The organism is Amycolatopsis sp. A1MSW2902 (assembly GCF_017312175.1).
Taxonomy (GTDB): Bacteria; Actinomycetota; Actinomycetes; order Mycobacteriales; family Pseudonocardiaceae; genus Amycolatopsis; species Amycolatopsis nivea.
Genome location: NZ_QJPO01000001.1, coordinates 1479772 through 1537144, shown reverse-complemented (window position 1 = coordinate 1537144; position 57373 = coordinate 1479772). Strand labels below are relative to the sequence as shown.

General features: G+C 70.3%; 49 protein-coding genes and 1 riboswitch (2 of these 50 running past the window's edge). Of the genes, 19 read left to right on the top strand and 30 right to left on the bottom strand.

Features of this window, described 5'->3' with window-relative positions:
- Together DMP23_RS07145 and DMP23_RS07140 are read right to left on the bottom strand one after the other, a co-directional pair.
- Positions 1–290 carry the 5' portion of a M20 family metallopeptidase gene (locus DMP23_RS07145; protein WP_134662592.1) on the bottom strand. 1033 nt of this gene lie to the left of the window's left edge, so only the first 290 of its 1323 coding nucleotides appear in the window; the start codon lies at positions 288–290; the stop codon falls past the left edge of the window.
- Between the two features lie 37 nt (positions 291–327).
- On the bottom strand, positions 328–1089 hold the full coding sequence (locus DMP23_RS07140; RefSeq protein ID WP_337820523.1) for a class I SAM-dependent methyltransferase: 762 nt from the start codon (positions 1087–1089) through the stop codon (positions 328–330).
- A gap of 165 nt (positions 1090–1254) precedes the next feature.
- On the opposite strand from DMP23_RS07140, the gene DMP23_RS07135 reads away from it, so the two are divergent.
- Together DMP23_RS07135 and DMP23_RS07130 are read left to right on the top strand one after the other, a co-directional pair.
- Complete coding sequence (locus DMP23_RS07135) at positions 1255–2175, top strand: DNA-3-methyladenine glycosylase family protein (RefSeq protein WP_337820522.1); 921 nt, start codon at positions 1255–1257, stop codon at positions 2173–2175.
- Between the two features lie 208 nt (positions 2176–2383).
- Positions 2384–3100 (top strand): M50 family metallopeptidase, encoded by a 717-nt coding sequence (locus DMP23_RS07130; protein ID WP_275294638.1) that lies wholly within the window; start codon positions 2384–2386, stop codon positions 3098–3100.
- A gap of 543 nt (positions 3101–3643) precedes the next feature.
- Here the strand turns inward: DMP23_RS07130 and DMP23_RS07125 are convergent.
- Positions 3644–4261: an Ltp family lipoprotein gene (locus DMP23_RS07125; RefSeq protein ID WP_337820521.1), complete on the bottom strand. Its 618-nt coding sequence runs from the start codon at positions 4259–4261 to the stop codon at positions 3644–3646.
- A gap of 525 nt (positions 4262–4786) precedes the next feature.
- On the opposite strand from DMP23_RS07125, the gene DMP23_RS07120 reads away from it, so the two are divergent.
- Both DMP23_RS07120 and DMP23_RS07115 read left to right on the top strand, forming a co-directional pair.
- Positions 4787–6019, top strand: coding sequence for an aldehyde dehydrogenase family protein (locus DMP23_RS07120; protein ID WP_337820520.1), 1233 nt, complete (start codon positions 4787–4789; stop codon positions 6017–6019).
- A gap of 32 nt (positions 6020–6051) precedes the next feature.
- Entirely contained in the window at positions 6052–7158 is a 1107-nt protein-coding gene (locus tag DMP23_RS07115; RefSeq protein ID WP_238608274.1) for a dihydrofolate reductase family protein, read from the top strand.
- Positions 7159–7228: 70 nt separating this feature from the next.
- On the opposite strand, the gene DMP23_RS07110 is transcribed toward DMP23_RS07115, so the two are convergent.
- From DMP23_RS07110 to DMP23_RS07090, 5 genes are all read right to left on the bottom strand, one after another.
- Positions 7229–8449 (bottom strand): chitinase, encoded by a 1221-nt coding sequence (locus tag DMP23_RS07110; protein ID WP_337820519.1) that lies wholly within the window; start codon positions 8447–8449, stop codon positions 7229–7231.
- A 788-nt stretch (positions 8450–9237) separates the two neighbouring features.
- The gene (gene cobN, locus DMP23_RS07105; protein ID WP_337824371.1) at positions 9238–12843 is read right to left on the bottom strand and encodes a cobaltochelatase subunit CobN; all 3606 of its coding nucleotides are present in this window, start codon (positions 12841–12843) and stop codon (positions 9238–9240) included.
- Positions 12844–12895: 52 nt separating this feature from the next.
- Positions 12896–12971: riboswitch (cobalamin riboswitch) on the bottom strand.
- A gap of 67 nt (positions 12972–13038) precedes the next feature.
- On the bottom strand, positions 13039–13278 hold the full coding sequence (locus DMP23_RS07100; RefSeq protein ID WP_037354504.1) for a helix-turn-helix transcriptional regulator: 240 nt from the start codon (positions 13276–13278) through the stop codon (positions 13039–13041).
- Positions 13279–13284: 6 nt separating this feature from the next.
- A complete protein-coding gene (locus DMP23_RS07095; RefSeq protein ID WP_037817621.1) occupies positions 13285–14139 on the bottom strand; it encodes an ABC transporter permease in 855 nt (284 codons plus the stop codon).
- Positions 14136–15041 (bottom strand): ABC transporter ATP-binding protein, encoded by a 906-nt coding sequence (locus DMP23_RS07090; protein WP_337820518.1) that lies wholly within the window; start codon positions 15039–15041, stop codon positions 14136–14138. The genes DMP23_RS07095 and DMP23_RS07090 overlap by 4 nt, the downstream gene beginning before the upstream one ends.
- A 96-nt stretch (positions 15042–15137) precedes the next feature.
- On the opposite strand from DMP23_RS07090, the gene DMP23_RS07085 reads away from it, so the two are divergent.
- The 3 genes from DMP23_RS07085 to DMP23_RS07075 are packed head-to-tail and all read left to right on the top strand — an operon-like array spanning position 15138 to position 18396.
- Complete coding sequence (locus tag DMP23_RS07085) at positions 15138–16262, top strand: precorrin-3B synthase (RefSeq protein WP_337820517.1); 1125 nt, start codon at positions 15138–15140, stop codon at positions 16260–16262.
- Positions 16259–16882, top strand: a complete 624-nt coding sequence (locus tag DMP23_RS07080) for a precorrin-8X methylmutase (protein ID WP_037354494.1) — start codon at positions 16259–16261, stop codon at positions 16880–16882. The genes DMP23_RS07085 and DMP23_RS07080 overlap by 4 nt, the downstream gene beginning before the upstream one ends.
- Positions 16879–18396 (top strand): precorrin-2 C(20)-methyltransferase, encoded by a 1518-nt coding sequence (locus DMP23_RS07075; RefSeq protein ID WP_337820516.1) that lies wholly within the window; start codon positions 16879–16881, stop codon positions 18394–18396. Before DMP23_RS07080 ends, DMP23_RS07075 begins: the two co-directional genes overlap by 4 nt.
- Here the strand turns inward: DMP23_RS07075 and DMP23_RS07070 are convergent.
- Positions 18387–18716 carry a MarR family winged helix-turn-helix transcriptional regulator gene (locus DMP23_RS07070; protein WP_337824370.1) on the bottom strand — a complete coding sequence of 110 codons (330 nt, stop codon included), beginning with the start codon at positions 18714–18716 and terminating at the stop codon, positions 18387–18389. The two genes, DMP23_RS07075 and DMP23_RS07070, sit on opposite strands and share 10 nt — an antisense overlap.
- A 78-nt stretch (positions 18717–18794) precedes the next feature.
- Here DMP23_RS07070 and DMP23_RS07065 point away from each other — a divergent pair, with 78 nt between their 5' ends.
- Positions 18795–19289, top strand: a complete 495-nt coding sequence (locus DMP23_RS07065; protein WP_337824511.1) for a hypothetical protein — start codon at positions 18795–18797, stop codon at positions 19287–19289.
- On the opposite strand, the gene DMP23_RS07060 is transcribed toward DMP23_RS07065, so the two are convergent.
- On the bottom strand, positions 19189–19977 hold the full coding sequence (locus DMP23_RS07060; protein ID WP_337820515.1) for an AraC family transcriptional regulator: 789 nt from the start codon (positions 19975–19977) through the stop codon (positions 19189–19191). The two genes, DMP23_RS07065 and DMP23_RS07060, sit on opposite strands and share 101 nt — an antisense overlap.
- A gap of 54 nt (positions 19978–20031) precedes the next feature.
- Between DMP23_RS07060 and DMP23_RS07055 the strand changes: the two genes are divergently transcribed.
- Positions 20032–21186: an MFS transporter gene (locus DMP23_RS07055; RefSeq protein WP_337820514.1), complete on the top strand. Its 1155-nt coding sequence runs from the start codon at positions 20032–20034 to the stop codon at positions 21184–21186.
- 37 nt (positions 21187–21223) lie between these two features.
- Here the strand turns inward: DMP23_RS07055 and DMP23_RS07050 are convergent, their stop codons facing one another.
- The 7 genes from DMP23_RS07050 to cbiE all read right to left on the bottom strand — a co-directional run bounded on the left by DMP23_RS07050 (position 21224) and on the right by cbiE (position 29096).
- The gene (locus tag DMP23_RS07050) at positions 21224–21535 is read right to left on the bottom strand and encodes a GNAT family N-acetyltransferase (RefSeq protein WP_337820513.1); all 312 of its coding nucleotides are present in this window, start codon (positions 21533–21535) and stop codon (positions 21224–21226) included.
- A 128-nt stretch (positions 21536–21663) separates the two neighbouring features.
- Positions 21664–24759, bottom strand: a complete 3096-nt coding sequence (locus DMP23_RS07045; protein ID WP_337820512.1) for an arabinosyltransferase domain-containing protein — start codon at positions 24757–24759, stop codon at positions 21664–21666.
- A gap of 18 nt (positions 24760–24777) precedes the next feature.
- Positions 24778–25437, bottom strand: a complete 660-nt coding sequence (bluB, locus tag DMP23_RS07040) for a 5,6-dimethylbenzimidazole synthase (protein ID WP_337820511.1) — start codon at positions 25435–25437, stop codon at positions 24778–24780.
- A gap of 11 nt (positions 25438–25448) precedes the next feature.
- A complete protein-coding gene (locus DMP23_RS07035) occupies positions 25449–26186 on the bottom strand; it encodes a cobalt-precorrin-6A reductase (protein ID WP_337820510.1) in 738 nt (245 codons plus the stop codon).
- A complete protein-coding gene (locus DMP23_RS07030) occupies positions 26183–27193 on the bottom strand; it encodes a Gfo/Idh/MocA family oxidoreductase (RefSeq protein ID WP_043839026.1) in 1011 nt (336 codons plus the stop codon). The genes DMP23_RS07035 and DMP23_RS07030 overlap by 4 nt, the downstream gene beginning before the upstream one ends.
- Positions 27190–27951 carry a precorrin-4 C(11)-methyltransferase gene (cobM, locus tag DMP23_RS07025; RefSeq protein ID WP_337820509.1) on the bottom strand — a complete coding sequence of 254 codons (762 nt, stop codon included), beginning with the start codon at positions 27949–27951 and terminating at the stop codon, positions 27190–27192. Before cobM ends, DMP23_RS07030 begins: the two co-directional genes overlap by 4 nt.
- Positions 27948–29096, bottom strand: a complete 1149-nt coding sequence (gene cbiE, locus DMP23_RS07020) for a precorrin-6y C5,15-methyltransferase (decarboxylating) subunit CbiE (RefSeq protein ID WP_337820508.1) — start codon at positions 29094–29096, stop codon at positions 27948–27950. Before cbiE ends, cobM begins: the two co-directional genes overlap by 4 nt.
- 70 nt (positions 29097–29166) lie before the next feature.
- Here cbiE and DMP23_RS07015 point away from each other — a divergent pair, with 70 nt between their 5' ends.
- The 4 genes from DMP23_RS07015 to cobC are packed head-to-tail and all read left to right on the top strand — an operon-like array spanning position 29167 to position 34133.
- The gene (locus DMP23_RS07015) at positions 29167–31155 is read left to right on the top strand and encodes a putative cobaltochelatase (RefSeq protein ID WP_337820507.1); all 1989 of its coding nucleotides are present in this window, start codon (positions 29167–29169) and stop codon (positions 31153–31155) included.
- Positions 31155–31769 carry a cob(I)yrinic acid a,c-diamide adenosyltransferase gene (cobO, locus tag DMP23_RS07010; protein WP_134730433.1) on the top strand — a complete coding sequence of 205 codons (615 nt, stop codon included), beginning with the start codon at positions 31155–31157 and terminating at the stop codon, positions 31767–31769. Before DMP23_RS07015 ends, cobO begins: the two co-directional genes overlap by 1 nt.
- The gene (locus DMP23_RS07005) at positions 31763–33115 is read left to right on the top strand and encodes a cobyrinate a,c-diamide synthase (RefSeq protein ID WP_337820506.1); all 1353 of its coding nucleotides are present in this window, start codon (positions 31763–31765) and stop codon (positions 33113–33115) included. The genes cobO and DMP23_RS07005 overlap by 7 nt, the downstream gene beginning before the upstream one ends.
- Entirely contained in the window at positions 33108–34133 is a 1026-nt protein-coding gene (gene cobC / locus DMP23_RS07000) for an Rv2231c family pyridoxal phosphate-dependent protein CobC (protein WP_337820505.1), read from the top strand. The genes DMP23_RS07005 and cobC overlap by 8 nt, the downstream gene beginning before the upstream one ends.
- Here the strand turns inward: cobC and DMP23_RS06995 are convergent.
- The 4 genes from DMP23_RS06995 to DMP23_RS06980 form a co-directional block, all read right to left on the bottom strand.
- On the bottom strand, positions 34111–35256 hold the full coding sequence (locus DMP23_RS06995) for a hypothetical protein (RefSeq protein WP_337820504.1): 1146 nt from the start codon (positions 35254–35256) through the stop codon (positions 34111–34113). The genes cobC and DMP23_RS06995 overlap by 23 nt on opposite strands.
- A 239-nt stretch (positions 35257–35495) precedes the next feature.
- Entirely contained in the window at positions 35496–36251 is a 756-nt protein-coding gene (locus DMP23_RS06990; protein ID WP_337820503.1) for an adenosylcobinamide-GDP ribazoletransferase, read from the bottom strand.
- Between the two features lie 343 nt (positions 36252–36594).
- Positions 36595–37608, bottom strand: coding sequence for a nicotinate-nucleotide--dimethylbenzimidazole phosphoribosyltransferase (cobT, locus tag DMP23_RS06985; RefSeq protein ID WP_337820502.1), 1014 nt, complete (start codon positions 37606–37608; stop codon positions 36595–36597).
- Positions 37609–37618: 10 nt separating this feature from the next.
- Positions 37619–38224 carry a bifunctional adenosylcobinamide kinase/adenosylcobinamide-phosphate guanylyltransferase gene (locus tag DMP23_RS06980; RefSeq protein WP_037817588.1) on the bottom strand — a complete coding sequence of 202 codons (606 nt, stop codon included), beginning with the start codon at positions 38222–38224 and terminating at the stop codon, positions 37619–37621.
- 36 nt (positions 38225–38260) lie between these two features.
- Here DMP23_RS06980 and DMP23_RS06975 point away from each other — a divergent pair, with 36 nt between their 5' ends.
- On the top strand, positions 38261–39256 hold the full coding sequence (locus tag DMP23_RS06975) for a cobalamin biosynthesis protein (protein WP_337820501.1): 996 nt from the start codon (positions 38261–38263) through the stop codon (positions 39254–39256).
- Entirely contained in the window at positions 39253–40731 is a 1479-nt protein-coding gene (locus tag DMP23_RS06970) for a cobyric acid synthase (protein WP_337820500.1), read from the top strand. The genes DMP23_RS06975 and DMP23_RS06970 overlap by 4 nt, the downstream gene beginning before the upstream one ends.
- 9 nt (positions 40732–40740) lie before the next feature.
- Here DMP23_RS06970 and DMP23_RS06965 read toward each other — a convergent pair whose 3' ends face one another.
- Positions 40741–41373, bottom strand: coding sequence for a response regulator (locus DMP23_RS06965; RefSeq protein WP_443111334.1), 633 nt, complete (start codon positions 41371–41373; stop codon positions 40741–40743).
- Positions 41374–41375: 2 nt separating this feature from the next.
- Positions 41376–42470, bottom strand: a complete 1095-nt coding sequence (locus DMP23_RS06960) for a sensor histidine kinase (protein WP_337820498.1) — start codon at positions 42468–42470, stop codon at positions 41376–41378.
- Between the two features lie 145 nt (positions 42471–42615).
- On the opposite strand from DMP23_RS06960, the gene DMP23_RS06955 reads away from it, so the two are divergent.
- Positions 42616–43080, top strand: a complete 465-nt coding sequence (locus tag DMP23_RS06955; RefSeq protein WP_337820497.1) for a phage tail protein — start codon at positions 42616–42618, stop codon at positions 43078–43080.
- Here DMP23_RS06955 and DMP23_RS06950 read toward each other — a convergent pair.
- Entirely contained in the window at positions 43064–44302 is a 1239-nt protein-coding gene (locus DMP23_RS06950) for a hypothetical protein (RefSeq protein ID WP_337820496.1), read from the bottom strand. The genes DMP23_RS06955 and DMP23_RS06950 overlap by 17 nt on opposite strands.
- A gap of 180 nt (positions 44303–44482) precedes the next feature.
- Entirely contained in the window at positions 44483–45358 is an 876-nt protein-coding gene (locus DMP23_RS06945; RefSeq protein ID WP_337820495.1) for a LysR family transcriptional regulator, read from the bottom strand.
- A gap of 100 nt (positions 45359–45458) precedes the next feature.
- On the opposite strand from DMP23_RS06945, the gene DMP23_RS06940 reads away from it, so the two are divergent.
- Together DMP23_RS06940 and DMP23_RS06935 are read left to right on the top strand one after the other, a co-directional pair.
- Entirely contained in the window at positions 45459–46763 is a 1305-nt protein-coding gene (locus tag DMP23_RS06940) for an MFS transporter (RefSeq protein WP_037817577.1), read from the top strand.
- A complete protein-coding gene (locus tag DMP23_RS06935; protein ID WP_337820494.1) occupies positions 46760–48415 on the top strand; it encodes an amidohydrolase in 1656 nt (551 codons plus the stop codon). Before DMP23_RS06940 ends, DMP23_RS06935 begins: the two co-directional genes overlap by 4 nt.
- Before the next feature lie 173 nt (positions 48416–48588).
- Here the strand turns inward: DMP23_RS06935 and DMP23_RS06930 are convergent, their stop codons facing one another.
- Positions 48589–50040 (bottom strand): glutamate synthase subunit beta, encoded by a 1452-nt coding sequence (locus DMP23_RS06930; RefSeq protein WP_275294267.1) that lies wholly within the window; start codon positions 50038–50040, stop codon positions 48589–48591.
- On the bottom strand, positions 50033–54565 hold the full coding sequence (gene gltB / locus DMP23_RS06925) for a glutamate synthase large subunit (protein ID WP_337820493.1): 4533 nt from the start codon (positions 54563–54565) through the stop codon (positions 50033–50035). The genes DMP23_RS06930 and gltB overlap by 8 nt, the downstream gene beginning before the upstream one ends.
- 561 nt (positions 54566–55126) lie before the next feature.
- Between gltB and DMP23_RS06920 the strand changes: the two genes are divergently transcribed.
- Positions 55127–55753: a YigZ family protein gene (locus DMP23_RS06920; protein ID WP_037817567.1), complete on the top strand. Its 627-nt coding sequence runs from the start codon at positions 55127–55129 to the stop codon at positions 55751–55753.
- Positions 55754–55774: 21 nt separating this feature from the next.
- Here the strand turns inward: DMP23_RS06920 and DMP23_RS06915 are convergent, their stop codons facing one another.
- The 3 genes from DMP23_RS06915 to DMP23_RS06905 all read right to left on the bottom strand — a co-directional run.
- Positions 55775–56029, bottom strand: coding sequence for a hypothetical protein (locus DMP23_RS06915; protein ID WP_037817566.1), 255 nt, complete (start codon positions 56027–56029; stop codon positions 55775–55777).
- A gap of 132 nt (positions 56030–56161) precedes the next feature.
- The gene (locus tag DMP23_RS06910) at positions 56162–57079 is read right to left on the bottom strand and encodes a phosphotransferase (RefSeq protein ID WP_037817565.1); all 918 of its coding nucleotides are present in this window, start codon (positions 57077–57079) and stop codon (positions 56162–56164) included.
- A 40-nt stretch (positions 57080–57119) separates the two neighbouring features.
- Positions 57120–57373, bottom strand: the final stretch of a protein-coding gene (locus DMP23_RS06905) for a TetR family transcriptional regulator (RefSeq protein WP_037817562.1). 313 nt of this gene lie beyond the right edge of the window; only the last 254 of its 567 coding nucleotides appear in the window; its start codon lies off the right edge, out of view; it ends in the stop codon at positions 57120–57122.

Sequence of the window (57373 nt, the reverse complement as noted above, 5' to 3'; positions counted from 1 at the left end):
CCGAGGCCTACGGTGACTTCGTGCCCATGGGCGCGCAGCAAGTCGGCGAGCGCGCCGACTGACCGGTGTTCGGCGAACCCTTCTTCCGGATGCGCGTGCAGATCCTGGCTGAGCGCGACGAGTTCGCTCGCGCGGGAACGCACTTCTTCTTCAACCGCAGCACGGGTTTCCGCGTCGGCCCCGGCGTAGTCGGAACTGAGCGGTTCGGCGGCGGCCACGGCATCGGCGGTGGCTTCGACGAGGGAACGGAGGTGGCTGTCGTCGGGCGGGACAGGAGCGGCGTGGGTCATGCGGGGAATGCTAACTCCGAACCCCGACAGAAATGGATCACCGCACGTCGGACAGCCGACCGGAGACGAGTTGGGCGACGCCGAAGTACTGCTCGCGCACCTCGTCGAAGCCACGCGCGCGCAAGCTGGCCGCGATCTCTCCGCGGTCGAACATGCGTTGCCCGCTGACGATTCCTCCTGCGGTGTCGGCGATCCGGGCCAGCCAGCAGTCTCGGCGGGCGCTCGTGAGCAGGACGATCCGGCCGCCGGGACGCAGAATCCGGGTGAACGAATCGAGCGCGCGTTCCGGCTCGGCGAACATGTGCAGGGCAGCGAAACAGCAGACAGCGTCCACAGTGGATGAAAGCAGCGGCGGTTCGACCGCGTCGGCGCGAAGGTAGGCCACGTTCGGTGAGTCAGTTTCTTCGACCGCGCGCGAAAGCATGCTGCGTGCGCCGTCCAGGCCGATCGCGAGCCCTTCCGGCCCCACCGCGTCCCCGAACGCGCGCGTGAACCGGCCGGTTCCGCACGCGACGTCGAGCACGACTTGGCCCGGCTGTAGCCCGAGACGTTCGGAGGCCAGCGCGACCTCGTCGGCCATGCTCGGGCCGCTGGGGCCTTTGAGGACGCGGCCGAGCACGGGCCGCCAGTAGTGTTCGTATACCTGCGGCAGCAGCGTGGTGCGCATGAGCCGCTGGGTGAGCCCGGTGGGCGGGCCGGCCTGGGCCGCGTCGCCGAGGGTGTCGAAGAAACCGTCGGCTGTCGTGGCCGGTTCGCTGAGCAGATCGGTGAGCCGTTGCTGGGTGCTGTGGTGCGGCACGGAGGTCCTCTCGGTGGGATACCGGCAGTATGCGGCATCAACTGCTCACTCGTTCGAGTGAAGATCTGTCCGATCAAGCGTTCGAGGCCCGGCATTGTCGGTGGCTGTTCCTAACGTCGTCCGCACGGTCTCCGACTCGCGGAGACCAGCGAGGAGGACTGACTGATGACCGCACCGATCCTGCGTCCGATCGACCTGCCCACCGGTGAAATCGCCGTGCATGGGGCCTTCGACCTGAGCGCCGCCTCGCGGTGGCTCGCCGGGGCGGGCCCGGCGGGGTCCTTCGCCGCCGAACCGGGCGTGCTGCGGATGGCGTTCCCGGTGGAGGGGACCTGGACCCATGCCGGGGCCGCGATCCGGCAGAGATCCCCGGGCACGGTCGAAGTCGGGGTGGCGGCGCCGGTGGAGATCGCCGCGCGGGTGGTCGCGCAGGTGAGCCGGATGCTTTCGCTCGATGTCGACGAATCGGGGTTCGCCGAGGCCGCGAGCCGGGACTCGGTGGTCCGGCGGCTGCACGCCCGTCACAGCGGAGCGCGCCCAGTGCTGTTTTCGTCGCCGTACGAAGCGGCTTGCTGGGCCGTGCTCACGCAAGGAATGCGGGTCCCGCAGGCGAGACGATTTCGCGAGCAGTTGACTGTGCGCCATGGCCGTCAGGTCGGCGAAGACGGGCTGTTTTCCTTTCCCTCGCCGCAGATTCTGGCCGAGCTGGGCGACGAACCGTCGGTGGGGCCATTCCGGCTCGCGCGCCTCCGAGCTGTCGCCCGGGCAGCTGTAGACGGCCGCCTGGACACCGAGGAGTTGCTGGCGCTGCCGGTCCCCGAAGCGATGAGCCGCCTGTGTGCGATCCCGGGCATCGGAGCGTTCTCCGCCGAGCAGATCCTTCTGCACGGCGCGGGACATCCCGATCTCTTCCCCCGCCTGGACACCCAGCTCCACCAGATTCTGTGCGCGGAGTACGCGTTGCCTCCCGACACGCCGCCGGACGAGCTTGAGCCGTTGGCTGAGGATTGGCGTCCGTATCGGTCGTGGGTCGCCCATCTGTTCCGATTTGATCGGCTGAAGGTGTCCGTGGAGGTGGCGGACTGAGCGGTGCCTGAAGTCGCGGATCGACAGGAAGGAGACGTCATGGAGTGAGGCCGCGTCCCATACCGAATCGCGGTCGACGGATGTTGCCTGGGCACTCACAGCAGCCAAATAGGGCCTGTGGTGAGGTGTCCGCGTGACTACGCCTGTACTCGCCGTCTCGACTGTGCTCAGTGCTCGACCGGGCACCGGAGAAGTCTCCGGTGCGGCCATGGCCGCGGGCACTGGGACAGTCAGCGCGGCGCTGGAACAGGCGAACACGCCGAGCGTCATCACGTTGGTCACCGGCGCGATCGCTTTGCTGGTCGTGCTGGCCGGCGGGACGCCGTGGCGGTTCGCCCGCAACGTCATCACGATCGTGCACGAGGCGGGCCATGCGCTGGCCGCGGTGACGGTCGGACGGCGGCTGCGGTCGATCCGGCTGCACTCGGACACCTCCGGGGTCACCGTGTCGCGCGGCAAGCCTGAGGGACCCGGCATGGCGTTCACCGCTTTGGCCGGATACATCGCTCCGTCGGTCCTGGGACTGCTGTTCGCGAGCCTGGTCGGAGCCGACCTGATCACCGCGGTGCTCGTGCTGGTCGCGTTGCTGCTGCTGGGCGTGCTGATCATGGTGCGCAATGCCTACGGCGTGTTCACGGTGGTGGCGAGCGCTGTCGTGCTCGGGCTGGTGGCCTTGGTCGCGCCGAAGGTGGTGCAGGCGCCGTTCGTGTACCTGCTGACCTGGTTCCTGCTGTTCGGCGGGGTTCGGCCGGTGGTGGAGCTTCAGCTCAAGCGGCGGCGTGGCCAGGCGCGGGACTCCGACGCCGATCAGCTGAGCCGGCTGACCGCTGTGCCCGCGGTGTTGTGGGTGCTGGTGTTCGGCGTGCTCACGGCGAGCTGCGTGATCGCGGGCGGGTTGTGGCTGCTGCAGCCGTTGGCGTTGTGATGCGGTCGCTGCGGTTGTCGGTTGCGGTGAGGTGACGCGGACTGGCGGCTCGGTGGCGTCGTGCGACGGCGCGCGGTCGCTGGGATGCGACGGAGCCGGTGGCGGTGCGGCGGCGACGTTCATGCACGCGCCGCGTGCGAGCGGACGGCGGCCGCGGCGGAGCGGTTGAGCGCTGGCTGGGCGGCCGACGGATTAGTTGAGCGCTGGCTGGGTTGCCTACGGACCGGTCGAGCGCTGGCTGGGCGGCTCACGGATCGGTTGAGCATTGGCTGGGTTGCCGACGGATTGGTTGAGCGGCAAGCAGTTGAATGGCAAGCGGTTGGGTGGAACGGCCGGTTGTTGGCGCGCTGTCGTCGGCAATGCCGTGGCAAGCTGTCGCCGCGTGGCAGCGCGTGCGCGGCACTGCACGTCCGAGTGCTTGGTGGGGTTCGCGCCTGACCCAGCTCTCCTGGGCGGTTGCGATCTCCAACCGCTGCGGGTGATCAGCCACGACGCCATTGTGCGGGGTGCGGGAGCTGTTCGGCGTTGGTCACGCGTCGGATGTCATTTGCACGCCTTCGTTTGGTGCGCGCCGAACTTGGCCTGGGCACTGGTGAACTTCTCACCGTATTTCGAGGACAGTTGCTGGATCAGGCCGGTGCACGAGAACGAGGTGTAGTCCAGGTATGACTGCGCCGCCTTGGCTGCCTGTTCGTTCCAGTCGACGTCCAGGCTGTCCACCGCCTGGGTGGCGACGTTCTTCGGGTAGCTGTCGCCGTACTTGGAGGACAGCTGATCGATCAGGCCGTTTCGCGAGAAAGCGGTGTAGTTGAGATAAGACAGCGCGGAGTCGCGGGCCTGCTCGACCTGGGGCGGGTACTGCGGTGCCTCGCTCGTTGGGCTGGACTCGACCGGAGGAGGGGATTGCGGAGTCTCGGCGGGCGAGCTCGTCAGGGCCTGGGGAGTCTCGCTGGTGGGGCTGGACTCGACCAGTTGCCCGTTGATGCATGACTGTCCGGCTTTGAGCGGAGGGCAGGACTCTTGCGGCGGGTAGCTGGGCGTCGAAGCTGAGGTGGGAGTCAAACCACTGGTGCCGAGACCGCTGGCGTTACCACCGGAGCAGGCGGTGAGGGTGACGGTCGCTGCGGCCGCTGCGGCGAAGATGGCGAGGCCCTTGATCATGCGGTGCTCCTTGGCCTGAGGTGGTTTGTAGTCGTGTGTGCTGCTCCGTTCGTTACGGCGGTGATGTCCACTTAGCTCAGGCGTCTGACTGTCGAACAGCACGTGTTCCGGCGGTCTGATCAGAAGGGCGCGCACTCGTTGCTTTCGAGCGACGTTGGGGTCTGGAAGCCTGTCGGATGCCAGCACGCGTCGCGCTTGGCCAGGAGCTGTGCGCGGGTGCTCCGGCCTTGGCGATCGCGACCTCGTCGCCCAACGGTCGTGGACGCGTTTCGTACTGCCCAAGCCCACGGGCGCAAGCAGTGTCGCGCCTACGACCACGGCGGCAATCCCGGCTCCACGTCGGCAGAAGGCTGCTCGTTGGTTGAGCGTGCCGCTGCCTTTGGTAGGTTTCCGGAACTCATGGGAAGCCTCTCGTGGTCGGTCGGTGCGTCCCGGCGTCTGGCCCGCGATGAGGGTCCCGATGCAGGTCAGAGGCGGGTGTCCGGCAGACTGGACGTCTGCTGAGCCGCCGGAGGGAGACAGGCGATGGACGAGGTCGCGAAGGCCGTCGAGGAGTGTGCGCGGGCGGCGAAGGCGGCTGCGCCGTCGTTGGCTGCCGCCGGGGACGAGGCGGTGGACGCGGTGCTCGTCGGGATGGCGGAGCGGCTCATCGCGCACCGGGACGAGGTGCTTGAGGCCAACCGGGCCGATGTTGCCAAGGCTACTGCCGACGGGATGAGCGCTGGTCTGCTCGACCGGCTCACCATCACGCCCGAGCGGCTCGACGGGATGGCCGATCAGCTGCGTCTGCTGGCCGGCGCGCCGCACCAGGAGCGGGCCGTCGACGTGTCCGCCTTGGACGGCGGGCTGCGGCTGGTCGAACGGCGGCGTCCGGTGGGTGTCATCGGCGCGAACTACGAGGCTCGGCCGAACGTGACGGTCGACGTGGCGTCGCAGCTGGTCAAGTCGCGCAACGGCGGCGTGCTGCGGACCGGGTCGGCGGCGCTTGGCTCGGCGCAGCGGTTGCGGGATGTCGTGATCGCGCCCGCGCTCGAGGCTGCCGGGATCAACCCGGACGTCGTGCAGTTGGTGCCGCGCGTGGAGCGGGAAGCCGCGTCGGCGCTGGTTCGGCTGCCTGGGCTCGTGCCGCTCGTCATCCTGCGCGGCAGTGGCGACAGCACGCGCGCGCTGGCGACCGAGGCCGCGGTGCACGGGGTGCGCACGTTGGCGCACGCTGACGGCGGCGGTGTGCTGTACGTCGACGCCGCGGCGGATGCGGGCAAGGTTCGTGACCTCGTGTTCTCGAGCCTCGACCGGCTCGGCGTCTGCAACCGGCTGAACCTGCTGCTGATCCACGAGGACGTGCACGACACGGTGTGGCCGCAGATCGAGTCGGCGCTGGCCGAGCGCGGCGTCACGCCTTCGCTCGCGCCGCACGAGCACCCGATCGGCTACGAGTGGGCGCTGGACTCCGAGCGGGAGGCGACCGTCACCGTGGAGAAGGTCGGCGGGCTCGTCGACGCGGTCGAGATCGCGAACGAGCGCACGTCCGGGCTCGCCGCGGGGATCGCGACCGAGGACCCGGCGGCCGCGGAGCGGTTCTTCGACGGCTACACCGGCACGGGCGTGTTCTGGAACGCGCCGACCCGGCTGCTGGACGGCTTCAAGCTGCTCGCGGTGCCCGAGACCGGCATCAACCTCGACCGGGTGCCGGGGCCGCGCGGGCCGGTGACCTACACCGACCTGTACGTCCGCCAGTACGCCGTAGTGCCCGCCTGACCTGGCCGGAGCACGATGAGCGGATGGGCACGATGACCGGGCGGCCGCACGTCCTGCTGTCCGCGGCGCAATCGCTGGACGGCTACCTCGACGACGCCGGCGCCACCCGTCTGCTCCTGTCCAACGAGGACGACTTCGCGGAGGTCGACCGGCTCCGCGCCGAGGCCGACGCGATCCTCGTCGGCGCGGGCACGGTGCGGGCCGACAACCCGCGGCTCCTCGTGCGCTCCGCCGAACTCCGCCGCGAGCGGGTCGCGGCGGGGCGGCCGGAGCAACCGGTCAAGGTGACGGTCACCAGCAGCGGCAAGCTCGATCCGGCGGCGCGGTTCTTCACCGTCGGCGACACCGAGAAGCTTGTCTACGCGCCGCGAGGCAGCGCGGACAGCTTGAGTGCGGTCGCGACTGTCGTGGAGGTCGGCAGTCCGCCGCGGCTCGAGCACATCCTGGACGACCTCGGCGCGCGCGGGATCCGGACGCTGCTCGTCGAGGGCGGCGGGGCGGTGCACACGCAGTTCCTCGACGCCGGGCTCGCCGACGAACTCCGGCTCGCGATCGCGCCGATCATGGTCGGCGATCCGCGAGCGCCGCGGTTTCTCGGGCCGGGCGCGTTCCCGCGACCGCTGGAACTGACGGAAGTGCGACGGCTCGGCGAGGTCGCGGTGCTGCGGTACCGCGCGGCGGTCGAACCGTCGTCGCTCGATCTGCTGCGGTTGCGGCAGGCCATCGAGCTCGCCGACGAATGCCCGCCGAGTTCGACGTTTCGGGTCGGCGCGGTCGTCGGGCTGCCGGACGGGACGGTGCTCGCCACCGGGCATTCCGGCGAAGGCGATCCGCGCAATCATGCGGAAGAAGCCGCGCTGGCGAAGCTCGATCCGCACGACCCGCGACTCGCCGACGCGACCATGTACAGCTCGCTCGAACCGTGCAGCGATCGCGCGTCCCACCCCAAAAGCTGCACGCAGCTGATCCTCGAAACCGCCATTCCGCGAGTGGTGATGGCCTGGCGGGAACCGTCGTTGTTCGTCGAGGCCGAAGGGGTCGAGCGGCTTGTCGCGGCCGGACGACGGGTGATCGAAGTGCCGGCGCTGGCTTCGGAAGTCCGGCGGGCGAACACGCATTTGCCCGGCGTTCGGCCCTGAGCACCGGACGATCGGGCGCTGCGACACAGAATCCGCGTCGCAGCGCCCGATCGGGAAAAAAACTAGCCGGTCAGCAGCCGCCGTTGTCGGTCCAGACGCCCCATTGGCCGGTCGTGCCGGGTTCCTCGCCCTGGGTCCACCATTTGGCGGTCCATTTGTGGCTGTTGTGCGCAACCACGGCGCCGCCGGTGTAAACCTGCGTTTTCTGCCATTCCGGCGCCGAGCAGGTTCCCGGAGGATTGCTGGTCGGACTGGTCGGGCTTGTCGGCGGAGTGGTCTGCGGCGGGGTCGCGCCGGCGAACCGGGTGGTGAACTTCGTGAAGTCCCAGTCGTTTTGCTGGACGTTCGAGCACACGCTGTTGTCGGTCGTCGTCGTGCATTGCCGGTCGCGGTTCACCGCCCAGAACGTGAACCGGCCGAGGTGGTGGCTCGTCGCGTAGTCGTACACGGTCTGGAAATCGGAAACGTTGAAGTATTCCGAACTGTCGGATTTCCCGTTCATTCCCGAGAAACCCTCGTGCGCGTACGCGGTGGCGCTGTCCCAGCCCAGGTGGCTTTGGAGCAAGCCGTGGAACGCCTCGAGCGCCGACACCTGCGACGCACCGCCACCGCTGAAACCGCCGTCGAACGGCATGATCGAGAAGTTGTTGGGAGAGAAGCCGATCGACTTCGCCTGGTCCAGCAGCTGGGTGCCGAACCAGCCGGTGCCCGCGGCGGTTCCCGGCATGGTCACCGAGACGAAGAGACCGGGGTTGTCCGCCTGCAGTTTCTTCGCGGCGCCGAGTTCGTTCGCGATGGCCGCGGTGTCTTCGTACTCGGGTTCTTCGAGGTCGAAGTCGATGGCTTTCAGGTTGTATTTCGCGACGACCTGCTGGTAGGCCGCGGCGGTCGCTTCGACGGTGCCGCAGGTCTGGCCCAGTTTCGTGCCGCCGTAGCCGCCGACCGAAACCGACACGTCGCCGCCGTTGCCGCGGATGCGGTTGATCGCGTCGCCGACGGTCGTGTCCGAGGAAACCGGCGTGGTGCCGTCCCAGGTGGGGCTGCATCCGCCGCCCTTCGGAGCGAGGATGAAGGCCAGCTGGAACGCTTTCTGCCCGGTCGCGTTCATGACGGTCACCGGGTCCGGCGGGTTGTTGCTCTGCGGCATGAGGTACGGCGCGGCGGCGTACCAGTTGTTGTCGAGGCCGGTCGAAGCCCCGGTCTGCGCGTGGGCGGTCGCGGCCACGACGGCGGCCGCCCCGGCCACGGTAGCGGCGGCGACGAGTGTGGCGGCCAGTCTGCTTCGCTGCATCTGTCCTCCGGCGAGCATTCGGAAAATGAATGCGGTAAGCATTGGACTAGACCATTATGAAGTCAAGGTGCGGTCGGCTGCTCTTGTCCGGCGGGGGGCTGGTTCGGGAGGTATGCCGGAATTCTCTGCGGCGGGTTAGCCCTTGTGGCGCAACGGTTCCGCGCAAAAGGACGCGGACCGCCGGGGCGAGTGGTCCGCTGGGGAGAGGGGGAGACGGTGACGGTGCGGTTGGACTGGGCAGGCGCGAGCTGGGGGCGCCGGTCGGGGGTCGCGGTGGCTGCTCGGCGGGGGAGGTTCGGTGACTGGTGGCGTGAGCTGTGGTGGTGGCGTGGCTGGGCGGGGCGGGCTTGGCGGTAGGGCGAGGGTCAGGGGGCGGTTCGGCGAGTGGTGGCGCGAGCTGTGGTGGTGGCGTGGCTGGGCGGGGCGGGCTTGGCGGTAGAGCGAGGGGCAGGGGGCGGCTCGGCGAGTGGTGACGTGAGCAGTGGCGGGGCGGGCTTGGCGATAGGGCGAGGGTCGGCGGGACTGTTCGGCGGACCTTCGCGGGGGCGGGCGGCTGGGGCCGCAGTTGGCCTAGCGGGTGCGGCCGAAAGGGCGTGTGCTGGCGACGGAAGAGGCGTGGGTCGGGGCGTCGAACGGCTGGCCAGTGGCATGGCGAAAGTGCTGTGCGACGGCTGGGGCGGGGGAAAATGCCGTGGAGCTCCTAGGAGAGCGCTGGTGGGCCCGCGTCGCGGCTGGAGAAGCGTTGGCGCCGGGTTGCGGATCAGCCCGCAACCCGGCGCAACTAAGACTCAGTCGCTCTCCAGATCGCCTTCCAGCGTCAGGTAAACCTCGCGCATCTGGGCCAGCAGCTCCGGATCCGGCTCTTCCCACAGACCCCGGTCCGCGGCTTCCGTCAGGCGTTCGATGATTCCCCGCAACGCCCACGGGTTCGCGTCCCGCAGGAACTGCTGGTTTTCCTCGTCCAAAACGTACGACTGGGACAGCTTCTCGTACATCCAGTCGCCCACCACGCCCGCGGTGGCGTCGAAGCCGAAGAGGTAATCCACGGTTGCCGCGAGTTCGAAGGCTCCCTTGTAACCGTGGCGGCGCATCGCGGACAGCCAGCGCGGGTTGACGACCCGGGCGCGGAAGACGCGGGCCGTTTCTTCGCCCAAAGTACGGGTGCGGACGGCGTCGGGGGTGGTGGAGTCGCCGACGTAGGACGCGGGTGCGGAGCCGGTCAGGGCGCGGACGGTGGCGATCATTCCGCCGTGATACTGGAAATAGTCGTCCGAGTCGGCGATGTCGTGTTCGCGGGTGTCCGTGTTCTTCGCAGCCACCACAATGCGTTTGTACGACGATTCCATGTCTTCGCGGGCGGGGCGGCCGTCCAAATCCCTGCCGTAGGCGAAGCCGCCCCAGACCGCATAGACTTCCGCTAAATCCTTGTCGTCGCGCCAGTTTCCGGAGTCCATCAACGGGAGCAGGCCGGCTCCATAGGCGCCTGGTTTGGAGCCGAAGATGCGGGTCGTGGCGCGGCGGTTGTCGCCGTGGGCGGCCAGGTCTGCGTTGACGTGGGCGCGGACGTAGTTGTCGGCTTCGGGTTCGTCCAGGGACGCGGCCAGGCGGACCGCGTCGTCCAGCAGGGTGATGACGTGCGGGAAGGCGTCGCGGAAGAAGCCGCTGATGCGGACTGTCACGTCGATCCGGGGACGGCCCAGTTCGGACAGCGGGATGGGCTCGATGCCGGTCACCCGACGGGAAGCCTCGTCCCAGACCGGCTGGATGCCCAGCAGCGCCAGGACTTCCGCGGCGTCGTCGCCGGAGGTGCGCATCGCGGAGGTGCCCCAGACCGAGAGGCCGACGGACCGCGGCCAGTCGCCGGTGTCTTCGCGGTAGCGGCGGAGCAGGGAGTCCGCCAGTGCCTGGCCGGTTTCCCACGCCAGGCGGCTGGGGATCGCCTTCGGGTCGACGGTGTAGAAGTTTCGGCCGGTCGGCAGGACGTTGACCAAGCCGCGCAACGGGGAACCGCTCGGGCCGGCCGGGATGTAGCCGCCGTCGAGGGCGTGCAGGACGGCGTCCACTTCGGACGAGGTGCCTGCCAGGCGGGGGACGATCTCGGTGGCGGCGAAGGTCAGGACGCGGGCGACTTCGTCATCAGAAGTGCCCAGGACTTCGCTCACCACTGAAGAAACCGAAGAAGGGGACCATGCGCGGGTCTCCATCAAAGAAACCAGCGTGTGCGCGGTCGCCTCGATGGCGTCTACTTCGGACAGCGGGGCGTCCGAGTTTTCCTTCAACCCCAGTGCGGAGCGCAGGCCGGGGACGGCGCCTTGCTTGCCGCCCCACATTTGCTGGGCTCGGAGCATCGCCAGGACCAGGTTTACCCGAGCCTCGCCGACCGGGGCCTCGCCCAGGATGTGCAGGCCGTCGCGGATCTGGGCGTCCTTGACCTCGCACAGCCAGCCGTCGATGTGCAGCAGGAAGTCGTCGAACTCGGCGTCGTGCGGGCGTTCCTCGACGCCGAGGTCGTGGTCGAGTTTCGCGGCCTGGATGAGGGTCCAGATCTGGGCGCGGATCGCCGGGAGCTTCGCCGGGTCCATCGCGGCGATGTTGGCGTGCTCGTCCAGCAACTGCTCGAGCCGGGCCAGGTCGCCGTAGGACTCGGCGCGGGCCATCGGCGGGACCAGGTGGTCCACGATCGTCGCGTGCGCGCGGCGTTTCGCTTGCGCGCCCTCGCCGGGGTCGTTGATCAGGAACGGGTACACCAACGGCAGATTGCCCAGTACGGCGTCCGGGGCGCAGGCGGCGGAGAGGCCCGCGGTCTTGCCGGGCAGCCATTCCAGCGAACCGTGTTTGCCGAGGTGGACGACGGCGTGCGCGCCGAATTCCTCTTCCAGCCAGCGGTAGGCGGCGAGATAATGGTGGCTCGGCGGCAGGTCCGGGTTGTGGTAGATCGCGACCGGGTTCTCGCCGAATCCGCGCGGCGGCTGGATCATCAGGATGACGTTGCCGGACTGCAGCGACGCCAGGACGATGTCGCCCTCGGGGTTTGCCGACGTGTCGACATACAGCGAACCCGGTGCGGGGCCCCAGTGTTCTTCCATCGCCTCTTGCAACTCGACCGGCAAGGCAGCGAACCATGCGCGGTAGCGGGCGGCGGGGACGCGGATCGGGTTGCCGGAGAGCTGTTCTTCGGTGAGCCATTCGGGGTCCTGGCCGCCCGCGGCGATCAGGGCGTGGATCAACGCGTCGCCGTCCGGCTGGTCGGTGCCGGTCGGGTCGACGCCGGGGAAAGCCTCGGCGCCGAGGTCGTAGCCGCGTTCGCGCATGAGGCGCAGGAGTTTGATCGCCGACGCGGGGGTGTCGAGGCCGACGGCGTTGCCGACGCGCGAATGCTTCGTCGGGTACGCGGACAGCATCAGGGCGATCCGCCGGGAAGCGGGCGGGGTGTGGCGGAGCCGGGCGTGCGCGAGGGCGATGCGCGCGACGCGGGAGGCGCGTTCGGCGTCGGCGATGTAGCGGGGGAGGCCGTCGTCGTCGAATTCCTTGAAGGAGAACGGGACGGTGATGATCCGGCCGTCGAACTCGGGTACCGCCATCTGGTTGCCCGCGTCGAGCGGGGACAGGCCGTCGTCGCTGGCGGACCAGGTTTCGCGGTCGCTGGTCAGGCACAACGCCTGCAGCACGGGCACGTCCAGCGCGGCCATCTCCGCGACGTCCCAGGATTCGTCGTCCCCGCCGGCCCCGGCTTCCGACGGACGGGTGCCGCCCGCAGCCAGCACGGTGACCAGCAGGGCGTCGACCTTGCCCAGCTCAGCCATCATCTCCGGCGCGCGCGTGCGCAGGGACGCGGTGTGGATCGGCAACGCGCGGCCGCCCGCGGATTCGACCGCGTCGGCCAGCGCGTGCACGAAACCGGTGTTCCCGGACAGGTGGTGCGCTCGGTAGTAGAGGATCCCGATGACCGGGCCGTCGTTCGAGGAGGCGGGCCGCGAAAGCACGCCCCACGACGGCAGTTCGGCGGGCGGTTCGAAGCCTTCGCCGGTGAGCAGCAGCGTGTCGGACAGGAAGCGGTGCAGCTGCGTGAGGTTCTCCGGACCGCCCTGCGCGAGGTACAGATGCGCTTGCGCGGCGATCCCGGCGGGCGTGGTGGAGAGCTTCATCAGCTCCGCGTCCGGCGTCTGCTCGCCGCCGAGCACGACCACGTGCGCACCCGACGCGCGCAGCGTGTCCAAGCCTTCTTGCCAGGTCCGCGGCGTGCCCAGGATCCGGACGACGACGATCGACACGCCGTCCAGCAGCCCGGGCAGATCGTGCAGCGGAAGCCGGGACGGGTTGCCGAGGCGGTAGTCCGCGCCGCTGGCCCGGGCGCTGAGCAGGTCGGTGTCCGAAGTGGACAGCAGCAGGATCACGGCGTTCCTCACTCGGGGTGTCCGCGCCCCGGGTCGTCGGGCACGCCGGCGGGAGTTCCTGGCTGACGGCGGCCGCGGGGCCGCCGGTCACAGTGGCGGGACCGCCCCGGATTTCCACCGGGTTCCTCCGCGTGCCGACGCGTGTGCGCTCTTACTCTCGCCGGGCGCACCGGCGCCGTCAAGGTGAGCAGACCCTCACGCGGGCTTGCTTTCGTCCCCGATCCGCGGGAAGGGCGCGGTGGAGAAGAGCACCTCCACCGCGACCTCGAAGAACTCCGCGATCCGCAACGCCAGGTACAGGCTCGGGCTGTACTCGCCGCGCTCCAGGTACCCGATGGTCTGGTAGTGCACGCCGAGCGCGTCCGCGAGCTGCCGCCGCGAGATGCCGCGTTCGGCGCGCAGCACCGCGATGCGGTTGTAGACGTTCTCGCTCACCGCGCCTCACACACGCTGAAGTGCCCTTTCCCGTCGCGCCGCCACCGACGACCCCGATTCGCGCCGGGCCATCCGCTTCAGCAGGATCGGGGCCAGCACCAATCCGATCACGGCCCACGCGAGCAGCACCCCCAGGGTCGCCCACGGCCGCCACGACTGCCCGATTTCGACGACGACCGCCTGGTCGGGCAGCAGCGCCGAACGCATGCCGAGGCCGAGCCAGTACATCGGGAAGACCTGTGCGACGTCCTGCAGCCAGACCGGCAGCGCGGTGATCGGGTAGAAGATCCCGGAGATCGCGCCGAGCCCGAGCATCGGCAGCATGACCAGGGCCATCATCCGCGAGTCCTGGATCAGCGAGCCGATCGCCGCGCCGATCGGCATGGTCGCGACCAGGCCCGCGGCGAGCACCCACACCAGGTGCAGGATCGAGAAGAACCCGTCCGGGGCCAGCCCCTCGAACAGGAACAGGGACGGCACCAGCATCACGACGATGCCCGCGACCTGCACCATCGAGAACGTCGTGACCTTGCCGATCAGGTAGCCGAGCATCCCGTTCGGCGTCGCCTTGGCGCGCAGCAGCGTGCCGTCCTCGCGGTCGACGATCAGCGCCCCGGCGACGGCGGACAGGCCGTTGAACACGATGCCCGCCCCGATCACGCTCGGCACCGTCGCCGTGCCCAGCGAGAACGACGTGCCGGGCAACTGCGCGCCGCGCATGAAGATCAGCGTGCCGAAGATCATCCCCAGCCAGATGATCTGGCCCAGCAAGTCGTCCCGGTTCGTCCACTGCTGGCGGAATTCGATGAACCCGCGGCGGAGCCCCACCCTCGCCGCGGTTCGCTGCGCCGATACCGTCATCGCGCACCCGCCGAGGTCAGCCCGGACTCCGCGCGCTGCACGAGCGTCAGGTAGGTCTCCTCCAGCGACGCGCGCCGGACCTCCAGGTCGGCGACCGCTTCGCCGTGTTGCTTGAACAGCTCGTACACGTACTTCGTCGCCTCCGTGGTCGAGTGCACGAACCGCTGCCCGTCGAGCGTCCAGCGCACCTCGGCCTCGCCGGCGATCTGCCTGCTCAGCTGGTCCGGCGATCCGTCGGCGACGATGCGGCCGCCGCTCAGGATCAGGATCCGGTCGGCGAGCTTCTCGGCCTCGTCGAGGTCGTGCGTGGTGAGCAGGATCGTCGTGTCGTCGTCGGCGAGCCGGTGCACGAGCTCGTGGAAATCGCGGCGCGCCATGGGGTCAAACCCGGCGGTGGGCTCGTCCAGGAACAGCAGTTCGGGGCGGCCGACGATGCCGATCGCCACGTCCAGCCTGCGCCGCTGCCCGCCGGACAGCATCCGGATCTTCTTGCCCGCGTGCTCGGAAAGCCCGACCGCCTCGATCAGCTCGTCGGTGTCCCACGGCCGCCGGATCCGGTCGGTGGAGTACGGCGAGTAGAACGACCCGAGCAGGTCGAGCAGCTCGCGCACGCGCCATTTCCCGTGGTCGCGCCAGGACTGCAGGACGACCCCCAGCCGCGCCCTCCAGTCCTCGCCGCCGCGTGCCGGGTCGGTGCCCAGCACGGACACCTCGCCTGCGGACCGCATGCGGAACCCCTCGAGGATTTCGATCGTCGTGGTCTTGCCCGCCCCGTTCGGGCCGAGCAGGCACAGCACCTCGCCGCGGTGCGCGGTGAACGACGTGCCGTGCAGCACGTCGTTCGCGCCGTACCGCATGCGTAGGCCTTCGACGCGGAGCACGGTGTCCGCTGGGTCTCTCATTGGATGACCCCCATCCTGCCTGTGCGATGAAATGTAGCAGATGTACTACATATGATCGCAAGCCTGTTAAAACAGCCGCGGGTTACAGTGAGCGCCATGCCCAGCCCTGCCCGCGTGCGCGCCGACGCCTGCCCTGGAGTCTTCGCGACGCACGACGCGGCGGACGGGCCGCTCGCCAGGGTCCGGCTTCCCGGCGGCGTGGTGACCGCGGATCGGTTGCGCGCGTTGGCAACCTGTGCGGAAGACCTCGGCGACGGCGACGTCCATCTGACCTCGCGAGCCAACGTCCAGTTGCGCGGCGTGCACCGGCCGGGTTTGGCCGGACGGCTGACCGAAGCCGGGCTGCTGCCGTCGCCCAGTCACGAACGCGTGCAGAACGTGCTGGCCTCGCCGTTGAGCGGGGTACGCGGCGGGCTCGCGGAGGTCCGGGGTCTTTCCGCGACGCTGGATCGTGCGCTGTGCGCGCGGTCGGAACTCGCCGAGCTGCCCGGGCGGTTCCTGTTCGGTTTTGACGACGGACGCGGCGACGTCGTGGGCACTGACGTGTGTTGGCGTGCGGTGAGTTCGTCGACCGGGGTCGTGCTGCTGGCGGGGGCTGATTCCGGCTGGCTGGTGCCGCGGGACGAGGCGGCGTCCGCGCTGCTCACGGTGGCGGAAACGTTTGCGCGCACGCGCGGTTCGGCATGGCGGATCGGGGAACTGGCCGATCCTTCGGCGCTGCTGCCGGACGGTCCGCGGGAAGCGCCTCAAGCACGTCCGACGCGGATCGACCCGACGGTCGGGAGGATCCGGCGCGACGACGGCGGCGAGGCGGTGGGCGTCGCGCCGAGGTTCGGGCAGTTGACGGCCGCTCAGCTGCGCACGCTCGCGGACTTCGGCGACGCGGTGGTCACGCCGTGGCGTTCGGTGCTGCTGCCCGGCGGCGCGGACGTCGAACGCCTGCACGCGGCCGGGCTCTCGACGGATCCGGCGACGGCGGAGCTTAGCGCCTGCGTCGGCGCGCCGGGGTGTGCGAAGTCTCTCGCCGACGTCCGCGCGGACGCGGCGACACTGGTCGCGGACGGGGAGCGGGTGCACGTCTCGGGCTGTGCACGGCGGTGCGGACGACCGTCCGGCACCCACCGCGACGTTGTCGCCGAACCCGGCGGCTACCGTGTCGACGGACGCTGGACCCCGGCGTCCGAGTTGGCGGATGCGTTGGCGAGAAAGGGACCTTCGTGATCGACTACCTGCGGGACGGGGCCGAGATCTACCGGCACTCGTTCGCCACGATCCGCGAAGAGGCGGACCTGGCGATCCTGCCCGACGACGTCGCGGGCGTCGCGGTCCGGATGATCCACTCCTGCGGCATGGTCGACCTGGTCGACGACCTGCGGTACTCGCTCGACGTGGTCGAGGCGGGCCGCGCCGCGCTGGAGGCGGGCGCGCCGATCCTGTGCGACGCGAAGATGATCGCCAGCGGCATCACGCGCAAACGGCTTCCCGCGGCGAACGACGTCGTGTGCACTTTGGACGACCCCAGCGTGCCCGGGCTGGCCGAACGGCTCGGCACCACGCGGTCGGCCGCCGCGCTGGAACTGTGGCGGGACCGGCTTCCCGGTTCGGTGGTGGCGATCGGCAACGCGCCGACCGCGTTGTTCCGGTTGCTGGAACTGCTGGACGAGGGCGTCGGCGCACCGGCCGCGATCATCGGGGTCCCGGTGGGGTTCGTCGGCGCGGCGGAGTCCAAAGTGGAACTGGCGAAGCGCGCGCCCGCGCCGTACCTGGTCGTGCACGGCCGTCGCGGCGGCAGTGCGATGGCGGTCGGTGCTGTGAACGCGATTGCGAGCGCGGTCGAATGACGGGGCGGCTGTACGGCGTCGGGCTGGGACCCGGCGATCCGGAACTGATGACGGTCAAAGCGGCGCGGCTGATCGGCGAGGCGGACGTCATCGCCTACCACAGCGCGCGGCACGGGCGCAGCATCGCGCGGTCGGTGGCTGAGCCGTATCTGCGCAAGGGGCAGCTGGAAGAGCGGCTCGTCTATCCGGTCACCACCGAGACCACTGACCATCCCGGCGGTTACGAGGGCGCGATCGCCGATTTTTACGAGCTGAGCGCGAAAAAGCTGGCCGAGCATCTCGACGCGGGACGCGACGTGGTGCTGTTGTGCGAAGGCGACCCGTTCTTTTACGGCTCCTACATGTACATGCACGAGCGGCTCGCCGGACGGTTCGAAGCCGAGGTGGTGCCCGGCGTGACGTCGGTGAGCGCGGCGGCGTCCGTGCTCGGCCGTCCGTTGGTGCAGCGCGACGAAGTGCTCACGGTGCTGCCGGGAACGTTGCCAGCGCCCGAATTGGCGCGACGGCTGGCGGACACCGAAGCGGCGGCGGTGCTGAAACTGGGCCGTACCTTCGGTTCTGTGCGGGAAGCACTCGCGGAGTCGGGCAAGCTCGATGACGCTTGGTACATCGAACGGGCGACCTGGGGACAGCAGCGGGTGGAGCCGTTCGCGGACGTCGATCCGGAGTCGGTGCCGTACTTTTCCTTGGCGCTCTTGCCGAGTCCGGCCTACAAGTCGCGAGTGGAGGGTGAGCCCGCGGCTGCTTCTTCGGCTCCGGTTCCGGTGGAAGGCGGCGAGGTCGTGGTCGTCGGGCTCGGTCCGGCCGGGCCGGAGTGGCTGACGCCGGAAGCGTCGGCGGAACTGGCGGCGGCGGACCACATCGTCGGCTACGGGCCGTATGTCGCGCGGGTTCCGCAACGGGCGGGACAGCAGCGGCACGCGTCGGGGAACCGGGTCGAAGCGGACCGGGCGGTCGAGGCGCTGCAGCTGGCGTCGACCGGTGCGCGAGTGGCCGTGGTGTCGTCCGGGGACCCGGGCGTGTTCGCGATGGCTTCTGCGGTGCTGGAACAGGTTTCGGCCGGAAACGGCGCCGGCGCGCGGGTGCGGATCGTGCCCGGGGTGACGGCGGCACAGGCGGCCGCGTCGAGGGTCGGTGCGCCGCTGGGGCACGACTATTGCGTGCTGTCCCTTTCGGACCGGTTGAAGCCGTGGGAGATCATCGAACGCCGTCTCGACGCGGCTGGCGCGGCGGATTTGGTGCTGGCGCTGTACAACCCGGCTTCGCGGACCCGGGTGACGCAGCTGGCCAACGCGCGGGACGTCCTGCTGCGGCACCGGGATCCGGGGACGCCGGTGGTGGTGGCCCGGGATGTCGGCGGGCCGGAGGAGGACATTCGCGTGACCACGTTGGGCGGGCTTGATCCGTCTACTGTGGACATGCGGTGCCTGCTGATCGTGGGCTCGTCGCGCACGGTGGTGGAGGAAGGCCCGGACGGGCGGTCGATCGTGTGGACGCCGCGGAGTTATTCCTGACCTTCGCGCAGCAGCCGTTCCGCCTCCACGAGGTGGTGGGTGAGTTCTTTCCGTTGCGCGGCACTGAGTTTCGGTGCATGCGCGGCGAGGGCTGAGGCGATCGAACCGTCCGCGCGGGTGCGGAACATCTCGCGCGCGGACGGTTCGATCTCCAGCCGCGACTTGCGCCGGTCGGTTTCGTCGGGCCGCACGCGCAGGACGCCCGCGTCCGCCATCCGGCGCGTGATCCGGGAAACGAGGCTCTGCGCCAGCCCGGTCCGGCGCGTCACGTCGCTGATCGTCGCGCCGGGGTTGCGGGAGACGTCCTCGACCACCGCCAGCTCTCCCGCGTTGACCTGGTCCGTGCCGGTGTTCCCGGTGCTGGTCAGGGCGATCTCGCGCAGGGTGCGGGCGAGGAGGTGCAGGTCGACGACGTGCTGATCGCACTCGCGGTCGGGATCCTGATCGTGCGGCAGTTCCAGTGGCGGTCCGCCGAACCGCGGCGGACGCTGGTGATGCCGTTGGCGGTGATCGCGGCAGGGCTGGTTTGCCTCGGTTTCGAGCTGGACGGCGGATTCCAGTCGGCGGACTGGCTGCTGGCCGGCGAACTCGTGCTGGTCGCGGGCACCGGGACCGCGATGGGGTACGTGACGCGTTTCCGGCGGGCCGGCGGGCTGCAATACCGGCTCACCGGCCCGGGAATCGCCTTGTGGGCGGTGTTTCTCGCGATCCGCATCGGCTCGTTCGCGCTGGCCAGCGTCCTCGGTGCGCAGCTGCTCGACGCGACTGGGCTCATTCTCGTCTCGTTCGGCGTCAACCGGCTCGCGGCGAGTCTCGTGGTGCGTCACCGGATTGTCCACTGTGGAGGTAAAATCCCGGCGTATGCCCGAGGGAGCGCCGGAACACGTCGATGAACGCGCTGGTGGTGGCGAATCCGCACAACTGCGCCACCGCGGTGACTGACCGGCCCTCCACCAGCAGCCGCAGGGCGTGGTAGAGCCGTAATTGGGTGCGCCACTGCGGAAACGTCATGCCGGTGTCCGCGCGGAACAGCCGGGTCAGCGTCCGGCCGCTGGCGCCGACCGTGCGGCCCAGCGCTTCCAGGCTGCGTGAGTCGGACGGATCCTCCTCCAGCAACCGGCACACGGCGGCCAGTCGCGGATCGCGCGCGGCGGGCACTTGCACCGGGCGTTCCGGCGCGAGGGTGAGCTGGTCGAACAGCACCGCCCGCATCCGCTGGCCTGCCGGGGTCGAGCGGTCGTCGCCGAGTTCGGTGTACGCGATCAGCAGTTCGCGCAGCAGCGGGGTGACCGCGAGGACGGTCGGCTCGGTCACCGGCAACGGGCTCAGTTCCTGCGGAAAGCCGAACAGATGCAGCCGCGTGACGCCGTATGCGCGGTGGGAATGCACGGTGCCCGCCGGAATCCACAGCGCTCGGTGTGCGGGCGCGATCCAGCGCGACCGGTCCGTGTGCACGGCCAGCACGCCGCTGCTGGCGTAGACGATCTGGTGCTCGTCGTGCCAGTGCTCGGCGATGCCCGTGGTGGCCGCCAGGTCGCGGGTGTTCGTGGGAGCGGTCGGCAGGTGGCTGGAAATCGACACAACTCGGCACAATAACGGAATCGCGAAGGCAGGTCCGGGCCTGACGATGATCGAGTGACGACGACCCTTCCCGCTCCGACGCGTGCCGCGCGCTGGCCGATGCCGCTGATGGTGCTCGGCCACGCGGTCGACGACCTCTACCAAGGCGCGGTCCCCGCGCTCGTCCCGTTTCTCGTCGCCGAGCGGCATTACGGCTACCTCGCCGCGGCCGGGATCACGGTGGCCGCGACGTTGCTGTCCTCGGTGGTCCAGCCGCTGTTCGGCGTGCTGACCGACCGGCGGCCGATGCCGTGGCTCGTGCCGGTCGGGATGACGGTCGCGGGGGCTGGGATCGGACTGTCCGGGCTCGCCGATTCCTACCCGCTGACTTGGCTGGCGATCGCGCTGTCCGGTCTCGGCGTCGCCGCCTACCACCCGGAGTCGGCGCGGATCGCGCGTCGGATCGCCGGGCGCGGGCACGTCGGGATGAGCTGGTTTTCCTTGGGCGGCAACGTCGGTTTCGCGCTCGGGCCGATCGTGGTCACCCCGGTGCTGCAGGCGGGCGGGCTGGGCGCGACGCCGTATCTGGTCCTGCCCGCGCTCGTCGCCGGGGTGGCGATCGCCGCGTTGTTCCGGCGGATGAGCGACGTCCATTCCGCGGCGGGGCACAAGGCGCACACCGGGCGCGACGATTGGCAGCAGTTCGGCTGGCTGACCGTGGTGGTCGTCGGACGTTCCATCGCTGCCTTCTCGCTCAACACCTTCCTCGCCATCTGGGTCGCGCAGCGAACCGGCAGCGTGCTCGCCGGGGAAGTGGCGTTGGTGGTGTTGTTCGGCGTCGGCGCGCTGGGCACGCTGCTCGGCGGGGTGCTGGCCGGACGGTGGGGGCGGATCCGGACGGTTTACCTCGCGTATGTCGTGTCAGTGCCCGCGGTCGCCGGGATCGCGCTCGTGCCGGGGTACGGCGTGTTCCCGCTGATCGCGTTGGCGGCGCTGGCGTTGTACGTGCCGTTCTCGCTGCATGTCACGCTCGGCCAGGACTATCTGCCGAACCGGCTCGGGACCGCCAGCGGGGTGACGCTCGGGCTGGCGGTGAGCGTCGGCGGGGTGGCCGCTCCTGCTGTGGGGGCTCTCGCCAACGCGGTCGGGTTGCAGTGGGCGTTGCTGGCGTTGGCGCTGCTGCCTGCGGTGTCGGTGTTCGCGGCGCGGCGGCTGCGGGAGCCGCAGTGAGCGGTCAACCGTGGCGGTGACGCGCAGCCTCGCCGTGTCAGAGATGGCGGTGGAAGCGTCGGCAGCGGTAGACGCGGGTGAACGTCTCCCGCAACGGCTGCTCGCGGGCCGCGTCGGCGTGCAGGAAGGCCCCGGCGACGGTGAAGCCCGGGCTAGGGCGAACGGCGCGAGCGGTTTCCTCGCCCCGGGTCCAGGCGTCCACTTCGGTGGCGCCCAGGTCGCGCAGCCGAGGCAGGACGGTCTCCAGCAGACCGGTCGCGATGCCCTGGGACTGGTGGTCGGGATGTACCGCGATCGTCTCGACCGTCGCGAGCCGGTCCCGCACTGCCGCGTCGAGCACTCCGGTCACCAGCCCGCCGGTGACCGCCGGGCGCAGCCTCGCGTGGCCCTCGACAAGATATTTCGAGGCGTAGCCCGAACTCGAGAGCGCCGAACCGAGCGGTTGTCACGCAACCTTCCCCAAGGCAGCCAACCCGGCTAGCGGGTCGGGTCCTTGCCGTTCGGCTGCGAAGGCCCGGGTCCAGGCGACCACCAGCCCCACACGGTCTTCTCGCCGTGCCGCACCGTCGGCGCCACCCCGGTCGTGTACGGCTCGATCTGCAGCAGCTGTCCCCACGACTGGTAGGGCTGCCCGTTCAGGTAGCTCGGCACCTCGGGCTCGTCCGCGATCTCCTCGAGCCAGCCGTTCGGGCCGCCGTTGGTGCTGGACGCCCATTTCGCCTCGTCGGCGAGCTGGCCGGCGGTGATGCGGTAGTCCGGCATCGCGGAGATGCCGTCGTGCGAGGTGACCGGGTTCGCGCACGGGTACACGAACGACGCGGGCCAGTCGATGTACACCGATTTGCCCGCGAGCTTGTCGGTGAGCGTGGTGAAGGTCGGCACGCGCGGCGCGGACGCGGCGATCCAGCCGTCCTCGGTGAGGTCGTTGTCCACCATGACGATCCGCACCGACGTGGTCTCCGGCGGCAGGTCGCGCAGGTTGATCCGGGTGTCGTTCCAGCCGCCGGTGCCCGCGCCGGGCGGGAGCGCGAACTGGCCGCGCAGCACGCGCACGCCCTCGGGAGTATTGACGCCGTACTCCAGGCTCACCGACGTGGGGCGGCGCGGCTGGCTCGCGGTGGCGACCACGATCTGGCCGTTCTCGGTGCGGTCGGTGAGCGCGTACCAGTCGCTGCGCAGCCGTCCGGCGCGGGTCTGGGTGTCGAGGTAGCTGCTCCACATCGGCACCTGGTCCTGCTTGAACCCGTGCGGCGGCTCGGCCAGCGGGTCCTTGTCGTCGACCGGGCTGGTGTGGAAGCCAGTCTGGATCCGGCCGTTGTCCTGGTCCGGGCTCGGCAGCGGGTTCGGCGGGTTCTGCGTCACCGGTTTCTCCGGCACCGTCCGCTGTTCGGGCTGCGGGTGCAGGATGCTCTTCGCCGCGTCGCGCTCGACCATCACGTGGTCGGACAGGTTGCAGCTCCTGCCGAACAGGTGCCCGATGTTGGCCGCGCCGAGGCTGTAGCTGTCGCGCTGGAAGTAGATCGCCGCGCCCATCGTGTAGATCTCGCCCGCCGCGACCAGGCCGCACACCACGACCAGCGACAGCGAACCGAGCCGCAGCGACCGGCTCCGGCCTTCCTGCTGGGTCAGCGCCGGGCCCGGCCGGTGCGCGCGGATGTTCTCCACGAACGCGTAGATCCCGGCGATCGCGGCGGCCGCGAGCAGGATCGTCGACAGCGGGATGCCGCCGATCGACGGCGCGACGTTCGTCCACGGCACGCCGATCCGCGAGACGAACCAGTACGTGTTCGGCCCGGTCGCGGCGAGCGCGCCGACCACCAGCAGCACGGCGAGGAACGCGGCCCGGTTGCGGTTGGAGCGCAGCACGGTGGAACTGGTCGCGAGCGCGGTGAGCGCCGCCATCGACGCGCCGACCGCGGCGAACGCGCCGAAGTGGTGCGTCCATTTCGTCGGGGTCAGCGCGAGCAGCAGGAAGAACAGCGCGGTGGTGCCGATCAGCCGGCGGCTCGGCCCGAGCGCCGCGCCGGGGATGCGGCCGCGGCGCAGCAGCACCACCAGGCAGGTGACCGTGCAGAGCAGCACGAGCAGCACCGGGAACCGGCGCGGCGCGGAGCCGTCCGGCAGGTTCTCGAACAGCAACTGATACCGCGCGAGTTCCTGGAACCACGACAGGTTCGGGCCGACCGCGGTGCGGATGCGGGTGGCCTCCTGGACCGTCGCGAACGTCTGGTCGGCGAACATCACCACGAGCACCAGGAAGCCGGACGCGAGGATCGGCGCGAGCATCGGCAGCCAGCCGCTCGCCGACCGCTGCCGGACCAGCTTGAACAGCGGTTTCCCGGCGACCAGGAACGGGGCCACGGCGATCAGCCCGGTCGGCGTCGCGGCGAGGGTGAACGCGGCCGCGGTCAGCCCGAGGCACAGCGGCAGCAGACGGCGGGTGACCAGCGCGCGTTCGACCGCGCAGATCGCCAGCAGCGACCCGAGCGCGGCGACCGGTTCCGGCCGGACGCCGTTGTTGTAGGGCATCCACCAGACCAGGAACACCGCGGCGGCGGCCCAGCCCGCGGCGCGGCTGCGGCGGACCTGGGTGCCCAGCCGCGGCATCACCTCGCGGCTGATCAGCAGCCAGCTGATCACGCCCAGCAGGTACGAGGGCAGCCGGATCCACGGCGGCACCGTGCTGACGTGCGTCATCAGCTCGTACAGGTGGTAGAACCAGCCGAACGGGGCCTCCGCGACGCCGAACCAGCGGTGGTAGTTCGTGAGGTACCCGGTGGCCTCGGTGACCCGGGCCATGGTGAGGATGTAGCCGTCGTCCGAGGTCACCGGCCCGATGAAGACCCACGCGCCGAGCACGCCGAACACCGTCGCGTCGCGGCCGGTCAGCCGCCACCAGCCGACCGGGGCCCAGCGCGGCGCGCGGCGGGCGAACCCGGAGTCCATCCGCCACACCGCGATCAGGCAGCCGAGGAACGACAGCGCGGCGAGTATGCCGACGACGATCTTCAGCGTGGTCGGCGAGGTCTGGTAGCGGGTGTCCGGGACGACCGACACGTGCAGCCCGGCGATCGGGTCGCGCGCGGAGGTGATCGAGGAGTAGATGCCGAGCACGCGCGGCCGGACGTCGCCGGTGGTGTGGAAGATCGGGGTCTTGCCGACCGAGAGGGTCATCTGGGTCGCGTCCGAGTCGAGCGTGACCTTGCAGCCGTCCTGCGGCAGCGGCTGCTGCGCGATCTGCTGGCCCTGGCTGGACGCGAGCAGCACTCCGTTGTCGACGCGCAGCTGCATGCCGACGCCGTTGGCCGCGTGCTTGCCGGTGCGCCCGTCCGGAACGGTCGAGAACAGCAGCGCGGGGCCGTTCGTGCGCGCGTCGAGCGAGCGGATCGTCTCGCAGGGCAGTTCGGCCTTCAGGTCCTGTGCCCAGTACCCGGTCAAGGGCGCGTTGACGGAACGCGTGTCGGAGGCGACGGGCCAGACGACTTCCGCGGTGTCCTGCACGACCGGCAGGAAGGGATAGGCCAGGGCGCACAGCGCCGAAAGCAACCCCAGCACTACGGCAATCGGACGCATTAGAGGGAATCTATTGGGTCATGATTGACGTCGTTGCGCGGACCCCTCGTCGCGCGGGGTGAACCGCTCGTGGTGTAACGCGCTGGCCAGGGGTGCGCGGCTGCGCCAGCCGTGCCGCTCCAGGTCGGGAACCTCGGCCAGATTCGTTACCGGTCCTATACAAAGCCAGGCCACCGGGCGGATCCCGGCGGGAATGCCGAGCAGGTCCGCGAGCGCGGGTTCGCGGTAAAAACTCACCCACCCGACGCCGAGTCCTTCCGCGGTCGCGGCGAGCCACAGATTCTGGATCGCCAGGCAGACCGAGTACAGCCCGGCGTCGGCGATCGCGTGCCGTCCGAGCACCGCCGGGGCGCCGCGCTGCTCGTCGTAGGTGACGACGATGCCGAGGCTCGATTCGCGGATGCCCTCGACCTTGATCCTGGCGAACGTCTCCGCGCGTTCGCCGTCGAGGGACGCGGCGAACACGTCGCGTTCCTCGTGCACGTGGCGGGCGAATTCCTCGCGCGTGGCGGGGTCGCGGACGAGCACGAAGTCCCACGGCTGGCTCATCCCGACGCTCGGCGCGGCGTGCGCGGCCTCGAGCACCCGGGTGAGGACGGCATCGTCGATCGGTTCGCCGGTGAACTCGGCGCGGACGTCGCGGCGGCGGTGCAGGACTTCGTAAAACATGGCGTTCATTGATCCAGCGTTCATTGGCTGAGCACCCATTCGACGGCGGCGGCTGCGTCCGTGGTTTCCGTGGCTTCCGGAGCGGACGGTCGGGGCGGCCGGCGCACGACGACCACCGGCAGGCCGAGTTCCCGCGCGGCGGTCAGCTTCGCGGCCGTCATCGCGCCGCCGCTGTCCTTGGTGACCAGCACGTCGATGTCGTGTTCGGTCATCAGCGCGCGTTCGCCCTCGATGCGGTACGGGCCGCGGTCGAGCACCACCTCGTGCCGGCGCGGCAGCGGCTGGCCGGGCGGGTCGACGCAGCGGATCAGGAACCACAGCGGGTCGAGGTCAGCGAAGGCTGCCAGGCCCTGGCGGCCGCTGGTGAGGAACACGCGGGTGCCGAGGCCGGGCAGGAGCGCGGCGGCTTCTTCGAGGTCGGCGGCCCAGTGCCAGCGATCGTCTTCGCTCGGCTGCCAGCCGGGGCGGGCGAGCCGCAGGAGCGGAATGCCGGCGGCTTGCGTGGCGTGGAAAGCGTTGGCACCGATGCGTTCCGCGAACGGATGCGTGGCGTCGACCACTGCCCAGACACCGTTTTCGCGCAGCCAGACCGTAAGGCCGTCGACGCCGCCGAACCCGCCGATCCGCACCTCTCCGACCGGAAGCCGTGGCCGCGTGACGCGTCCGGCCAGCGAGGAGACCACCGGGACGCCGCGTTCGTGCAGCTGTGCGGCAAGGTCGCGGGCTTCCGCGGTGCCGCCCAGGATCAGGACGGTCATCGTCCGTACCCGACGGCCGCGCGCCACCGGTCGAGCGTGCGCATGTTGGCGACTGTTTCGGCCCAGGTCAGTTCCGGGCCTTGCCGGTCCGCGACATGCGCGGCGACGTAGTCCGCTTCCCGCGCGTAAATCCCTTGGGTGGCTTCGATTTCGATGACCTCCGGCTCGCCGTCCGACGGAGTCAGCACGATCGTCGAAACGCCCGGCGCGCGCAGTTCGTGGATCCACGCGGGCTTCGGCACGTACAGCTGGCCGGCGGTGCCGTAGATCCGGATGTGGTCGTCCTGGGTGAGCAGGTAACCGCAGGACATCTGCGCGATGATGTCGCCGGGCAGCCGCAGCAGGCCCATCGCGAACTCGTCGACGCCGCTTTCGGTGAGCCGCGCCATGCCGGTGACGAGGGTCGGCTCGACCGCCGGGATTCCGGTCGCGGCCTGCGAAACCAGCCGGGCCAGCGAGGTGCAGTAGCAGCCGACGTCGAGGATTCCGCCGCCGCCGAGCGCGGGGTCGCCGAGGCGGGCCGCGTCGTTCGCGTCGGAGTCGAAGCTGAACGTGACGTCCACGGCGCGGACCTCGCCGATCGCCCCGGATTCGATCAGCTCGACCAGCCGTCGCGTCTGCGGGTGCATGCGGTACATGAACGCTTCCATGAGGAAAACGTCGTTGCGCCGCGCGGCATCGATGACTTTCTCCGCGTCGGGCGCGGTGAGCGTGAGCGGTTTCTCGCACAGCACGTGCTTGCCCGCTTCGGCGGCCCGGATCGCCCATTCCTCGTGCTGCGCGTGCGGCGTGGCGACGTAGACCGCGTCGACGTCCGGGTCGGCGAGGAGTTCCTCGTAGCTGCCGTACGCCTTCGGGATTTCGTACCTGGTCGCGAAATCCTGCGCCCGCTCGGCCGTGCGCGAGGCGACCGCGGCGAGTACGCCGTGGCGGCTTTGCTCGACGCCCGCGGCGAATTCGGCGGCGATGGTCCCGGTGGCCAGCAGGCCCCAGCGCAGTTCGGTCACAACGACTCCGGTTGGCTCGCCCGGTCCCGGGTGCTCGAATACAGGAAACTGTCCGGGAATCCGCCCGCGGCGAGGACCCGGCCGACGAAAATCGTGGCCGCGCGGGTCATTCCGGCGGCCCGCGCTTGTCCGGCGATGTCCTTGAGCGTGCCGCGGACCACCGTTTCGCCGGGCTGGCTGGCCAGGGCGACGACGGCGGCCGGACAGTCCTCGCCGTAGTGCCCGGAGAGTTCTTCGGTGACGCGCTCGATGTGGTTGATCGCCAGGTGCAGCGCGAGAGTCGTGCCGGTGCGGGCGAAATTCTCCAGCGTTTCCGCGTCCGGCATCGCGGTGGACCTCGCCTGTGCGCGTGTGATCACGAGGCTCTGCCCGATTCCCGGGACGGTCAGTTCGCGCCCGAGCACGGCGGCGGACGCGGCGAACGCCGGAACGCCGGGCACCATCTCGTACGGCACGCCTTCCGGTTCCAGCCGCCGGACCTGTTCCGCGACCGCGCTGTACAGCGACGGATCGCCCGAACACAACCGCGCGACGTCGTGTCCGGCTTGCTGCGCTTCGATCAGTTTCGCGGTGATCTGGTCGAGGCTGAGGTTCGCGGTGTCGACGCGCTCGGCGTCCGGCGCGCAGTAGGCGAGCAGGTCGGTCGGCGTCATGCTGCCCGGGTACAGGCACACCTGGCAGCGCGCGAGCAGGTCGCGGCCGCGCACGGTGATCAGGTCGGCCGCGCCCGGTCCGGCGCCGATGAAGTAAACGGTCATTTCCAGCTCCACTGCGTGACTGCTCGGGACGGCGTCCATCCGGTGAACCCGCCGAGCGGTTTCGCGTGCTCCACGGAGATCCGTTGCAGTTCCCCGCCGTGCCGGGCGTACGCGGCGGCCAGGATCTGCTCGGCTTCGAGGGTGACACCGTGCGCGACGATCCGGGCGTCGGTTTCGACACACTGGTCGAGGACGCCGGGCACGGTCAGGCCGCCGCCGACGAAGATCGCGTCCGGGCGGGGAAGTCCGGCGAGTGCCTCGGGCGCCGGACCGGTGACCACCTGTAATTCCGGCACGCCAAGGGTATTGGCGTTGCGCTGGACGCGTTCGGCGCGCGCGGGGTCGCGTTCGATCGCGATGGCGCGGTTCAGCGGGTGCGCGCGGGACCATTCGATCCCGATGCTGCCCGCGCCCGCGCCGACGTCCCACAGAAGTTCGCCCGGAGCTGGGGCGAGGCGGGCGAGGGCGGACGCGCGGAGGTCGCGTTTGGTGAGCTGGCCGTCGTGCTCGAAGGCGTCGTCGGGGAGGCCGACGAGCGGGAGTCCGGGACCCTTGCAGAGCACGGCGAACACGGTGAGCGGGCCGGGGTCGCAGGTCCAGCCGTCGGAGCCGCGCTCGTCGTCCGCGCCGAGGTTTTCCCAGGCGGTCAGGGCGGAATCGCCGTACCCGCGGGCTTTGAGCAACTCGCGCAGTTCTGCTGCGGAGGCGCCCAGGACCAGCAGTTTCCGGTTGGGTGCCAGGGCTCGCGCGACGCGGTGGACAGCGCGGCCGACGACTGTCACGACCTCGGTTTCCTCGAACGACCAGCCGAGCCGCGCGCGGGCCAGTGTCGCTGACGAAACCGCAGGGTGGACGTCGAGCGCGTAGCCGCGGTCACGGAGGGTGGTGGCAATGCCGGACAGATACGGATCGCCGCTGGCCAGCACGCACACCCGGCCGGTCTGCTTCGCGAGGATTTCGTCGAGCGCGGGGAGCAGCGGGCTCGGCCAGGGCTGGGTCCGGAGGTCCGCGGGCAGGGATTTCAGCTGCCGTTCCGAACCGAGCACGACATCCGCCTGCCGCACGGCGTCGCGGGCCGCGGGGGTGAGCCCGGCCCACCCGTCGGCCCCGATCCCGACCACCGTCAGGCGTGATTCTTCGCGCACGATTTCCCACCCTAAGCGACGGCTTCGCTGTGCGATGATCGGCCGGACGCCGACCCACGAGGGAGTGCTCTTGAAGCCCTATCCGTTCACCGCTGTCGTCGGGATGCCGGACCTGCGTCTGGCGCTCGTCCTGTCCTCGATCTCGCCCGCGGTCGGCGGGGTGCTGGTGCGGGGCGAGAAGGGCACCGCGAAGTCGACCATGGTGCGCGCGCTCGCGGGGCTGCTGCCGGGCGTCGACGTGGTGGAGCACTGCCGGTTCTCGTGCGACCCGGTCAGCCCGGACCCGGCGTGCCCGGACGGGCCGCACGCGGCGGGCGCTCCCGCGCACCGGCGGCCGGCGCGGCTGGTGGAACTGCCGGTCGGCGCGGCGGAGGACCGGGTCGTCGGCTCGCTGAACCTGGAGAAGGCGCTGGCCGAGGGCGTCACCGACTACCAGCCCGGCCTGCTGGCCGCCGCGCATCGCGGGCTGCTGTACGTCGACGAGGTCAACCTGCTGCACGACCATCTGGTGGACACGCTGCTCGACGCGGCGGCGATGGGCCGGGCGACGGTCGAGCGCGAGGGCGTTTCGGTTTCGCATGCGGCGCGGTTCGTGCTGATCGGGACGATGAACCCGGAGGAGGGCGAGCTGCGGCCGCAGCTACTCGACCGGTTCGGGCTGACCGTCGAGGTCGCGTCGAGCCGGGATCCGGAGCAGCGCGTCGAGGTCGTCCGGCGGCGGCTGGCCTACGAAGCGGATCCGGACGGGTTCGCGGACGGCTACGCCTCGGCGGACGCGGACCTGGCGGCGAAGATCGAGGCGGCGCAACGGCTTCTGCCGTCGGTGAAGCTACCGGACGAGGCGCTGCGGCAGATCGCCGAGGTGTGCGCGTCGTTCGAGGTCGACGGCATGCGCGCGGACATCGTGACGGCGCGGACGGCGGTCGCGCACGCGGCGTGGGCCGGGCGCGCCGAGGTCACCACCGAGGACATCCGGGTCGCGGCGCGGCTCGCGCTGCCGCACCGGCGGCGGCGGAATCCGTTTGACGCGCCGGGGATTTCCGAGGAGCAGCTGGAGCAGGCGCTGGAGGATGCGCAGCCGCCGCCCGAGGGACCGGACGACGACGGTCCCGGCGAGGGCGGCCCCGGTCCGGATGACGGCGGGCCGCCGCCGGACGGTGGCCCGTCCGGTTCGGACGGTCCTCCGCCCGCGGACAGCGGCGAAACCCCGGCCCCGTCGGGCAATGGGTCTTCGCCGCAGAAGACGGTCAGTGCCGGGGATACCTTTCGGGCGCGGGTCTTCCGGGTGAAGGGCACTGGCGAGGGCGAGCGGGGCCGTCGGTCGCGCGCGATCACCGACACCGGCCGGACGATCGGCGTGCAGCCGCCCAGCGTGCGGGAGGGGCGGCCGCACCTGGTCGCGACGATCCGTGCTGCCGCACCGCATCAGCAGGCGCGGGGCCGGTCCGGGGCGGGTCTCGAAGTGCGGTCCGCGGATCTGCGGTTCGCGCTGCGCGAAGGCCGCGAAGGCAATCTGGTGCTGTTCTGTGTGGACGCGTCGGGCTCGATGGGCGCGCGGGCGCGGATGCGGGAAGTGAAGACCGCGGTGCTGTCGCTGCTGTTGGACGCCTACCAACGGCGAGACAAGGTCGGTCTCGTCACGTTCCGTGGCGCGGACGCCGAGCTGGCGCTCCCGCCGACGATCAGTGTCGAAGCCGCAGCGGCCCGGCTGGAAGGCTTGCCGACCGGCGGCCGCACGCCGCTGGCTGAGGGATTGCTGGAAGCCGCGCGGGTGCTGCGCGTCGAGGCGATCCGGGATCCGCGCCGTCGGCCGCTGCTGGTGCTCGTCACCGACGGCCGCGCCACGAGCGGTTCCGACGCGGTCGCGCGAGCCAAGGCCGCCGCGGGTTTGCTGACTGACGTGACGACGATCGTGATGGACTGCGAGACCGGCCGGATGCGTCTCGGCCTGGCCGCGGAACTGGCCGGGCACTTGGGTGCCGAGCACGTGCCACTGTCCGAGGTGGCCGCTGAATCGCTGGCCTCGGCCGTGCGCGAACGGACGGGGAGGGCTGCCTGATGCCGCAGGGAAAACCGGCTGTCGTGCCGAAGGACGGGCTCACCACGCGGCAGCGCCGCAACCGCCCGCTGCTCGCCGTGCACACCGGCGAGATGAAAGGGAAATCCACCGCGGCGTTCGGCATGGCTTTGCGCGCGTGGAACCAGGGCTGGTCGATCGGCGTGTTCCAGTTCGTGAAGTCGGCGAAGTGGCGCGTCGGCGAGGAAGCCGCGTTCAAGGCGCTCGGGAAGCTGCACGACGACACCGGACAGGGCGGTCCGGTCGAGTGGCACAAAATGGGCGAGGGCTGGAGCTGGTCGCGCAAGCAAGGGTCCGAAGAGGACCATGCCGCCAACGCCCAGGAGGGCTGGGCGGAAATCAAGCGCCGGCTCGCCGCCGAAACGCACGATTTCTATGTGCTGGACGAATTCAGCTACCTGCTCAAATGGGGCTGGCTCGAGGTCGACGACGTCGTGTCCACTTTGGCCGCGCGGCCCGGGCACCAGCACGTCGTGATCACCGGCCGTTACGCGCCGCCGGAATTGATCGAGGCCGCGGACCTGGTCGCGGAAATGACGAAGGTGAAGCACCCGATGGACGCCGGGCAGAAGGGCCAGCGGGGGATCGAGTGGTAGCACGGGTCGTCATTGCCGCACCCGGTTCTGGGCACGGCAAAACCACCATCGCGGCCGGTCTGATGGCCGCGTTGCGCACCGCCGGGCACGTCGTGTCCGGGCACAAGGTCGGTCCGGATTTCATCGACCCCAGCTACCATTCGCTCGCCACCGGTCGCCCCGCACGGAACCTGGACCCGTTCCTGCAAGGCGAGGACACGCTGGTTCCGTTGCTGCGCCACGGTTCCGCGGGCGCGGACATCGCGGTCATCGAAGGCGTGATGGGCCTTTTCGACGGCGCTTTGGGCACCGAAGGCTACGCGTCGACCGCCCACGTCGCGCGGCTGCTCGACGCGCCGGTCGTGCTGGTGGTCGACGCTTCGGCGGCTTCGCGCAGCGTCGCGGCGACCGTGCTGGGGTTCGCGCAGTACGACACCCGGGTCCGGCTGGCCGGGGTGATCCTGAACAAACTGGGCTCGCAACGGCACGAGGACGAGATTGTCACCGCGCTGGAAGCGACCGGCGTCCCGTTGCTGGGCGCCTTGCGGCGTAACGAAAATGTACACGCGCCGAGTCGGCATCTCGGGCTGGTTCCGGCCGCCGAACGAGCCGCGGAGTCGCAGCGGCTGCTGCCGGAACTGGCGGAATGGGTTGCCGCTGGGGTCGATCTCGAAGGCATCGTGCGGGTGGCCCGAAGCGCTCCCGCACTGAATGGTCCTTTGTGGAATGCCGGTCCCGAGTGGGACGGTCCGCGTGCGACCCTCGCCGCTGCGGGCGGTCCGGCGTTCACCTTCCGCTACGCTGAGAACATCGAATTGCTGGCCGCTCGCGGAATCGACGTCGTGGACATCGACCCCTTGCGAGACAAGGCCCTGCCCGCCGGGTGCGCCGGGTTGTACTTCGGCGGCGGATTCCCGGAGGTGCATGCTGCCGAGCTGTCGTCCAATGTGGAACTCCGGACGGTGGTCGGGGCGGCTATCGACGCCGGAATGCCGGTGAGCGCGGAATGCGCGGGCTTGCTGTACCTGTGTCGTTCGCTGGACGGATTGCCGATGGTCGGCGCGGTCGCCGCGGACGCGACCATGACGTCGCGGGGGAAACTCGGTTACCGCCGGGCGGTCTCGGTCGTGGACAACGTGCTCGCAGCGGCCGGGCAACGGGTCACCGGACACGAATTCCACCGCACCGAAATCACTCCCGCGCACGGAGAAACCGCCGCGTGGGGCTGGGATCGCAGCCTGGACGGGTTTGCTTCCGATTCGCTGCACGCTTCTTACCTGCACGTTCACTGGGCCGGGCATCCCGAACTGGCGGACCGTTTCGCCTCGCAGGTGCGCGCCCATTCCCTGGCAGCAGTCCATGGCTGAGTACGACCTCCACCACCACGGCGATCGCGAAGTCGGCGAGGGACTTGTCGACCTGGCCGTGAACGTCCGGCTCCCGGCTCCGCCTTCGTGGCTGCGTGCGGAACTCGCCGCCGCCCTGGATGACCTGGCCGCCTACCCGGACCCGACCCGCGCCGCGGAAGCCGTCGCTGCCCGCCATGGCCGGGATTTCGCCGACGTCCTGGTGACTGCCGGTGCCGCGGAAGCGTTCACGCTGCTGGCTGCGCTTCCCGCTGAGCACGCAGTGGTAGTCCACCCGCAATTCACCGAACCGGAAGCCGCTCTGCGCGCCGCCGGACACACCGTCGACCGGGTTATCCTGTCCGAAGCAGACGGTTACCGCCTGGAGCACGCCGCGGTCCCTGATTCGGCCGACCTGGTCTTCGTCGGCAACCCGACCAACCCGACCTCGGTCCTGCACCCCGCCGATTCGCTGCGGGCCTTGGCACGCCCCGGGCGGGTGCTCGTGGTGGACGAAGCTTTCCTCGACGCCGTCCCCGGAGAAGTCGAAAGCCTTGCCGGAGAACGAATCCCCGGCGTGGTGGTGGTGCGAAGCCTCACCAAGACCTGGGGCTTGGCGGGCCTGCGAGCCGGATACGTCCTCGCCGAACCGTCACTGATCGCCCGTTTGCGCGCGGTACAGCCACCTTGGTCAGTGTCCACTTTGGCCGCTGTAGCGACGGTTGCCTGCTGCCGTCCCGCCGCCCTTGAAGAAGCTGAAAAACTGGCCGCCGCCGCGGAAGCCGACCGCGACTACCTGGAATCCGGCTTGGCCGCACAGGGAATTCCCGTACTCGGCACCCCGCGCGGCCCGTTCGTGCTGATCCGAGTCCCCGGCGGCGCGGACGTCCGATTGAGACTGCGCGAAGCAGGCTACGCCGTCCGTCGCGGCGACACTTTCCCCGGCCTTGGCCCCGACCACCTTCGCCTCGCGGTCCGAGACCGCGCGACGACGGACGCTTTCCTTGCTGCGCTGGCTAATGCTTCTGGAGCGCGGTGAATTCCTCAATCCAAGCGTAATTCGGCGCAATTGTGCCGTCGGAATTCTTCTGCACGGTCGCCCGTGCGAACACGCTGTTGAGCAGCCACGGCGGAGTATCCGGTCCGAAGTCCCCGCCCTTGAGCGCGGCGATGCCCTGATCGATGCCGTACGCGGCGACGGCGAGCTTTCCGGTCGCGCGGAATTTCGTCATCTGGTCGGTCAGGAAGTTCTTGTTGTTCTCGAACCACAGGCTGGTGCGGAGGAAATCGTCCCACCGCGCCTTGGGGAACGGCTGGTGCAGCGCGTTGCGGATGACCTGCCAGACCTTGGTGTCCTGCGGCACGTGGTACTTGCCCGCGTACTCGGCCGAGATCCGGTCGGCGAGATGCTTCTTCCACAGTTGCACCAGGGAGAACTCGGTGACGAGGAACTTCTTGCCGCCCAGCTTGGGCAGGGTGTAATCGAGAAACGCCTGAACCTCGTCCGGCGCACCGACGTGCGGATGAAGGTCGGTGCCCGCGATCTCCGGCGTGTCGCGGACGTACTTCAGCCAGCGTTCCGTGCCCGCGCCAGTCCACTTGGGATCCTCGAGATTGTTGAGCGCGCCCATATAGAGGACGGTCTTTCCCTTGCGCTGCTTGATCACGTGAGCGGCGACGGTCTCGTAGAATTCGTTGAGCGCGCCGTTGTTCCAGTCCGCCCGCGGGCATTCGATGAACGGCTCGTTGCCGATCACGAGGATGTCGACCTTGTCCATGACCGCGGGAAGCACTTTGTCGACCCGCGCGAGATCGGCCTGCATCTCCGGGGTCCCGGGCCGCGGAATCGGCTTGTGGGAGTCGGGAAAATACGGAAACTTGAGCGACAGAACGGTGCCGTACTGGCGATCGGCCGCTTGCAGCAAGGTCTTGATCGTCGGGTTTTCGGTGGCGCCGTGCTTGTCCAGGTCGGGCATCGCGGTGAACCCGCGCACCCACTTCGCGCCGGACCGCTGAAGCTCGTCCCAGCCCATGGTGTCCGGATCGGCGTTGAAATTCGCCCCGAGCGCTCCGTCCGGCTTGGGCACCGCGGTGTTCGGGACCGGGGCATCCGACGTCGAACTGCAGGCAGCCGTGGCGAGCACCGAAAAACCGGCGGACAATTGGAACAGCCGACGCCGGGTAAAGCGCGCGGATACGGGCGAGCTGGATGCCACGAGGTCCCCTCGGTCATGCGTCGCGGACTCTTCCTTGGTAACACGAGTGGTGCTCGCGTCGCAGCCTGAGCGTCGATCTCACCGCGCCCGGCGGCGTCCCGGACGGCGATGTGAGCGGCGCGTTTTCGTGGCGGAAATCCTTGTGTGGGTCAGCTGTCCGGTTTGGACTACGCCTGGTATGCGACCTAGGCGGTCGCCAGCAACGCCGCGGCCACCGCCACTTCGACGCACCCGCCGAGGACGTCGCCGGTCACTCCGCCGATGCGCTGGACGCACCGGGCCAGCAGCACCGCCGCGGCCGCGTACCCGAGTGCCACCGCGAGAACCCCTCGCCACCACGGCAAACCCGGCGCCAGCGCGGCGCAGCCCGCCGCGAGTGCGAACACCAGCACGGCCACCAGGACCGGGACCGATCCGGCGACCGTCGCGCCCAAGCCTTCCGGCCGGGCCGAGGGGACTCCTCGTGCGCAGCACAGCGAGAGCACACACCGTCCACAGAGGACGGATAGCGACGCGGCCGCGATGCCGTGTCCGTGGGCGATCGCGCCGGTCAGCGCGCCGGTCTGGACGAGCAGGACGAAGAGCAACGTCGCGACCCCGGTGGGCCCGGAGTCGCCGCGGCGCATGACGTCGAGGGCTTTCGCGCGGTCGTAGGAGGCACCGAGTCCGTCGGCGGTGTCGGCCAGTCCGTCGAGGTGCAGTCCGCGGCTGCCCAGGGCTACCGCCCCCAGCGCCAGCGCGGCTACGGCCAGCGCGGGGAGCCCGATCGCAGTCCCGCCCGCGACGATGAGCCCCGCCACCGCGGCGAGCGGGAGCGCGGCAAGCGGGCCGAGCGCCATCGCGACACCCGCGACCCGTCGATCGATCACGCGCGGCGCAGGCACCGTGACGGTGGTGAGGGTGCCGACGGCGAGGCGGATCCCGTCGCTGAGCCGGGTCACGAGGCGCGCCCCAATGCGGCGTTGGGTGCGTGGGATGCACCGAATGCCACATTGGGTGCGTCTAGCGCACCCAATGCCACATTGGGGCGATCCCCAGCGGAATGGATGCCGCGCCGATCCGCGGACCGAGTCCCGCGCCGGACGCCGGGCTCAACCTCAGCCAAAGCCCCGGCCCGGACTCCAGCCGGATCCGCGAGCCGAACCCCAGCCACAACCCCGGCCCGGACTCCAGCCGGATCCGCGAGCCGAACCCCAGCCACAACCCCGGCCCGAACCACAACCCCGCCCCCAGGCCAAGCCTCGAACCGACTCCGGCGCAAGGCCTGTCCTTCGCGCACCCCGGTCACCCGAGGTCCGCCAGCAAACCCATCTCCGCGATTACCGCGCGCGCCGCGCGCAGGGTCGGCACGGCTTGCACCGCCCCGCTGCCCTCGCCGAGGCGCAAACCCAGGTCGAGGATCGGCGTCAACCCCAGCGCCTTCAACGCAAACGCTTGCGCGGGCTCCGTCGAACGATGCCCGGCCAGCCACCACTGCTCAGCCCCGGGCGCGATGTCCCGGGCCACCAAGGCCGCCGTCGCCGAGAAGATTCCGTCCAGCACCACCGGGATTCCCCGGACGGCCGCTTCCACCAGGAAACCGGCCGTCGCGGCGAGGCAGGCGCTGCCGAGGGCGGTCAGGCGGTCGAAGGGGTCGGTCACGGGGCGTCGCGCCAGGGCAGCGGCGACGACAGCGGTCTTGCGTTCCAAGGCCTCCCCGGACACCCCGGTGCCGGTGCCCACCACCTCAGCTGCGGGAAGGCCCAGCGCAGAAGCCACGACCGCGGCGCAGACGGTCGTGTTGCCGATGCCCATGTCGCCGGGAATGAGAACGTCCGCAGTGGACTCCGAAGCAGCGATGGCCCGTCCCGCCTCAAACGCGGCAAGTGCCTCGCCGGGAGCCAACGCGTCCTCGACGTCGATGGCGCCCGAACCGCGGCGGATCTTGTGGGCGGTGACTTCGGCGGGAACGTCCGAGGCGTCCCAGTCGACCGCGATGTCCGCTACCCGCACCGAAGCCCCGACTTGTGCCGCGAGGACCGTTACCCCGCTTCGCCCGGCGAGGAACACGCGCACCATCGCCGCGGTGACCTCGCGGGGGTACGCCGACTGCGCCGACACCCCGTGGTCGCCGGCGAAGACGACCACGCGGACGTCGTCCAGCGGGCGCGGCGGGACCGCCCCGTGCGCGGCGCTCAGCCAGGCCGCGAGTTCTTCCAGCCGACCGAGCGAGCCGACCGGTTTGACCAGGCCGTCCAGGCGCTCCAAGGCGGCGGCGCGGGCGGCGGCGTCCGGGACGGGGATGGCGAAACTCGGCACGGCTGGCTCCTCACGGAAGGTCGAGCGCCCGCCCGGCGACGATGAGCGACACCCGGTCGCTGTCGGCGGACACCCGGTTGTTGAGTGCGCCCAGCACATCACGGAACAGCCGTCCGGACACCGTTGCGGGCACCACACCGCTGCCGACCTCGTTGCTGACCGCGACGATCGGCACCCGGGCCTGGCTCCACGCGGCGAGGAAATCCTCGAGCCGATCGTCCAGTCTGCGCTCCCAGCCCGTTTTGCCCGACCACGCGCCGACCTCGTCGAGGACCCGCGACAGCCAGGTGCCGAGACAGTCGATCAACAACGGGCTCGTCGCGTTGCGCAGCACGGTCGCCAGGTCGGTGGTCTCGACCGTCGTCCAGTGGCGCGGGCGGCGGGCCCGGTGCGCCTCGACCCGGGCGGCCCATTCCGGGTCCTCGGCCGACGGGGGCAGCCCGGGAGCGACGTACACGAGGTGGGGGTGGTGCGCGACGAGCCGCTCCGCGTGCCTCGACTTGCCCGAGCGGACCCCGCCGAGAACGAGCACCTTGCCGTCGTCGCGTCCGTACCGGCGGAGGGCCTGCGCCAGGGTTTCGAGAGACCCGGCGAGCCGGTGCGTCAGCTTGGTCATACCCGGCATTCTCTCCCTAGCGCTACGGTTCGCCACGTGCCACTCCGACAAGCCGTCACCGCGGCCGGGCTGATCGCCGGATACGCCGCCGACGCCTGCTTCGGCGACCCGCGCCGGGGACATCCGGTCGCGGCCTTCGGCACCGCCGCTGGCCAGCTGGAACGCTGGTGGTGGGCCGATTCCAAGCCGCGCGGGGCGGCGTACGCGGCGGTCTGCGCGGGATCGGCCGCCGGGCTCGGCATCCTCGCGGAGCGAGCCGCCCGGAACCGGCCAGGTGTCCGATTTGTCCTGACGGCGGCGGCGACGTGGGCCGTCCTGGGCGGCCGCGGGCTCGCTGCGGAGGGCCGCGAAATGGCGCGATTACTCGAATCGGGTGAATTGCCTGCCGCCCGGCAGCGGCTCAGCCACCTCTGCGCGCGCGACGCCACCGGTCTCGGCCCGGCCGAGCTGACCCGCGCGGCCACCGAATCGATCGCCGAGAACACCTCCGACGCGGTTGTCGCGCCGCTCCTGTGGGGCGCGGTCGCGGGCGTGCCGGGGCTGCTCGGGTACCGCGCGGTGAACACCCTCGACGCGATGGTCGGCTACCGCTCGCCGCGGCACCGCAACTTCGGCTGGTTCGCCGCGCGCACCGACGACTGGGCCAATCTGGTGCCTGCACGCGTCGGCGCGGTGCTGACCGCGGTGACCGCGCCGCTCGCCGGCGGCCACGCCCGGTCGGCTTGGCGGGCTTGGCGACGCGACGGGAGCGCGCATCCGAGCCCGAATGCGGGACAGGTCGAGGCGGCTTTCGCCGGGGCGCTGGACATCCGGCTCGGCGGGACGAACACGTATCACGGCGAGGTCGAGCGCCGGAGCACGCTGGGCGACGGTCGTCCGCCGGGGGCGAGCGATCTGCGCCGGGCGGTGCGGTTGTCGCGGCTGGTCGGGGCGGCGGCGCTGGCGGTCGCGGCCGGGATCGCGGTGACCAGGTCGCGGAGTGCGGGGCGGTTCACCGGACCGGCCGCTGCACGCATTACGGTGGCGGGATGAGCGGGCTGCTGATCGCCGGGACCACCTCCGACGCCGGGAAAAGCCTGGTCACCGCCGGAATCTGCCGCTGGTTCGCGCGGCGCGGCGTGCGGGTCGCGCCGTTCAAGGCGCAGAACATGTCGAACAACTCGATGGTCTGCGCGGACGGCGCGGAGATCGGCCGCGCGCAGTGGCTGCAGGCGCGGGCCGCGCGGGTGGAGCCGGAAGCGGCGATGAACCCGGTGCTGCTCAAGCCGGGCAGCGACCGGCGCAGTCACGTCATCGCGCTCGGCAAGCCGTACGGCACCCTCGAAGCCGGGGAGTACGCCACTGGCCGGGCCGGGCTCGCGGAGATCGCCTTCGAGGCGTTTTCCGAGCTGCAGCAACGGTTCGACCTCGTCGTCTGCGAGGGCGCAGGCAGCCCGGCGGAGATCAACCTGCGTTCCGGCGACTACGTCAACATGGGCCTGGCACGGCGGTTTTCGCTGCCGGTGCTGGTGGTCGGCGACATCGACCGCGGCGGGGTGCTGGCGGCGATGTACGGCACGCTCGCGTTGCTGTCGGCCGAGGACCAGGCGCTGGTCGCGGGCTGGCTGGTGAACAAATTCCGCGGTGACGTCGGGTTGCTGCAGCCGGGTCTGAACAGTCTGGAGAAGGTCACCGGGCGGCCGGTGCTCGGCGTGCTGCCGTGGCTGGACCGGGTGTGGATCGACTCCGAGGACGCCCTCGCCGCGGCCGGATGGCGGCACGAAGCCGCGCAACGCGGGTTGCGCGTCGCGGTGGTGCGGTTCCCGCGGGCGTCCAACGCGACCGACGTGGACGCGCTCGCGGCGGAGCCGGGCGTGACGGTGAGCCTGACCGCCGATCCGGACACCGTCGCCGCGGCGGACCTGGTCGTGCTGCCGGGATCGAGGGCCACTGTGGACGATCTGAAGTGGTTGCGCAGCAGGGGTTTGGCAGACGCAGTGACGGCGCGGGCCGCGGCGGGGCGTCCGGTGCTGGGGATCTGCGGCGGGTACCAGATGCTCGCGGAGTCCATTGAGGACGACGTCGAATCCGGGGCCGGTCTGGTGGACGGGCTTGGGCTCTTGCCGACGCGAGTGACGTTCGCGGGGGAGAAGGTGCTCGGCCGTCCGGTCGGCGAATGGCGCGGGCATCGTGTGGACGCGTACGAAATCCACCACGGCAGCGCCGGTCCGGCGGACGCGGAGTCGTTTTTGGACGGTTACCGCGTCGGTTCGGTCTGGGGCACGACGTGGCACGGCGCCTTGGAGAACGACGGATTCCGGCGCGCTTGGCTTGCCGAAGCGGCGGCGCAGGCGGGCATCGAATGGCGGGCGGCCGAGGGCGCGCCGGGGTTCGCGGACCTGCGCGAGGACATGCTGGACCGGCTGGCCGACGCGATCCAGTCCGAAGTGGACACCGGTATGCTGATGGCGCTGGCGGAGGCGGGCGCGCCGGGCGGGTTGCCGTTCGTGCCGCCGGGAGCTCCCTGACTGGACGGTTCAAGCGAGTCCGGCGTCGTGCACCAGAATCGCGACTTGCGTGCGGTTGGCGGCTTCGGTCTTGGCCATGATCCGTCCCAAGTGGACCTTCACGGTCGCCTCACTGAGCCCCAGCTCACGGGCGATCTCAGCGTTGCTCGAACCCTGCCCGACGGCCACAGCGACCTCGCGTTCGCGGGGTGTCAGGGGCTCGAGCCGGGCGCGGGCGGGCGTCGGCGTGGCGGCGGTGGCGAAGTGCGTCAGCAGTCGCCGGGTGATCGACGGCGACAGCATCGCCTCGCCGCTGCCCACCACGTGCATCGCCTTGATCAGCTCGCGCGGCGGTGTGTCTTTCAGCAGGAAACCCGTGGCACCGTGGCGAAGCGCCTCGTGCACGTACTCGTCCAGGTCGAACGTCGTCAGCACGACCACCGCGGGCGCGTCCGGTTCGGCGGTCACCAGGCGGGTCACCTCCAGGCCGTCGACCTCGGGCATCTGCACGTCGGTGAGCACGAGGTCGGGCCGGTGTTCGCGGACGAGCGCGAGCGCTTCGCGACCGTCGCCCGCTTCCGCGACCACCTCGATCCCCGGGTCGGACTCCAGGATCATCCGGATGCCGCTGCGCACGAGCACCTCGTCGTCGATCAGCAGGATTTTCAGCACGATTCCTCCGCTCGCAGCGGGAACGCGGCCCGCACCCGATAGCTGCCCGTGCCGTCCGGGCCGGCGCGGAGCGTTCCGCCGGTCAGCGTGACGCGTTCGCGCATGCCGATCACGCCGTAGCCCGCGCCCGGCAGCCCGGACGAATCGGCGAGCGGGTTGGCCACTTCGACCACCAGGTCGTTGTCGGATGTGGACAGTCGCACGTCGATGGTCGTTCCCGGCGCGTGTTTCGCCGCGTTCGTGAGCGCTTCCTGCACGATCCGGTACGCCGCGCGCCCGATCGGGTCGGGCACGTCCGGCATCGGCTCCGGCAGGCTGGCGCGCACCTGCGCACCGGCGGTGGCGAGGTCGTCGGCGAGCTGGCGGACCCCGCCCAGCGTCGGATCCGGCAGCGAACGCGGTTCCGGACCGTCGTCGCGAAGCACCTTCAGGATGTCGCGCAATTCGTTGAGCGCGGCGGAACTCGATTCGCGGATCACCTCGGCGAGCTGCGCGGTCTCGTCGTCCTTGGCCCGCACCGAAAGCGCGCCCGCCTGCAGCGCGACGATGCTGACCCGGTGCGCGACGACGTCGTGCATCTCGCGCGCGATCCGCCGCCGCTCGGCCGTCACAGCCCGCTCGCCGAGCAGGTCGCGCTCGCGTTCGGCCTGCTCCGCGCGGTCGCGCAGGGCCGCGAGCAAGGCCGCGCGCTGGTGCATCCACAGCCCGGCCAGCGTCGGGACGACGACCTCCATGACGAGGGCGAGCCCGAACGTCTTCCAGTCCGGCAGGTTCGCCGGCCGGACGAACGACACGAGCAGCCCGGTTTCCGCGAGCACGGCGACCGCGGTCGGCCAGCGGAGCCCGCGCAGCGAGGCGACCGTGTAAAGAGTGACGGAGGTGCCCCACAACGGCGGCGTGGCCAGCGCGACGCCGACCGAGACCAGCATCGCGGGCAACGGGAACCGGCGGCGCAGGAGCACGGCCAGGAACATCACCGCGACCGCGACCGGCCAGAACCACGGATGGTCCGCGTCCGGCAGGTCGCCGGCCAGCGTCAGGCCTAGCACGGCGAGCGCCACGGCCAGGTCGATCAGGTGGTTGCGCACCCCGCCACCGTAAGCCCTGCACGAAATTCCCCCACTGGGCGTCTTCGAGGGAAACCGGGGTTCGGCGGCCGCTCCGGTTGCCGAAGGGTTTTCCCCGGGTATTCTGCCGAGCGTCGCGATCAAACCCAGCCCGGGAGTGCGGATCATGTCCTACGCCGTCGATTTCACCGCCGTGTCGACTGTCGGCCTGGAGTCTTCCCCGGTCGCGGACGCGCTCGCCGGGCTGCGGGCGAACGAGGCGCGCTACTTCAAGAACAAGTACGACCACGTCTTCACCGTCGAGCCCGCGGCCGAGGTCCCGGAGATCATCGACCGGGTGCACCGGATCCTCAAGGAAGAACGCGATCTCGTCATCGCCTCGCGGCCGCTCGAGGCGACCGAATTCGAGGTCGACGGCATCCGGATGTCTTACGTGTTCTACGAGAGCGGCCTGTCGATCAACGTCATGTACACCCTCGAAGAGGGCGGCAAGCGGGCCGTCGGGTTCAAGCTTTCCGACGGGATGGACGTCCCGGAGGAACTCGCCGACAAGTTCAAGTTCGCGCGCCAGAAGTCGAAGCTCGCCGGGACGATCCGCGGGTCCTACTTCGTCATCAAGAACGCGTACTGACCCGCAGCGCGGCGCTGCGCAGGCACAGCAGCAGCGGCAGGGAACTGTCGTCGCGCAGCCGGGGCGGCAAGGCGTTCGCTTCGGCCACCGGTACCCCGTCGGCCAGTTCCTGGCCCAGCGCGGCCAGATCGATTTCCAGGACGGTGACTCCGGCGCTGTAAAGCCGTTCCGCGCCCTTCGTGCGGCGGCTGGTCAGTTCAGTGCTGTCGACGGACAGCCGGGTCACGCCGAAGAACTCCGGTTTCGCGCCGCGTTCGAGCCAGCGTGCGAAGCCGGTCAGCCGCGTCTCGGAAATCTCGTTGGGGCGGACGGCCGCCTCTTCGCACAGTTCGCGTTCCATTCCCGCACACACCGCGGTGTGCAGGGTCCGGCGGGTTCCTCCTTGCGGGGTAAGGAGATCCCGCGGTTCCAGGCTGCCGCTTCCGGACGGGGCGAGCAGAAGCCCGCTGGCCGAGTTGCGGGCCGACTGGCGGACCACGACGAGCAGGCCGTCCGAGGTGAACGCGATCGTGGACACGCCGACGAGGTCGGCGAGCGTGCTCGCGCCGAGGGTTCGCAGCGCGCCGGACGAGTCGGTCAATTCCTCGTTGCGCAGGTCGTACTCGTGGCCGTCGGCGGAGTTCGTGATGCGCAGCGACGCCAGTTCGTTCGAGCAGACCGCGTCGAAGAACCGGGCGCGATGCAGGACGATCGGCGCCGGCCGCGCCCCCGCGACCGGCAGCGGTTCGCCGCGCATGCCGACGATCGGGCCGTTGAACAGCAACCGGCCGCGAGCCCGCAACGGCAGCACGTGCGGTGCGGTGGCCTTCAGCTTCGCGGGCAGCCGGTAGGGGTCCTCGGCGACGGTGATGCTGAAGGTGGTTTCGGCGAGCGCCGCGTCGATGGCGTCGCTGACCAATGCGGTGCCGCGGGAGGGAACCGCCAGGTACTGCGCGTCGGGATAGGCCTGCGGCGGCGGGGTGTCGGCGATCGGGAACGGCGCGACGATCGCGGTGAACTCGTAACCGGCCCACCGTTTCCGCAGCAGGCGGATGTCCCGCACGAGGGTCAGCAGGCCGAGCAGGAGCGCGACGATCGACACGACGACTCCGAACGCGCTCGGCAGGATCGTGACGGCGCCGAGCACGACCCCGAGCGCGGACACGGCGACCGGCCATTCCCCGGCTCCGACGAAGACGAGATAGTCGGCCGTGGCCCGGGCCCGGCGGGTCAGTTTTCCCATCGCCGCACTGTTTAGCACGGATCGGGCCGCCGGGTCACCGAGTCGGGTGAAGTGTTACCGCGAGATCGTGCAGCAGAGGTGGTGGCCTGCTGCGGTGGTCCGGCGGGTAAGGGAGGTCGGCGCCGCGACGAAGTAGTCAAACCCGTTGCGCCGCAAAGAAAACTTCTCACCGAGTGCTGATCATTCGCCCAGCGCGCCACGAAACTCGCGCAACCCCTCGATCAGCGCCAGAATCGACGGCCGGGCGTAGTGGTCCCGCCGCCATCCGGCGTACAGCGGCACCGTCAGCATCCCGTCGGCGGTTTCGATCGGGATGGAGCGCAGGCCGAATCGGACCAGATCGGTCACCAGGCACACCTCGCCGCGGCCGGCGGCGCGGGCCTGGGCGACGCTGGGGGAGCCGGTTTCGTTCAGCTCGGCCGGGATGAGTCCGGCGCGGTGGAACGCCTCGTCCACGACCAGGCGCGCGGCGTTGCTGCGGTTCATCACCAGCAACGGTTCGGTGGCCAGTTCGGCCAGCGGGATGGACTCCGCGTCGTACCAGCGGTGGCCGGGCCGGACCTGTGCGCTGACCAGGACCCGGCCCAGCGCCGCGGTTTCCAGCTGCGCGGGCGGCGGGGACGTCGAGATGCCGAGGTCGGCGCTGCTGTGCAGGAGCCGGTCGAAAACCTGGTCCGGCGGGACCGGGAACGCGTCTCGCAGCACCGGTCCGGCCTTGCCGGTGGCCATGAACGGCGCCAGCAGGCTGTCCACTGTGCTCGGCGGCGCGACGAGCGTCAGCGGGGTGTCCTCGGTGCGGCCGATCGCCGCCATCACCGCGCTGGCCTCCTCCGCGCGGCGCACGAGGTCCTGGGCGATCGGCACGAACCGGGTGCCTGCCGCGCTGAGGGTGAGCGAGCCCGGCGACCGCGAGAACAACGCCACCCCGAGTTCGGTTTCCAGCGCGCGAAGCTGCCGCGACAGCGACGGTTGCGCGACCCGGACGGCACGCGCCGCGGCGGTGACCGAGCCTTCCCGCACGACGGCCAGGAAATAACGCACCACACGCAGTTCCACGCCTATGCCTCCGAGGTATCGGAATGGGTCCGGACAGGTATTGGACAGCATAGGTCGCGGGACGAAGACTCTGGGGAACACCGCCGCCAGGGAGTTGCCCGTGAACCACGAAACCGCCACCGGCCGCCGGGCCGCGCTCGCCTCCTTCGCCGGGACGGCGATCGAGTGGTACGACTTCTACCTGTACGGGACCGCGTCCGCGCTGGTCTTCGGGAAGCTGTTCTTCCCCGAGTTGAACCCGGCGACCGGCGTGCTCGCCGCGTTCGGCACGTTCTGGGTCGGCTTTCTCGCCCGGCCGCTGGGCGGGATCGTGTTCGGGCACCTCGGCGACCGGGTCGGGCGCAAGAACACGCTGGTCGTCACGCTGCTGCTGATGGGGTTCGCGACCTTCGCGGTCGGGCTGCTGCCGACGTACGCCAAGATCGGCATCGCCGCGCCGTTGCTGCTCGTCGCACTGCGCGCGGTGCAGGGCGTCGCGGTCGGCGGGGAGTGGGGCGGCGCGGTCGTGCTCGCCGCCGAGAACGCGCCTGCCGGACGCGGATCGTACTTCGCGATGTTCGCGCAGCAGGGCTCGCCCGCCGGGTCGATTCTGTCCACAGTGGTCTTTCTCGCCGTGAGCGCGTTGCCGGACGAGCAGTTCCTGACCTGGGGCTGGCGGGTGCCGTTCCTGCTGTCCGGGGTGCTGGTCGCGCTGGGCCTGCTGATCCGGCTGAAGGTCGAGGAACCGGCGGAGTTCGTGCGGGCCAAGGCGAAAGCCGCCGTCGCGAAGGTGCCGCTGGTCGAGGTCTTGCGGACTGCGTGGCGGACCGTGCTGCTCGGCATCGGCGCGAGCATCATGGGCATCGCCGCCGCGTACTTCAGCAACACGTTCGTCCTCGCCTGGTCCACGAACGAGCTCGGCATCGGCCGCCAGACCATGCTGTACGTGCTGCTCGGCGCGTCCGTGGTGCAGTTCTGCTGGCAGCCGGTCGCGGCGCGGCTGGCCGAACGCGTCGGCGAAACGCGCTTCATGGCGGTTTCGCTGGGCTGCAACATCGTGGTGACCGTGCCGATGTACCTGCTGATCGCGTCCGGCAATCCGGGACTGGCGTTTGTCGGGATCGCGGTCGCGACCGTGTGCGGCTCCGGCTACTACGCGGTGCTCGCCGGATTCCTCACCCGCGGCTTCCCGATTCACCTGCGGTACACCGGAATCTCCCTGTCCTATCAGCTGTGCAGCACCATCTTCGGCGGCACCACGCCGTTCATCGCGCAGGCGCTGCTCAACGCGACGCACGGTGCGATCTGGCCCGTCGTCATCTACCACGTCGTGCTGCTGACGCTGACCCTCACCTGCGTCCTGGCGCTAGCCCGCCGGACCGCGGCCGTCGCCGACTCCGCAAAAACCCTGACCCGACAAGGATGAGCTCAGTGCGTCTCGATGCGCTATTCCACAATGGACGTTTCACCACGCTGGACCGGGACCGTCCACAAGCGACCGCGCTCGGTGTGATCGGCGGCCGGATCGTCGGATTCGACGACGAGGTCCGCGGTCTCGCTGCGGACACGGTGGTCGACCTCGGCGGCGCGCCGGTCGTCCCCGGCCTCAACGACGCGCACCAGCACTTGAGCATGCGCGGCAAGCTGATCCGCGGGCTGGACGTCTCCGCCGAAGCCGCGCCGACGCTCGACGCGCTCTACCAGGCCGTGGCGGAGCGAGCCGCGACGCTGCCCGCCGACGCCTGGGTCACCGGCGCGGGCTACGACCAGAACAAGATCGGCGCGCACCCTACCGCCGAAGCCCTGCACCGCGCCGCCGGAGGACGGCCGGTCTGGCTCACGCACACGTCGCGGCACATGGCCGTGGCGAGCACCGAAGCCTTTGCCCTGGCCGGATATCCGGACCGGCTGGGTGTGCCGGACGTTCCCGGCGGCTCCGTGGTGCGCGACGAGGACGGCCGCGCCACCGGCTTGCTGCAGGAACGCGCGACCGTCCTGGTCGACCGCCTGCTGCGTCCCGAAGCGACCGAAGAGGTCATCGCCAACATCGCCGCGGGTGCGCACGCCGCCCTCAAAGACGGCCTGACCAGCGTCACCGAGCCCGGTATCGGCACCGTCGACGGCATCGGCCATGGCCGCGCCGACTTCGATTCCTTCCAGCGCACCCGCGAACGCGGGCTGCTGGGCGTGCGGATGACGGTGATGCCCTACATCACCGCCCTGCGCGACTGCGGCCCGTTCGAACCCGGTGGCGAGTGGTTCGGGCTCGACCTCGGCGTGCGCACCGGCGCCGGCGACGACCGGCTGCGCATCGGCCCGGTCAAAATCCTCTCCGACGGCTCGCTGATCGGCCGGTCCGCCGCGATGTGCTGCGACTACGAGGACGCCCCCGGCAACCAGGGGCTGATGCTGTTCGAGCCAGACGAGCTTCGTCGCTACATCCTCGAGGCGCACCGATGCCACTGGCAGATCGCCACGCACGCGATCGGCGACGCGGCTCTCGGAGCGGTCCTGGATGCGTATGAGGAAGCTCAGCAGAAGTATCCGCGCGAGGACGTCCGGCACCGCATCGAACACTGCGCGGTCGCCGACGATGCCGCTGTCGCCCGGATCGCGGAGCTGGGCGTGATTCCCGTGCCACAGGGCCGGTTCCTGTCCGAGATCGGCGACGGACTGCTCGCCGCGCTCGGCCCGGAACGCAGTCGGCTGGCGTATCGGATGCGGAGTTTCCTCGACGCCGGTGTGGTTCTGCCGGGCAGCACGGACGCTCCGGTGGTCGCGGCGTCGCCGTTGCTGAGCATCCACGACATGGTCAACCGCCGGACTGCGGCTGGGCAGCCGATCGGGCTGGAGGAAGCGGTGACCGCCGAAGAAGCGCTGCGTGCGTACACGGTGGGTTCGGCGTATGCGGTGCATGAGGAGAAGGTCAAGGGCACGTTGAGCCGGGGGAAGCTGGCTGACTTCACGGTGTTGAGCGACGATCTGCTGACGGTCGCCCCAGCGAAGATCGGCGAGATCACCGTCGGCGCAACGGTCGTGGGCGGCGAGGTCGCGTACGACGACGGGGCCGCGCATTAAAAAGGACGGGTGCGACGCCGTTGTCGCACCCGTCCGACAGCCGGGGCCAGCGCGGCGGCAGTGACGCGTCAACCCCGAAACTGAATGGGGCTCAGCGCGGCGACGCTGCCGCGCTTGGCCCCGAGTCTGAACGGAGCAGGCGCGGCGACGTTGACGCGCCTTGCTCCGAGTCCTCAGGAGATCGGCCGGTCCGTCGGCGCGATCGGGGCCGGGAGCACGCCCCGGCCGGTCAGGAAGGCGTCCACGCCGGCCGCGCACGAGCGGCCCTCCGCGATCGCCCACACGATCAGCGACTGCCCGCGGCCCATGTCGCCCGCCACGAACACGTTGTCCACAGTGGTCTTGAAGTCCTTGTCCCGCACGACGTTGCCGCGCTGGTCCAGCTCCACGCCCAAGTCGGTCAGCAGGCCCTCGCGCTGCGGGCCGAGGAAGCCCATCGCCAGCAGCACCAGCTGCGCGGGCAACTCGGTCTCGGTGCCCTCGACCGGGATGAACTTGCCGCCCTCGTTGCGCACCTCGACCAGCTTCAGCGCACGCACCCGGCCGTTCTCGTCGGCCAGGAACTCCTGCGTGTTGACCGAGTACAGCCGCTCGCCGCCCTCCTCGTGGGCGGACGTGACGCGGTAGATCATCGGGTACGTCGGCCACGGGTGCGCGTCCGAACGCGACTCCGGCGGCTTCGGCATGATCTCCAGCTGGGTCACCGACTTCGCGCCCTGCCGGTGCGACGTGCCGACGCAGTCCGCGCCGGTGTCGCCGCCGCCGATGACCACGACGTCGAGGCCCTTGGCCGAGTACGGCGACTCCTCGAGCTCGCCCGCCGCGACCCGGTTGGCCGGCGGCAGGAACTCCATCGCCTGGTAGATGCCCTCGGCCGAACGGCCCTCGATCGGCAGGTCGCGCCACGCCGTCGCGCCGCCCGCCAGCACCACCGCGTCGTGGTTCTCCCGAAGCTCCTCGACCGTGACGTCCACGCCGACGTTCACCGACGTCCGGAATTCCGTGCCCTCGGCGCGCATCTGGTCGAGGCGGCGGTCGAGGCGGAACTTCTCCATCTTGAACTCGGGAATGCCGTACCGCAGCAGCCCGCCGATCTTGTCCGCGCGCTCGTAGACCACGACGGTGTGGCCCGCGCGGGTCAGCTGCTGCGCCGCGGCCAGCCCGGACGGGCCGGACCCGACGACGGCGACCTTCTTGCCCGTCTTGGCGACCGGGACCTGCGGCGTGACCCAGCCTTCCTCGAAGGCCCGGTCGATGATCGAGATCTCGACCCGCTTGATCGACACCGGGTCGTCGTTGATGCCGAGCACGCACGCGGTTTCGCACGGCGCCGGGCACAGCGTGCCGGTGAACTCCGGGAAGTTGTTCGTGGCGTGCAGCCGGTCCGCCGCCTGCTGCCAGTCCTCCCGCCACACCAGCGTGTTCCACTCCGGGATCAGGTTCCCGAGCGGACAGCCCTGGTGACAGAACGGGATCCCGCAGTCCATGCAGCGCCCGGCCTGCTTCTCCAGCTTGGTCGTCGCGAAGTCCTCGTAGACCTCGCGCCAGTCCATCAGCCGCAGGTCCACCGGACGCCGCTTCGGTTCCTCGCGCGTGGTGGTCAGAAAGCCCTTGGGGTCAGCCATGTGCGGCCTCCATGATCGCCTCGTTCACGTCCCGCCCGTCGCGTTCGGCCGCCACCTGGGCGGCGAGCACGCGCTTGTAGTCCTTCGGCATGACCTTGCCGAACCGGTCGACCGCACTGTCCCAGTCCGCCAGCAAGGCCCGCGCGACGGCGGATTCCGTTTCGTTGTAGTGCTTTTCGATGGTTTCGCGGAGGAAGTCCACGTCCGCGGTGTCCAGCGGGTCGATGTCGACCATCTCCGGGTTGACCCGGTGCGCCGGCAGGTCAAGCACGTACGCGACGCCGCCGGACATGCCTGCCGCGAAGTTGCGGCCGACCTTGCCAAGCACGACCATCCGGCCGCCGGTCATGTACTCGCCGCCGTGGTCGCCCACGCCCTCGACGACCGCCAGCGCGCCCGAGTTGCGCACGCAGAACCGCTCGCCGACCTGGCCGCGGATGAAGATCTCGCCGCTCGTGGCCCCGTACGCGATCACGTTGCCCGCGATGATGTGGTCCTCCGCGACGATCGGCGATTCCTTCGGCGGCCGCACGACGATCCGCCCGCCGGAGAGGCCCTTGCCGACGTAGTCGTTGCCGTCGCCGTAGAGCCGCAGCGTGATGCCCTTCGGAATGAACGCGCCGAACGACTGGCCCGCGGTGCCGGTGAAGGTGACGTCGATGGTGTCGTCGGGAAGGCCTTCGCCGCCCCACTTCTTGGTCAGCTCGGACCCGAGCATGGTGCCGACGGTGCGGTTCACGTTGCGCACCGGCAGTTCCAGCCGCACCTTGTCGCCCGCCGCCAGCGCGCCCTCGGCGAGCTGGATCAGCGTGTTGTCGAGCGCCTTGTCCAGCCCGTGGTCCTGCTTGACGGTCTGGTGCCGCACCGCGCGCGGCGGCAGCTCGGGCACGTGGAAGATCGGCGACAGGTCGAGCCCGGCGGCCTTCCAGTGGTCGACCGCCTTGCGCTTGTCGAGCAGCTCGGCGTGGCCCACGGCCTCCTCGACGGACCGGAAACCCAGCTCCGCCAGGTACTCCCGGACCTCCTGGGCGATGAACTCGAAGAAGTTCACCACGTACTCCGCCTTGCCGCTGAACTTCTCGCGCAGCTTCGGGTTCTGCGTCGCGACGCCCACCGGACAGGTGTCGAGGTGACAGACGCGCATCATGATGCAGCCCGACACCACCAGCGGCGCGGTCGCGAAACCGAACTCCTCGGCGCCGAGCAGCATCGCGATCATGACGTCGCGGCCGGTCTTGAGCTGGCCGTCGGTCTGCACCACGATCCGGTCGCGCAGCCGGTTGGCCAGCAGCGTCTGCTGCGTTTCGGCCAGGCCCAGCTCCCACGGTCCGCCCGCGTGCTTGATCGAGGACAGCGGCGAGGCGCCGGTGCCGCCGTCGTGGCCCGAGATCAGCACGACGTCCGCGTGCGCCTTGGACACACCCGCCGCGACCGTGCCGACGCCGACCTCGGAGACCAGCTTCACGTGGATGCGCGCGTCCGGGTTGGCGTTCTTGAGGTCGTGGATCAGCTGCGCCAGGTCCTCAATGGAATAGATGTCGTGGTGCGGCGGCGGGGAAATCAGCCCGACGCCCGGCGTGGAGTGCCGCGTCTTCGCGATCCACGGGTACACCTTGCCGCCGGGCAGCTGCCCGCCCTCGCCGGGCTTCGCGCCCTGCGCCATCTTGATCTGGATGTCGTCGGAGTTCACCAGGTACTCGCTGGTGACGCCGAACCGGCCGCTCGCGACCTGCTTGACCGCGGAGCGGCGCTCCGGGTCGTACAGCCGCTCCGGGTCCTCGCCGCCCTCGCCGGTGTTCGACTTGCCGCCGAGGCGGTTCATCGCGATCGCCAGCGTCTGGTGCATTTCCATCGAGATCGAGCCGTACGAGATGGCCCCGGTGGCGAACCGCTTCACGATCTCCGAAACCGGCTCGACCTCCTCGATCGGCACCGGCGTGCGGTCGCCGAACTTGAAGTCGAACAGCCCGCGCAGCGTCAGCAGCTTCTCGGCCTGGTCGTTGACCGCCTTCGTGTACTCCTTGAAGATGTCGTACTTCCCGGACCGCGTGGAGTGCTGCAGCTTGAACACCGTCTGCGGGTTGAACAGGTGCGGTTCGCCTTCGCGCCGCCACTGGTAGTCCGCGCCGGTTTCCAGCTCGCGGTGGCTGGCCCGGACGCCGTCGACCGGGAAGGCCCGCACGTGGCGCTGCGAAACCTCCTCGGCGAGCGTGTCGAAGCCGACGCCGCCGAGCCGGGAAGTGGTTCCGGTGAAACAGGTGTCGATCACCTCGGCGCCGAGGCCGACCGCCTCGAAGATCTGCGCGCCGGTGTAGGAGGCCACAGTGGACACGCCCATCTTGGACATGGTCTTGCGGACACCCTTGCCGAGCGCCTTGATCAGGTTCGTGGTGGCCTGCTTGGGAGTCACGCCCGGGATGAGGCCCCGGTGCGCCATCTCCTCGACCGTCGCCATCGCCAGGTACGGGTTCACCGCGGCCACGCCGTAGCCGACGAGCAGCGCGATGTGGTGCACCTCGCGCGCGTCGCCCGCCTCGACGATGAGGCCGACCTGCGTGCGCGTCTTCTCCCGCACCAGGTGGTGGTGCACCGCGCCGGTGAGCAGCAGCGACGGGATCGGCGCGTGGTCGGCGTCGACCCCGCGGTCGGATAGCACGATCAGCCGCGCGCCGTCCTCGATAGCCTCGGACACCTCGGCGCGGATCTCGTCGAGCCGCTGCACCAGGGCGTCCCCGCCGCCGTTGACCTTGTACCGGCCCATGACGGTGACCGCCTGGAACTCCGGCAGGTCGCCGTCGTCGTTGACGTGCACCAGCTTCGCGAGCTGGTCGTTGTCCAGCACCGGGAACGGCAGCACGATCCGGCGGCAGGACGACGCGTCCGCGGCCAGCAGGTTCGGCTCCGCGCCGATCTGCGTGCCGAGCGCGGTCACCAGCTCCTCGCGGATCGCGTCCAGCGGCGGGTTGGTCACCTGGGCGAAAAGCTGGATGAAGTAGTCGAACAACGGGCGCGAACCGGACGAAAGGGACGCCAGGGGCGAATCGTTGCCCATCGACCCGATCGGCTCCGCGCCGGTGCGGGCCATCGGCTCGAGGATGGTTTCCAGCTCTTCCTCGGTGTAGCCGAACGCCTGCTGGCGGCGCACGAGCGCGGCGTGCAGCGGGACCTCGCGGTCGCGTTCGGGCAGCTGCTCCAGGCGCAGCAGCCCGGCGTCGACCCATTCGTCGTACGGGTGCTCGGAAGCGAGCTGGCCCTTGATCTCCTCGTCCTCGACGATCCGGCCCGCGACGGTGTCCACGAGGAACATCCGGCCCGGCTCCAGCCGTCCCTTGCGGACGATCTTCGCCTGGTCCAGCTCCAGCACGCCGACCTCGCTGGCGAGCACCACGAGCCCGTCGTCGGTGACCCAGTAGCGGCCCGGGCGCAGGCCGTTGCGGTCCAGCACCGCGCCGATCTGCGCGCCGTCGGTGAACGCCACCAGCGCCGGCCCGTCCCACGGCTCCATGAGCGTGGAGTGGAACTCGTAGAAGGCGCGGCGCGCGGGGTCCATTTCCTGATGGTTCTCCCAGGCCTCCGGGATCATCATCAGCACCGAGTGCGGCAGCGACCGGCCGCCGAGGTGGAGCAGCTCCAGCACCTCGTCGAAGGAGGCCGAGTCGCTCGCGCCGCGCGTGATGACCGGGTAGATCCGCTTGAGGTCGCCCGGGATCAGGTCCGTCTCGAGCAGCGCCTCGCGGGCGTCCATCCAGTTGCGGTTGCCCTTGAGAGTGTTGATCTCGCCGTTGTGCGCCACGTAGCGGTACGGGTGCGCGAGCGGCCACGACGGGAAAGTGTTGGTGGAGAAGCGGGAGTGCACCAGGCCGATGGCGCTCGTCACGCGCTCGTCGGTGAGGTCGAGGAAGAACTTCTCGACCTGCGGCTCGGTCAGCATTCCCTTGTAGACGATCGTGCGCGAAGACAGCGACGGGAAGTAAACGTCGTCTTCGACCAGCTCGTGCTCGGCGCGCTTGCGCACGCAGAAGGCGGCGCGCTCGAGGGTGAGGCCGTCGAGGTTGTCCTTGTGCCCGGCCAGGAACAGCTGGGTGAAGTGCGGCATGGTCTGCGCGGCGGTCGGGCCGCAGTGCGCGGTGTCGACCGGCAGCTCGCGCCAGCCCACCACGCGCATGTCCTCCTCGGCGGCGATCCGCTCGATGGTGGTCATGGCGCGGCCGCGGCGCTTTTCGTCCTGCGGCAGGAACGCGGTGCCGACGGCGTAGCTGCCCTCTGGCGGCAGCTCGAACCCGGCGACCTCGCGGTAGAACGCGTCCGGCACCTGGATGAGCAGGCCCGCGCCGTCCCCGGTGTCCGGTTCCGCCCCGCGTGCCCCGCGATGTTCCAGATTTTTCAGCGCGACAAGGGCTTTCGCCACGATCTGATGGTCTCGGCGACCGGTCAGGTCCGCGACGAACGCCACCCCGCAGGCATCGTGCTCGTAGGCGGGGTCGTACAGGCCGTCGGTGGCCGGGGTGCTCGAACGGTGGGTCACGGCTGGCCGCCTCCCAAGGCGTTGGCGCGGGTTCTTTCACTCCGAAAGGGGGTTCATCACTGAACCGGTTAACGAAGTGGTCCGAAACCGCGATGGTCAGTCGAGAAGGGAAACCATCCGGTGCCTCCGCTGTCGCGAGGCGCGGCACTGCGTCGCGATGCGTGGCTGACCGCGGCCGGTCGACGACCGGGCCGGGTGCCGGATGGTTTGTCACCGCACGGCGATGGGCGGCGGAAAAAGTTCTGCACGTCGCTGTACAGGCACACGCGCCGGGGTCGGTCAGCCTGTGTGGTGGGGGCCAGCCGGGGCGCGTGGTGGTGACTCCCGGGTTCGCCGGGTCTTATGACGATAGTGTGAATTCGCTGTGATCGACATACGTCATCGCGCTCTCGTGGGAAAGGCCACGCATACGTTGACGCCCTCCGGGGTACTCCCATATGTCGGGCCGTCTCTCCCGCCACGCGGTCAGCGAAGCCGCTGACCTGCGTAAACCTGTCTGCCTGCCGGGTGTCAACCCCGCGTTCGATGCTGGTTGACTGGGGGTCATGAGGGGGAGCGCCGATGACTGATCGTTATCTGTCCGTGGCAGTGGCCGGGCTGCACGAGATCGAAATACGGCGTTCACGGTTCCTGTGCGCGCTCGCTCCGGTGGGCGACGAAGCGGCCGCGCGGGAGATCATTTCGGCCCGCCGGCGCGCGGAGCCCGCGGCGCGGCACCACTGTCACGCGTTCGTCCTCGGCCCGGACGGCCGTACTCAGCGCTCCAGCGACGACGGCGAGCCCGCCGGGACGGCCGGGGTGCCGATGCTGGAGGTCTTGCGCCGCCGCGAGGTCACCGACACGGTCGCGGTGGTGTCGCGGCATTTCGGCGGAGTGCTGCTCGGCGCGGGCGGGTTGATCCGCGCGTACGGGCAAGCGGTGTCGGACGCGCTCGACGCGGTAGGCCTGGTGGAGTACCGGCGATTGCGGCTGTTCGACGTAACGATGGACTACACCCGTGCGGGCCGCTTCGAAAACGATCTCCGCGCGTCGCCGTACGTGCTGCACGGGACACGCTTCGAAGCGGCGGCGCACTTCGAGGTCGGGCTCGCTCCCGGCGAGGAAGACCGGTTCAGCGGCTGGCTCGCCGACCTCACCGGCGGCGAGGCTGTCGCGGCCGAGCTGGGGGAGGAGTGGGTGCGCGGGTAGCCCCGGCTCAGGCCCCGAAGATCAAGCTGCGACCGGCTTTCCGTCCAGCGCCCGCACCCCGGCCTCGGTGAGCGCCGCGCGCACCCGCGCGCCGCACGCTCCGTCCTCGGCGGGTTCGATCAGGCCCTTGCGGACGAGGTCGCGGACCGTGCCCTGGTCGCAGAGGCTCAGCCCGTCGACGAACAGGTCCGGTTCACAGCTGCAGCTGATTTCCGCGTGCCCCTCGGCGACGGCACGCAAGGTTGCCCGCTCCCGATGGTTCAACTCGGCAGTCACGGCGGTTCCTCCTTCTGTCCCGGCCCCTGGTGTACCCCGGGAACGGTTCCAGTGTCCGTCGCGATTGCCGGGTTGTCGCGTATTTCACTCCTTTTTACGGGGGTATGTCGCGGGGTAGTCCGGGGGTACCCCTCATACGCCCCACCATGCGTCGGCGAGGGAGACGAAAGTAGGTTCTCGCGGCGCCGGGAGCACGTCGAGGTACCAGCGAAAGTCGCTGTACACGTGCAGAAGCGTGTACGCGAGGCAACGGCGGGAGAAGTCCGGGCCGAGCTCTGCCGGATGGTAACCGTAAGCGAGCAGAAGACTCCGCAGAAATGCCGAGTCGCCGCTCGAAACGAACAAGCCGACCGCCGCGAACTCGTATTCCGGCGCGCCGCGCATCGCGGGTTCGAAATCGAACAGGCCGGACAGCTGCCAGCCATCCCCTTCGCGGGTGACCATCAGATGGTCGCGCATGACTTCGGTGTGCAACGGCACGGTTTCCGGCGTGCCCAGGTCGACCGCGTCGACGAAGTCCGGGAGCTGGGCCAGCCAGTGTTCGTCCAATGTGGTCTTGCGGTGGTGGTCGACCAGTTTTTCGCGTTGCCCGGCAAGGAACGCGGCCCAGTCCGGGGGAGCGAGCACGGACAACGCCGGGTCGTTCACCGAGTGCAAGGTGGACAGGGCTTCGCCGATCTTCGGGGCGAGCGCGAGTTTGTCCGCAGTGGACAGTTCGGGCCAGACCTGCTTGAGCGGGCGCCCGCGCAGCCGTTCCATCACGACGTAACCCCAGCCGTCGCGGAGTCCGGCGTGCACGACGCCCGGGGTCGGGACGGGGAGCTTGCCGTGCAGGACTTCCAGCATGGTGCGCTCGGTGGTCAGCTCGTCCAGGTGCACCGGCGGAAAGAGCTTCAGGACGAGCTGGTCGCCGACGGCGTACACCGGCAGGGAACCGTCCTCGAAGGGCACGGGTTCGCCGGGCTCGCCGAGCGTCCGGAGCAGGTCGCGTACCGCGGGCAGGAGCGCTTCGCGGGTCAGCTGGTCGGGCTCGGTGGCGGACGGGAACATACGCCGACGGTATCGGCGCGCCATCCGCCGCTGTAGCGAATTACTTACTGCGTTCGAGCAGGGTGCGCACGGCCGGGCCGATGAGCCGCTCGACCTCGTGGGCGGGCGCGGTGGCGAGCGGGTCCTTGCGGGTGATCGAGCGGACCAGCCCGATGCCGAGCAGCCAGGCCATCGCGAGGTCGGCGCGGAGTTCGGCGTCCGGCGCGTCGGTGAGTCCGGACAGCGCGCGGGTGTACTCGGCGTCGAGCTGCGCGCGCAGCGCTTCGTCGGCGCGGTCGGTGCCGGAGGACCGCA

Excerpts from the sequence above, each read along its gene's own strand:
- DMP23_RS06930 (WP_275294267.1), bottom strand. The coding sequence starts at position 50,040 with ATGGCTGACCCCAAGGGCTTTCTGACCACCACGCGCGAGGAACCGAAG.
- cobM (WP_337820509.1), bottom strand. The coding sequence starts at position 27,951 with ATGACCGTTTACTTCATCGGCGCCGGACCGGGCGCGGCCGACCTGATC.
- DMP23_RS07125 (WP_337820521.1), bottom strand. The coding sequence starts at position 4,261 with ATGATCAAGGGCCTCGCCATCTTCGCCGCAGCGGCCGCAGCGACCGTC.
- DMP23_RS07110 (WP_337820519.1), bottom strand. The coding sequence starts at position 8,449 with ATGCAGCGAAGCAGACTGGCCGCCACACTCGTCGCCGCCGCTACCGTG.
- DMP23_RS06970 (WP_337820500.1), top strand. The coding sequence starts at position 39,253 with ATGAGCGGGCTGCTGATCGCCGGGACCACCTCCGACGCCGGGAAAAGC.
- DMP23_RS07090 (WP_337820518.1), bottom strand. The coding sequence starts at position 15,041 with ATGAGAGACCCAGCGGACACCGTGCTCCGCGTCGAAGGCCTACGCATG.
- DMP23_RS07130 (WP_275294638.1), top strand. The coding sequence starts at position 2,384 with ATGGCCGCGGGCACTGGGACAGTCAGCGCGGCGCTGGAACAGGCGAAC.
- DMP23_RS07095 (WP_037817621.1), bottom strand. The coding sequence starts at position 14,139 with ATGACGGTATCGGCGCAGCGAACCGCGGCGAGGGTGGGGCTCCGCCGC.
- DMP23_RS06920 (WP_037817567.1), top strand. The coding sequence starts at position 55,127 with ATGACTGATCGTTATCTGTCCGTGGCAGTGGCCGGGCTGCACGAGATC.
- DMP23_RS06955 (WP_337820497.1), top strand. The coding sequence starts at position 42,616 with ATGTCCTACGCCGTCGATTTCACCGCCGTGTCGACTGTCGGCCTGGAG.
- DMP23_RS07085 (WP_337820517.1), top strand. The coding sequence starts at position 15,138 with ATGCCCAGCCCTGCCCGCGTGCGCGCCGACGCCTGCCCTGGAGTCTTC.
- DMP23_RS06980 (WP_037817588.1), bottom strand. The coding sequence starts at position 38,224 with ATGACCAAGCTGACGCACCGGCTCGCCGGGTCTCTCGAAACCCTGGCG.
- DMP23_RS07035 (WP_337820510.1), bottom strand. The coding sequence starts at position 26,186 with ATGACCGTCCTGATCCTGGGCGGCACCGCGGAAGCCCGCGACCTTGCC.
- DMP23_RS07120 (WP_337820520.1), top strand. The coding sequence starts at position 4,787 with ATGGACGAGGTCGCGAAGGCCGTCGAGGAGTGTGCGCGGGCGGCGAAG.
- DMP23_RS07115 (WP_238608274.1), top strand. The coding sequence starts at position 6,052 with ATGACCGGGCGGCCGCACGTCCTGCTGTCCGCGGCGCAATCGCTGGAC.
- DMP23_RS06935 (WP_337820494.1), top strand. The coding sequence starts at position 46,760 with ATGAGCTCAGTGCGTCTCGATGCGCTATTCCACAATGGACGTTTCACC.
- cobO (WP_134730433.1), top strand. The coding sequence starts at position 31,155 with ATGCCGCAGGGAAAACCGGCTGTCGTGCCGAAGGACGGGCTCACCACG.
- DMP23_RS07075 (WP_337820516.1), top strand. The coding sequence starts at position 16,879 with ATGACGGGGCGGCTGTACGGCGTCGGGCTGGGACCCGGCGATCCGGAA.
- cobC (WP_337820505.1), top strand. The coding sequence starts at position 33,108 with ATGGCTGAGTACGACCTCCACCACCACGGCGATCGCGAAGTCGGCGAG.
- DMP23_RS06950 (WP_337820496.1), bottom strand. The coding sequence starts at position 44,302 with ATGGGAAAACTGACCCGCCGGGCCCGGGCCACGGCCGACTATCTCGTC.
- DMP23_RS07135 (WP_337820522.1), top strand. The coding sequence starts at position 1,255 with ATGACCGCACCGATCCTGCGTCCGATCGACCTGCCCACCGGTGAAATC.
- DMP23_RS07045 (WP_337820512.1), bottom strand. The coding sequence starts at position 24,759 with ATGCGTCCGATTGCCGTAGTGCTGGGGTTGCTTTCGGCGCTGTGCGCC.
- bluB (WP_337820511.1), bottom strand. The coding sequence starts at position 25,437 with ATGAACGCCATGTTTTACGAAGTCCTGCACCGCCGCCGCGACGTCCGC.
- DMP23_RS06910 (WP_037817565.1), bottom strand. The coding sequence starts at position 57,079 with ATGTTCCCGTCCGCCACCGAGCCCGACCAGCTGACCCGCGAAGCGCTC.